The sequence below is a fragment of the Halalkalibaculum sp. DA384 genome, from assembly GCF_043951955.1.
In the GTDB taxonomy this organism is placed as follows: Bacteria; Bacteroidota; Rhodothermia; order Balneolales; family Balneolaceae; genus JAMQKA01.
On record NZ_JBINJE010000006.1, the window covers coordinates 57,672 to 115,342 of the forward strand.

Below are 57,671 nucleotides of genomic sequence, written 5' to 3' on the forward strand. Positions count from 1 at the left end.
GGGAAATGAGTTGCGATAAATGGTGACTGCACTTCCCGGTTGAATCATAACCCGGCTGCCGACGGGAATGGTGGCCTTGGCATAGGCACCGGAACTGGCCAGGTGGTTGAAATCTGATTGAGGTCCTCCGAATAGCTCACTCATCTCGTAATTGAACGTAGTGGTGCGAAAAAACATGCCGTAATCAACCCGAATTTGATCAAAGTAGCGACTCAGGTTTACGTCCAGGTTTACCCTTGTGGCCCGTGAAGTTCGCTCCGGGTTTTCGCTGCCACCTGCTGCGCTGGATACGTAAGAAAGTCCGGCGTTGATATCGAACAGCAGGTCAGATCCTTCCGGAAGGGCCACACAGCGTCCGCCGGCCACCAGGTTTTTCCACCTGATGACATCATTCTCCTGCTCGTCAAGGCGGCCGCGGTCATAGGTTCGGACACCTGTGACAGAACACCGCGAATTGTTGTTGCCAAAGAAACTCGTTTTCAGATACTGGCTTTCGAAATGCAGCGGCTGGGAACCTCCCGGCCACCAGGGGCTTGTCTGCTCTATCAATGAACGGCGAACTGATCCGATCCAGGATGATTTCCCTTCTGAAAGGGGCCCCTCAACTACCACTTCTCCGAGAAAAGGACTTGCGGAAGCGGTGCCTTCGGCTTCATTTCTGTTACCATCTTTCATCGCAATATCGAGGACTGACGAGATTCGGCTGGTGTACCGGGGGCCGAAACCACCCGCATAAAAGTCGGCCGAGGCGACCAGCTCTTCCGGAAAAGTGGAGAAAAATCCAAGGATGTGGAACGGCTGGTAGATCATCGTACCGTCTACAAGCACCATGTTTTGGGAGGGTGTTCCGCCCCGGATATAGAGTTGTCCTCCCCGGTCACCGGCTGTCACCACGCCCGGAAGCGTCTGGAGGTAGCTGGCCAGGTCTCCTCCGCCGGCAGGAGTGGGCACTCTGCTCAGATCTGTGGCTGATACTTTCTGTCGTCCTCCTTCCAGTCGGGCCGCCCCCCCGGACGCCACAACCAGTTCATCCAGCCGTTCGCTGTCTGGCCGCAGGGAGATGCTGAATGTAAGATTTTGATCGCGTTTAATGGTGAGGGTATCCTGGTACGGCATGTAGCCTACATAGCTAATACGCAAGACATAATTCCCGGGTGTTATATTGCTGATCTGGTAAAACCCGTTGGCGTCGGTTGCCCGCCCTTTGACCTGCCGGGTGTCTGTCAGCTGCAAGACGACATTTGCGCCCTCCAGCGGTTGTCCGCTCTGGGCGTCGTTGATCAGCCCCCGTACGGAAGCGGTCTGCGCTGTGGCGCTGCCAAGGGCAAGCATAAAAAATACCACGGCAAGAAGTATCCGAACCACGATATTTTTTGCTGGTTCAAAACGGATGGAAAACAGGGATATACCTGGGAAAAGAGGAGCCTGCCGGAGTATCAGTTTATCGCTCACGTTATATGATGTTGGAGTTTAAAAGCAGGTCTTCGGTATATTTCAGTTGACCAAGATCAGGAGATAGCACGTACCGGCAAAAAACGTAGAATTGACAGAGATTGAATCATGGTTTATGATCATTAAATATTAAAGAATTATCATCCCAAAAATCAACGGCTTCAACACCTGTCCCGGTTGTAATATCAGGAATAAAGTCGAAAAATATCCGTATTCCACAAATACCTGTTTCCCTAATCAGCCATTGAATACACTAGCCCGGGATTTCTCACCAAGAAATTTGTCCTTCAACGCAGTTGAAAGGCCAATTTCGCAGCCTATTACAGACTGTAATGATGATTTGGCAGTAAAAATTGGTATAAGTTATTGTAAACCATAAAGTTATAGTAATTTATCCAAAATACTTGTGAGAAATGCGGGCTAGAAATAGGCCGTAACCTGAAGGTACCCGAAGCTGTTTGAAGAATAGTTTTCAAAAGAAAGATGCCCGTAAAAAGGCTCTGGTTCAGGTCCGCCGAAGAGATGAGTGCCAAGGGAGGCTTCGAAGCTGTCAATTCCGGAATAGGTTATTTCCGGGTTGACCCAGAAATCCCGCCCGTCGATATTATAGCGACCGAAACCCCGGAACTCCAGTTTATCTCTCAAAAAACTGCGCTGCAGCAGCAGGGTGGCGTAGCGGTAGTGTTGCTTTTGCAAAAGCTCATCGTCATGACCAAAGATAAACTCACTGATAACCTGTGTGCCGATGGTCCATCCCCCGGTCTCATATTCCAGGCCCGCCATGCCGATCAGCCAGGGTTGGTCTGCCAGGAATCCGTCATCATTGCGGCTGAACGCCTCTTTCAGGCGTAATTGTTCGCCGGGACTTGGATTTTCATAATTGATTTCCTGCAGGTCCTCAGGAAGGTAATCGAACGAGCGGTGCGTATAGAACGAGGATTCGGATTTAAATAATAATCGATTGCCCAGCTGCACGACGCCGGAATAGAAAAAAACCAGGCTTTGCGTAAAATGTTCCTGAAGATGCAGATTTCCGTGAGTACCGGGCTCCGCCTGGAACGTTTTGTAGTACCCGGGATTGGGATAATGCCAGTAGAGAATTCCCAGGTCGAGATCATAGTGCAGGTTGGAGCGCATCGCCAGCCTGCCTGCCGCCTGAGCGTTTTTTAGGGCGGGCTCTCGGCGAAATTGTTGAAATTGAACGGGCAGATCTCCATCGAAAAAGGTTCTCGCGAACCACCGGTCTCCCGGTTCAGGAGTCTTATTGGGACTAAACACCGGATTGACGACCAGCTGCAGGTAGTCACTGCCAAAATACCTGTAGTATGTCAAAGCATCTACTCCTGTGCGGATATCGGAAAAACTACGCGTTAAAAATTCCGACAAATCTGCCGGTGATACCAGGTCGGTAACAAACGCCCCATCCGTACGGCCCCACGCTATGATCTGTCGCCCCAGGCGCAGATCGCTTTTTTTGAAAAAGAGTTCAACATAGGCCTCCCGTAAGCGGTATGATAATGAGTCGACAGATCGATGATAATAATTCTGAACATCGTTGGAGACCACAATCTGTCCGGCAGAAAGCGAATGACGCAAGTTAAGCCTGAACCGGTTACGTCCCACCAGGATATTATGGTCGGGCACCGTTTGCACAGCATTGTAGTTGCGGATAAATCCGGTGAATTTGGTTTGAGCATAACTTTCTGAAGGGAAACCAAATAAATAGAAAATGCCAAAACTGAACAGAACGGTAAATAAACGGGGATAAAGCTTCACGAATAGGGGGTTGATTTTTTTAAGTATTTTTCAGGGGTTCAAATCGTAAATAAATTGCTGATGAAGCAAAAAATGCTTAAATTTATTGCATTGTGGGTGCTTCCTACGAAGTGACTTAATTAGTCATCATTCAAATGCTAACCTTTCAATTTCGAAGAAAGAATTACTATGGCGCACGAAAGAATTGAAGTAGATTTACCTCTAGCCAAAGTTTATGAATATCTAAGCGATCCGCTCTACTTTCCTCACCTGTTAGAACGAATAGATAAAGTTAATAAAGTTAACTCTCAAACGTTTGAATTTGCAACTCAAATAGGTGGCGAAGAGTTTCAATGGACAACCAATATTATTGACAATCTTCGCAATACGCGGTTTGCCTGGATAACCATCAACGGCAATTTGAATCAAACCGGTACTATTCGGTTTACTCCGCTTGACAACGGAGAGCGTACTCGTGTTGACTTCAGCCTGGATTATCGGACCTTCTATGGTGAGCCTGAAGAGGACTTGGCTGCATTTATTCAAGCTCTTCCGGCCCAGTTGAAAAAAGACCTGGATCGTTTTAAATCAGAAGCCGAAAGTAACAAGTATAAAGAAAAAGCCGATGCGACTTTGGCAGAAATTGAAGCCGAAGAGGAGGAGGCTGAAGCTGAGGAGGACGAGGTTACAGTCTAAGGTAAGCCTTGACATATTATAAAAAAATGCGTGCTTTACGGCACGCATTTTTTGTTTAAAGAAACCACGAAAAGTTTGAGATTTTCCGAATTTAAAAACTCGACCAATTCCAACCAGCCTCATTTGCTGCTGCTCGGGCACCCTGTCTCGCAAAGTCTTTCTCCGCTGATGCATAATACCGCTGCAGATCACTACGGCATGGACCTGCGATATTTTGCTGTCGACCTGGATCCTTCCGAATTTAACGGCATTGCAGCCCATTTTAACAGCAACCGGTTTCACGGGACGAATATTACCGTTCCCTACAAAGAGATGTTCATGGACTATGTAGATGAAGTGGAACCGCTGGCAAGGGATATCGGCGCTATTAATACCATCTTTAAACGAGATTACCGGCTGGTTGCTACCAATACCGATCTTTACGGCTTTCTGAAACCCCTTGAGCCGATGGAGGATGAGCTGGCCGGTACAAGGGCGGTCATTTTTGGAACCGGGGGAGCTTCAAAAGCGATTGTAGCTGCGCTGGTGAAAACCGGGGTCGAGGAGCTTATACTGGTTTCGCGCAGTCCCGCCCGCAACAGCGCTTTTGCACAGTATTCCGGAGTGAGGGTGGTCGGCTACGGGGAATGGTCGGCTTACAGCGATGAGGCGAGCTTGATCGTCAATACCACGCCGCTTGGAATGGAACCGAACATCGACGCGTCGCCCGTACGAGACAGCGAGAGAGAATTTCTGTCAGGTAAAATCTGTTATGATATCGTTTATAAACCCAATAAAACCCGGTTTCTGCAGCAGGCCGAACAGGCAGGGGCCACTACAATCGGTGGTCTCGATATGCTGATCCATCAAGGTAGTGAATCTTTCAAGATTTGGACCGGCAAACCGTTCCCGACAGAAATCATAAAAGAAAAGCTCAATGAGTATTTATACGAATAACCTGAAGCTTGTCGAACCTTCCATTCTAAATGATGAAACAGGAATTAATGCCTGGTTTACGCAGAAGAATGCCGAGCTTGTAAACAGTTCGGCCGACGTGCCGGGGCTGAACCTCGGTTTTAATACAGATGCCAGCCGGGAACAGGTGGTTGCCAACCGGGATCTGCTTTTTAAAGCCCTTGGCCAGGAGCCAGACTGGACGGCCTTTGCAGAACAGGTGCATGGAACGCGGGTGAGGGTTGTAAACAGCGGTGGCGTTTTTCCCGAAACCGATGGACTGGTGACGCGGATTCCCGGGCTGGCCCTTGGTATACAGGTAGCGGACTGCGCGGCCGTATTACTGGCAGACCCGGTGATGAATGTTGTGGCGGCGCTTCATGCGGGCTGGCGCGGGGCGGCGGGAGATATATTGCCGAATGGATTACAGGTGATGCGGGAACAGGGCTGCACCCCTTCTGACATCAGGGCGTGGATAGGCCCCTGCATCTGCCAGGAGCATTTTGAGGTGGGGGAAGAGGTGGCCGAACAGTTCCCCGCCCGGTTCGTAGACCGCTCTTCTTTTGAGAAACCTCATGTTGATCTCAGGGCTTTTCTGCAAAGCCAACTGGTAGGGCAGGGACTTGACCGATCTCACATCCAGGCTGATCAGAGATGCACCGTCGGCGATGCCAAGCTTTTCTATTCTCACCGCCGGGAGAACGGGCACACCGGGCGCATGATGGCAATTATCCAACTTTCGGACTAATTTGAAGAGCAGGCGTGCATGAGAGTCAGCTATTCTCCCGGTTACAACGCCCCGATCCCCGATGATCATATCTTTCCGATGGGAAAATTCGAGGGGCTGTACCGCTTTGTGACTGAACGAAATATCATAGGTGAGTACGAAATTGTGGAACCGGGTTTGGTGGACATGACCAACCTGCTGACCGTCCATGATGAGGAATACGCAGAGGGTATTATGGCGGGAAATATCGACAAGAAAGCTATGCGGCGGCTGGGGCTGCCCTGGTCGGAAGGATTGGCACGGCGGTCCCGCCTGGCTGTTCAGGGCACAATCAATGCCGCGTTGATGGCACTGCAGGATGGACTGGCCGGCAACCTGGCGGGCGGGACGCACCACGCCATGCCGGGACACGGAGAGGGCTTCTGCGTGTTCAATGATATCGCCGTGGCGATAAAGGTCTTACAGCAAAGCATGTGGGCGCGCAAAATTCTGGTGTTGGACTGTGACGTGCACCAGGGCAACGGCACCGCTTCCATCTTTGGTAACAATCCGGATGTGTTTACGTTCTCAATACATGGGGCAAAGAACTACCCGTTTCTGAAGCCGCCTTCCACACTGGACATCGGATTGCCGGATAAAACGGGTGACAAGGTCTATCTTCAACAGCTGGGCGATGCACTGGATACAATATTTCAGCGTTTTGAGCCGGATCTGATATTCTACCTGGGAGGCATTGATCCCCTTGAAACCGATCATTTTGGAAGGCTGTCGCTCTCGCTGAAAGGTCTTGAAGAGCGCGACCGAAGGGTCATAAAGACGGCGGCGGATCGCGACATTCCGCTGGTTTTGACGCTCTCCGGTGGGTACGCGCCGACACTAAAAGAGACGGTGGAGGCGCACGCCGTGATGTTCAGGGCAGCGAAGGAGTATGAAACCGGTTAAATGCAAATGAGTGGCCAGCCTATTGGGCAGGCCTCTGTAAAACTCAGCGATGCCGGATAATAATCGTCAGGCATATTTCGATGCTGTTCTATCGACATAATTATGAATATGCCGTGGCACGGGATGAATTATTAAATTCATTCTAATTTCCGGCTCATTTTCTCTATCTTCCAACGCTTTTTAACCAGCTAATTTAATCGTGGAACAAAAATCACTGGCAATACTGGGATCCACCGGGTCCATCGGAATGCAGGCCCTCGATATTGTTCGGGAACACTCCGAACAATATCGGCTTGTGGCGCTGACCTGTAACAGCAACTGGCAGACCCTGGCTCAACAGGTTAACGAGTTTCGTCCGGCTGTAGCCCTGCTGTGTGATGAAAGTTTTCGAAGTGACCTCGAAGGGGCTGTTCAACACGGAGAGACGAAGATCCTCTACGGTAATGATAAACTGGAAGAGGTGGCAGTCCTGGATGAGGCCGATATTGTATTAAACAGTCTGGTCGGGTTCGTCGGATTCAGGCCAACGGTTAGCGCGCTGAAAGCGGGTAAAAAAGTGGCCCTGGCCAACAAAGAGTCTCTGGTGGTTGGCGGAAAGCTGATCACCGACCTGCTGAATGGGAAGTCTGACCAGCTTATACCGGTAGACTCCGAACACAGTGCCATGCTCCAGTGCCTGGTGGGGGAACCCCGTGAACAGATAGAAAAGCTGTTGATTACAGCCAGTGGCGGCCCTTTTCGGACATGGAGCCGGCAGGAGATGGAAAATATAACGGTGGATGATGCCCTTAACCACCCCAACTGGGCAATGGGATCAAAAATTACCATCGATTCTGCCACGATGATGAATAAAGGACTTGAGATCATCGAGGCCCACTGGCTGTTTGATCTGCCGCTGAATAAAATTGAGGCGGTTGTTCACCCACAGAGTGTTATTCATTCGGTTGTAACGTTTGTGGACGGTTCGAGCAAGGCGCAGCTGGGGCCGCCGAACATGAAAGTTCCCATCCTTTACGCCTTGACATACCCGGATCGCCTCCCACTCGAAGTTCCGCGATTAAACTGGAAAAAGGCGTTCGAACTCACTTTTGAGCCGGTCGATTACGATCGGTTCCCCTGCATACGGCTTGCACTACAGGCGCTTGAGCAGGGAGGGGCAGCACCGGCGATCCTGAACGCGGCTAATGAAATAGCTGTTCAACGCTTTCTGGATAAGGAAATTCCTTATATTCAGATTCCAAAAATAATTGAAACTGCTTTAAAAACGTTAGAGTCGGACATTACAATATCAGTAGCTGCATTGACGGAAATTGATAAAACGACTAGGAATTTGGCATCAAAGATCTAAATACAGGCACACTTCATGGAATGGGTTATTGATTTACTATCTACACTTGGCATATTTGCTCTTGCCCTGTTGATTCTGGTTTTCTTCCACGAGCTGGGACACTTCCTGGCAGCCAAACTTTTCGGTATGCGGGTAGAGCGTTTTTCACTGGGGTTTCCTCCCCGAATTTGGGGAATACAAAAAGGCGAAACCGACTACTGTATCGGTGCGACCCCCCTGGGAGGCTATGTAAAGATTTCGGGAATGATCGACGAGAGCATGGATACCGACCATGTAAATGAAGAACCGAAACCGTGGGAATATCGCAGCAAACCGGTATGGCAGCGTATGATTGTAATTACTGCCGGGGTGATCTTCAACATGGTGTTGGCCGTCATGATTTATGCAGGTATCGCTTTTTCGTATGGTGAATCCAACATTTTGCTTGATAGTATTGATGGCATTTACGTCCCGGAAGAATCGGTGATAGCGCAGGCGGGGTTTCAAACGGGAGACAAAATAGTGGGAGTTAACGGCCAGAGAGTCAAATATTTCCAGGAACTGGTGGCCCCCGGCCAGCTCCTGGAAGAAAACCTGGAGTATAGCGTCCTCCGAAACGGGAGCGAAACAGTTGTGCCCGTGCCCGACAGCCTGCTGGACCGGATCAACAAGGAGGGATTCTTGACACCAATGCTGGCGCTTCCAAGCCAGGTAAACCAGGTTCAGGAGGGAAGTCCGGCCGATACTGCAGGCCTAATGGCGGGAGACCGGATTGTCAGTGTCAACGGGCAACCGGTGGACTACTGGCTGCAGCTCGTCCAGCATATTCAATCGGCTGAGGGCCCGCTGCAGCTGACAGTTCTGCGGGATGGCGAGGAGATCGAATTATCCGTGACTCCCAATGATCAGGATATCATCGGGATCAGCGCTCCATCGGGAACCGACATATTCCAGGTTGAACACCTGACATACGGGCTGGTCGGTTCCATTAAAAACGGCTTTGACCGGACGGGAGAAACCCTGAACGGTATCATACAGGGGTTCAGCAAGATGTTTTCAGGTTCCATCTCTGTGCGGGAAAACCTGGGCGGGCCGGTTGCTATTGCAAACGTGACAAAACAGGCTACCGATTCCGGCGGTGCACTGGGATTCTGGCAGATTACCGCGTTCCTCAGTGTAACACTGGCCATTATGAATATCCTGCCGATTCCCGTGCTGGACGGCGGTCACCTGATGTTCCTGATATACGAGGGCATTACCCGGCGTGAACCTTCGGCTAAGGTACGGATGGCATTGCAGCAGATCGGCTTCATTTTGATCATCGCGTTGTTCATTTTTGTCACGTTCAATGATATAATTAGACAATTTGGGTAGGAGCATGCTGGCCAGAGAAGGGTATCCCACAATTTTTATTGTCGTCGTTTTCGCCGTAATAGTGAGCGTGGCGGTATCATATCTCGATCATTGGACTACTTACCTCGCCTACGGGCTGATGTTCGGACTTGTGGCACTCATTCTTAATTTTTTTCGTGATCCCGATCGTATTGTCCCCGGTGATGAAAACCTGGTGCTGGCCCCCGCAGATGGTAAAGTTCTACTGGTGGAAGAGGTGGAGGAAAACACTTACATCAAAGGAAAGGCCACGCAGATCAGTATTTTTCTTTCAGTTGTGGATGTGCATGTAAACAGGAACCCGATCTCCGGCACCCTGGAGTACCTCAAATATCATCCCGGGGAATACCTGATGGCGTGGGATCACCAGGCCTCTGAACTCAATGAGCGGGCGGACTTCGGGGTCCGCCATGCCTCTGGAGCAAAAGTTTTTTATCGACAGATTACGGGCTTTCTGGCCCGGCGTATCGTGTACAATGTTAAAGAAGGGGATCAGCTCCAGGCAGGAAAACGGTTCGGGATGATGAAGTTCGGCTCCAGAATGGATATACTGGTACCGCCTGAAACCACCCTTCTGGTGCAGCAAGGCGACCGAACGGTGGCGGGAGAAACGGTCTTGGGGCGAGTGGGTGACGCCCCGGTAAAATCCGGAATGGACAGTGCAGAGACAACAGAAATTTCTAACCGTTAAGTGAAACCGATATCAGCAAGCAGATTCAGTGCATGGTTGCCTCAATATATTTGTGCCGTGAATCTGATCGTTGGAGCTCGTAATCCTGATCTATGAAATACCCTATCCAAAAATGGAAACGTTATCGCAAACAGCGGCGGAAGAATAAGCACAAACGGGAACGAAAGCCGATACCCCGTATTGCAGTTCCCAGCTTTTTCACTTTGATGAACCTGTTTTGTGGATTCCTGTCGATTATCAGTATCTCGGAAGGAAGCCTCTATTTCGGGGCCTGGCTGATCGTTTTTGCGGGACTTTTTGATGCGCTGGATGGCTTTATGGCCCGGCTGTCGAACGCCACCAGCCAGTTTGGAATCGAGCTCGATTCAATCAGCGATGTCGTCTCTTTTGGAGTGGCGCCGGGATTTCTGTTATACCATTTCGGCCTCAACGAGCTGCCGTTTGTTGGAATTATCCTGAGTGCGTTGCCTCCGTTGTGCGGAGCGGTGCGCCTGGCCCGTTTTAATGTGGATGCCCAAGAGGGACGAACCGACTTTTTTAAAGGATTGCCCACCCCGGCGCAGGCGCTTATACTGGCCTCGTTTTACCTGACGTTTTATGACCGGCCTGACCTTTTTGCCGATTTTAAGAGTGGAATTAACACCGTCCTGATCCCGGTAATCGTGTTGCTCTCATTCCTGATGGTCAGCACTATTCCATTTGACAAAATGCCGAGCTTTGACAAAGCCTCGATCCGAAAGTATAAAGGGCGTATCTTTCTGTTTCTGTTCTATGGAATTGTGATTGTACTGTTCCAGGAGATCGGGCTGATGATTGTATTTTCGGCGTTTATTATCAAAGGTATTATTGTGGGAGGCATCACTTTTTGGCACGAGGCTTTTGGGGAGGAGATCTAGAGTATCGGTTACAGGTTGAAAGTTAAAAGTTGAAGGTTGAAGGTTGAAGGTAATTTGTAACCTGCAACCTGCAACCTTCAACCTTCAACCTGCAATACTTATTGCAGTGGCTGATTATTAACAGTGCACCGATGGTTTAAAAGTTAAAAATAATATTCAATGCCTATAGAATGAGCCGTTCCGAACCCCGTTTCAAAAGGGATCAGGCTGTAGTTGAAGCTCAGTGCCTGCGTTTTAAGGCCTATTCCCATGGCCAGGGGACGGTCGGTCTGCCCCGTCTTGTAGCCCCCGCGTACCTCGATCAGTTCCGCCACCTCGAAAGAGATTCCCACGTTGAAAAAGTGATTCGCTGCCGCTCCGGGCTGATGTTCCAAGAAAGATATATAATCCCCATATAAGGTAACCCAAACCGGCAGTGTGGGATTTTTCGGCGGAAGAAATCGGAAAAGTCGGGCAACGATTCCGGCCCGGATATTGGAGGGCAGATCGGTGGCTTGGTTGTTTAACTTGTTCATCTTCCCCACACTCAGGAGGGAAGCACCGGCTCGCAGCCGTCCATTCATCCAGTAGCTTGAGACGCCCGCGTTAAAACTGTAGCCGGAGGCGTGATTTACAAAATATTCTTCCCGGATAAAATGGGCAGCCGCCCCTATGGATATATTGTTGAAAGCTTTGGCATACCCCCCCGATAGCGAAAGATAGTGCACTGAAAACGATCCCTCCGAGGGTCCCGGCACCGATCGGGCCTCAAAATTATCCGAGCGGCTGTTGAGTAACCCGAAAGCCAGGGATTGATTGTTATTTTGCTTGAGGTTGACCGCAATGTGACTGTTGTAAAGATCCGCAATCCACAGCGTGTAATCGGCAGTGAGCGTGGAAGTGGTATCGAGCGCGAGGTTTGCGGGATTCGTATAGATTGAAGAACCACCCATGGGGAAGGCTGTGACTGCTTCTCCCAGGGACAGCGAGCGGGTATTTGGACCGATATTCAGGAAATCGAGTCCGTTTGACTGCGCTCTGAGGGATTCAGCCCCCGGCAGTAACAGTGCGGTAAGAAGAATGAAACGTAATTTCATAGATTCAGCTGCAATCCGAATATGTGCATGGTAGAGACGTAATTGGGCTCGGGTACAAAGGCGTAATCTACAGAAGGTGCCAAAAGATCAAAAGGCAGATGCACGGAAAACCCGGCACTGAAATTGTTGCTGGTTGCGATCGAGCGAAGATTACCAACCTGCCATCCCGCTCGCAGCGATACCTGTTCGTGGATACGGTAGCGTCCCCCGGCCCGCAGCTGAAATATCGGGTCAGAACCGGGGGACGGTTCCAGTAATAACCCGGGATCGAGGGCTACCAGCAGATTTTGGAAAAGCTGATACGAAGCCCCGATCCACAGCTGTGTTGGGAATTCGTCAACATTTGTACCGCTTGAGCTATCGCCATACAGCGTACCGGTATTCCAGGGATATTCTGCAAGCAGATCCTGAATAACCAGTCCCAGCGTCAGCGTGGGGGATACCTTGTATAGCGTTCCAAGGTCAAACCCAAAACTGGTGACGTTTTGGAGTGCGGCGTGAAAGTCTGCAAGGTACAACTTGATGCCGACGCCCAAATTCCATCGGGGAGTAAGCCGGATCCCAAAGGCGGAGGCGAACTGATACTCATTCGTTGAAAGCATCTGTGTATGGTATCCACTGCTGGTACGACCATCGATATTGTCCACGCCGGCATTCAGGATTGAGAAGGAAATTCCCGCTTTGGGAGGCAGTGGCAGGGCCCCGTTAAGCTGGTGAAGCGTACGGTCAAATTTCATCAGGGAGGTTGAAACATCGAGCTGGCGGCCGTTGATGTTACGGGCAGCATGCGCGGGATTGTAGTAGCTGTAGAAGCCATCTCCAGGGGTGCTGCTCATGGCGTTGCCCATCGACATCCCCCGGGGACCAAATCCCAGCCGTGAAAAGGAACCGGCCAGCCCGCCGGCCTGTGCCCAAAGACAGGAAGGAATAACAATAAAGCCGAAAACAAGTACCGGCAACCAGCAACAGGATGTGCCGGGACCACAGCGATTGTGTGCTTTTTTATACTTCATGATCAATCCAGTACTAATATTTTTCCTCGGGCTGTATTTCCCGGCGACTCCACCAGGTAGAAAATGGGGCCGTTGGCAACACGTTCGTCATTTTTGTCGTGTCCGTTCCACACGGCCTCATACGTGCCGGGTGCAAACGAGCGGTTTTCCAGTTCGCGAATCAGGTTCATTCCAAAATCAAAGAGTCTGATCTTGACCTCTCCCTGCCGTTCAACGCGAAATTTTATACGGACGATCTCCTGCCGGGAGGGGGAAAATGGGTTGGGATAGGCAAAGGAATCGGTCTCTGGAGCGCTGTTTTGATACTGGTTGCCACCCGCCAGAGGGAAGTTGACCCTGGTAATTTCCCAGGTCTTTCCGCCGTCCGGGGTAGAAGCGAGTCCGTCGGAGGTGCCAATCCACACCCGTTGCTCTGTGACAGCCACACTGTAATAGCGGGCAGAGGCCTTGATAAATGAGTCAGCACTTTGGATCTGTTCAACCTCTCTCCAGCTATCCCCCTTGTCGGAGCTTATGTACAGTCCCTCGTCACCTGCAGCAAATACCCGATTTTGCATAAAGCCAAGATCATTGATCCGCTTACCCGTCAGAAACGGTACCGGCTCAAATGTTTTTCCGCCATCCCCGGTCCGTACCACACCGTATTGTTCATTTTCGGTAACGCCGGAAATCCAGTTGGTCAGCCAGATATCGCCCGTGGAGGGTTGCTGTTCTATTTCGATAATCCAGTTTCCCAGCAAACGGCTCCCATCAACCTGGATATGGCTCCATCGGACGCTGTCTTGGGGAGCCGAAAGTGCGTTGGATGAGATGTTGATCCCTCCCGCCGTGCCGGCCCAGACATTTCGATTACTGTCAATCAACACCGAAAAACCCAGCAGGTTTTGATCCGATCGCGGGTCGTAGCGGTTTGAGCCATCGGCGGTGGAAAAAGTATAACGCTCCGAGGGCACAAGCTGGTCGGCCGACTGTGGGGGGAGAACCAGGCGCTCCCAGTGCTGTCCGAAATCGCGACTCCGGAGGATGCCGGAGGCCCAGTTGGCCGTAACGACCGTTTTTCCAGAAAAATCAATTTCAAAGGGGGGAGACTGCTGCGGCACGATGATCGGGAGCATCCGGTAGGAATGACCGCCATAGATCAGGGTGGTGTCAGCTTCTGAGTCGAGCGGCAGAGGCCAAAACGACCAGTGATCGCCACCATCGGTGGAAAGATGATAGCCAACACCGGTTTGCACCGTCCCGTCCGCCTGCTGCAGGTTAAATCCCAATCCCGCAAGAACAGTATCAGGAGCCAGCGCCAGTGAATAGACACGCCCGCGTCCCGCCGTAACGCTGTCAGCCCCTTCGGGCAGGAACCAGTGTTCCTGATTGCCGATATTGCGATTTAATCCCGGCCCGATCCACAGCGTGTCTCCATATGATTCCATAATGGAGACGCTGTTTTGCTCAATTGATCGGAATGGAGAGGGTACCGGCCCGACAACCTGGCCTCGCGTGGCGGGAGGAAGCAGCAGGATCAAAGTGGTAACAAGGCTCGTAAGCGCAAAAGTGGGTTTTTTCATTACTCCTTGTTGGATTGCTCAAGTTGATCTATAATATTGTTTATTGGTCAGGATAACAAAGCAGTTGATTTTAGCGAATCCCCCCGTTATCTTCGAGGCGAAATGCAGAAACACGATGTTCATATTACCCGCAATTGGTGGTGGCCTGTTTGGAGTATCCGCCAGGCAGTGGGTAAGGTATGAACTGACCTTTAGATTTTAGTAGCAGAACCCACTGTTCCTCAAAAGGAAGTGGGTTTTTTTATTGTCGTGACTTGTTAATCGTTGTCGGCTGTGTACCGGTTTCATGATGTCGATAACAAAAAAGGAAATGAATGAAATACGACCAATTTAAATCGCTGGCCGGGGAGTATAACGCAATCCCGGTGTATCGTCGCCTCATGGCTGATGTGTTAACACCGGTTTCACTTTTTTTGAAGATCCGGAAAGAGACTGAATATCCCTTTCTGCTGGAATCGGTAGAAGGTGGTGAACAACTTGCCCGCTATTCTTTTTTAGGTCGGAATCCTTATCAAATTCTGCATTACAGTGGCGGCCGGGTGACGCTCCGGAAAGGAGAGCAAGCGTGGAAAAAACTCGATTGCTCCTATTTTGAAGCACTCAGGGATCTTACCACCGAATACAGTGAGCCGAAATTATCCGGCTTGCCGCGGCTCACCGGCGGTGCCGTGGGATTTTCTTCCTACGATACGGTGCGCGACGTGGAACACCTGCCCGATCAACCGGAAGATGATATCGATCTGCCGGAGGCGATATGGGCTTTTTATGATGAAATCTTTGCCTTCGATCACGTAAAGCAGCAGATTATTATCATTAAGACTGTTTTTGTTGACTCGGACGAGGCCGTAGATGAGCTCAACCTTGAAACCCTTTACAACAGTGCACAGCAGCGCCTTGACCAGCTGGAAAACCTGGTGACGAAACCGGTTAGCCCTGCCGAACCGTTTGATATTTACCCGGAACGGCTCAAAAGCAATATGGAGAAGTCGAAGTTCGAGCAGATTGTGGAGACGGCAAAAGAGTATATCTATGAGGGGGATATCTTCCAGGTGGTACTTTCCCAGCGGTTCGATACCGATTTTGAGGGCGACCGTTTTATGCTCTACCGCGCGCTTCGGATGGTCAATCCCTCGCCATATCTTTTTTACCTGGATTTCAACGATTTTGCGCTGGTTGGCTCATCCCCCGAGGTGCTGGTGCGGGTACAGGACGGCACCGCAGAATTGCTGCCGATTGCGGGAACCCGGCCCCGGGGCGACACCCCGGAAGAGGACCAGGCACTGGAAGAAGAGCTCAAAAACGATCCGAAAGAGATCGCCGAACACGTGATGCTTGTTGACCTGGGGCGGAATGACCTGTCCCGCGTTTGCAAGTCCGGGACGGTAAAGCCGGTACGCAACCAGGTGATCGAGCGCTATTCCCATGTCATGCATATCGTGTCGGATGTCCGCGGCGAACTCGCGGAGGGCCAGACCGCCGTGGATGCCCTGATGCAATGCTTCCCGGCGGGTACGGTCAGCGGAGCTCCCAAAATTCGTGCAATGGAGATCATCGATGAGCTGGAGCCCACCAAGCGCGGCCCCTACGCCGGGGCGGTGGGCTATTTCGACTTTTCGGGCAACATGGACACCTGTATCACCATAAGAACAATGGTAGTCTCCCGGAACAAAGTGTATATTCAGGCGGGAGCCGGCATTGTGGCCGACAGCGATCCGGAGAACGAGTATTTCGAAACGAAGGATAAAGCCGGGGCACTTGTCCAGGCATTGAGTGTGGCGTTGGATATCACTTAGCGTATTACGTATCGCCTCGATATAATACGCAGTACGAAATACGCAATACGAACACGGAATTATATTGAAAACTCAGTAATAACTAATGGAGCAAGAAGCTAAACCAAAGACTATATTATCCGGTATAACCCCTTCGGGCAAACTGCATTTGGGTAATTATTTCGGCGCTATCCGCCAGCACATCCAGATGCAGGAAAAGGGCGATGCATTCTATTTTATCGCCAACTATCACTCCCTGACCTCGATCAACGACGGGGAGGAGATTCGTCAAAATACCTACGATATAGCACTGGACTACCTGGCGCTGGGACTGGATCCCGAAAAGTGCACATTTTTTGCGCAGAGCGACGTGCCGCAGGTAACCGAGCTGGCGTGGATATTAGGCACCTTTTGCCCGGTCAGCCTGATGGAGAAAGGCGTTGCCTATAAAGACAAAGTAGCCCAGGGACTGAATCCCAATATCGGGTTGTTTACCTATCCGATTCTGCAGGCCGCGGACATCCTCATATACCATTCCGACCTGGTACCGGTGGGGCAGGATCAAAAGCAGAATATTGAGATCTGCCGCGACCTGGCGGGTAAATTCAATCACCATTATGATGGAGAATACCTGAAGCTGCCGGAAGAGCATATCGTGGAATCGGTGGCTGTGGTCCCCGGCCTTGACGGGCAGAAGATGAGCAAGTCGTATGGAAATACGATCGGTATTTTTGATGAGGGAAAAACGTTGAAAAAGAAAGTGATGTCGATTAAAACCGATTCCACCCCGCTGGATGATCCCAAAGATCCGGATTCCTGCAACGTATTTGCGCTGATCAAGCTTTTTGCCGAAGAGGAGAAGCAGAACGAGATCGCGGAAAAGTACCGGGCCGGCGGGTATGGATACGGGCACGCCAAAAAAGAGCTGCTGGGAATGATTAATGAATATTTCGGGGAAGTCCGCGAAAAGCGCAGTAACCTGGCGAAGAATATGGATTATGTGACCGACGTACTGCGCGAGGGAGGCAGGAAGGCACGCGAGCGTGCCGAAAGCGTGATGGAACCTGTACGGGAGGTAACCGGTATTGTCCGAAACTTTAATATTTTGGAAGAAGCCAAATGATTTTAATTATCGACAACTACGATTCCTTCACTTATAACCTGGTTCACATTGTGGCGGGCCATACCGATGCCTACCGGGTGGTGCGCAACGATGAGATGACAGTAGAAGAAGTCCGCGAAATGGCTCCCGCCGGAATCCTTATCTCCCCCGGACCGGGCCGGCCCGGCGAGGCCGGTATCACGGAACCGGTGATCGAGGCCCTTGGCGCTCGGATACCAGTACTGGGCGTTTGTCTTGGGCACCAGGCGATAGGAGAGGTGTTTGGAGGAAAAGTGGTACACGCACCGAAACTGATGCACGGGAAAACGTCGCAGATCCACCATGATGGCAAAACCATATTCAACGGCATCGCTGATGGATTTACGGCTACCCGCTACCATTCGCTGGTCCTTGATCCGCATCAAATACCGGGAGCACTGGAAGTAACAGCCCGAAGTGAAGATGACGTTGTCATGGGGGTGCGTCACCGCCAGTTCCCTGTTGAGGGAATCCAGTTTCACCCGGAAAGTATCCTGACCGACGCAGGCCCCCGGCTCGTGGCCAACTGGCTGGACAGTGTTGGAGTCACAAATATTACAAAAAAGGTGTAATTAAGCAGGATATCGGAAGGACCTATATTGGCTGCTTATATAATTGAACACGAAGTTTCGCAGTTATTTATTAATTTTTTGTAGCAAAAGGCATGGAAAAATTTACGGATATACTTGAAAAACTGCTCGATGGGAAGGATCTCACAGATGATGAAGCCACCTCGGCCCTGCAGTCGATTATAGAAGGGGAAGTCAACGATCCCCAGACGGCCGCGTTTCTGTATGGAATGCGGGCCAAGGGAGAAACCATATCGGAGCTGACGGCGTTTGTCCGCGTTATGCGGGATGCGGCGATCAAGCCGGAGGTAGACGTTGAGGGGGCAGTAGATCTTTGCGGAACCGGCGGCGACCAGGCGGGAACATTCAATATCTCGACGGCCGCGATGTTTGTTGTTGCCGGCGCCGGAGTGCCCGTCCTGAAACACGGGAACCGTAGTGTCTCCAGCAAAAGCGGCAGTGCCGATGTCCTGGAGGAGCTGGGGGCGGTTATTGACCTGAAAAAGGAGGGAGTGGAAGAGGTCTTTAACGAAACGGGCCTGGTTTTTATGTTTGCCCCCAATTTCCATCCCGCCATGAAGCACGTGATGCCTGCCCGCAAGGGTCTGGCAATACGGACGTTTTTCAATATCCTGGGGCCGCTGCTGAATCCCGCGGGAACCCGCCGGCAGATGATCGGGGCCTTTAACAAGGAAACGGCCCGCACGATAGCACACATCCTTGCAAACCTCGATACCCGTTTTGCCTACACGGTGAATGCCCACGACGGGCTGGATGAGATAAGCCTGACGAGCCAGTCTGAAATATATGAACTCAAGGATCAATTTGTGTCAGATGCGATTACCTTTGACCCGCGATCCCTGGATTTTGACTGGGTTGACATGGAGGAGCTGATGGGAGGGGATGCACGGACCAATGCCGCGATTATGCAAAATATTATGAAGAATAAAGCCGCGCCAGCCCAGACGAACATTACGAAGCTTAATGCCGCGTTCGCCATCCATGCAAGCGGCAAAGTCAAACACCTGGATGAAGCCAGGGAGCTGGCCGAAGAAAGCCTCCGATCCGGAGCAGCCCAAAAAGCGCTGGAACGATATATCGAAGCTAGTAACGACATCGCGTAAATCCAGTTATGGCCACTATTTTAGAACAGATTGTTGAACAAACGGCGATCGATCTCAAGAAACGCCGGAAGCAGGTCTCACTCAGAGACCTGGAGAGTATGGAGTGTTTTGAGCGGAATCGGCGAGATTTTGCGGAAGCACTTGCCGGGAGTGAAACAGTTTCAATTATCGCGGAAATAAAAAAGGCATCGCCCTCGAAGGGACTGATCCGCAGGGATTTTGACCCCGCGCGTATCGCAGGCCAATACCAGCGGGGCGGGGCGGCAGCCCTTTCGGTATTGACCGATGAACCCGCCTTCCAGGGACACCTTGAGTATCTTGAAACCGCTTCTAAAACGGTTGAAATCCCTTTGTTGCGAAAAGATTTTATTATCGATCCATATCAGGTCAAGGAAGCCCGCGCCTATGGGGCGGATGCCGTGCTGTTGATTGCTGCCATAACAGAAGGGAATCAATTGTCGGAGTTGCTGGCGGCGGCGCGTGATTTTGAAATTGACGCCCTGGTGGAGGTTTACTCGGAGGAGGACCTGGATGTCATTGACTTAACCCAGGTCGATATTCTGGGCGCCAATAACCGGGACCTGCGCACGTTTGAGGTAGACCTGCACCGCGGTATCGGGCTTCTTCAGAAAGCTGAGGATGGAACGGTGCGAGTATCGGAAAGTGGACTCAGTTCTCCCGAAGACATCAGGCTGTTGCAGGAACAAGATATCCACGCTGCCCTTATAGGGGAATATTTTATGCGTCAGCCGGATCCCGGGGAAGCGGTTAGGCAGCTGATCGAAGGAGCCAAAATATTAAAAGCAGAAAAGGAAGAAAACTTTGACAAATGAGATATCTGCGCACGGGAAAAGGTCACTTAAAAATGAATTAAGTTGAATACACGGCCACACCAGGACCGGGCGAAACGCCGCTTTGCAAAGAATCCTGAAAAGATTTCCTAATTAGTTAGAAAACAGATGTTTGCTGATCGTTCACAACGAACAAAAGTAAAAATATGCGGACTCACGAACCTGCAGGATGCACGGTTTACTTCCGGGGCGTTGGCTCACTATATGGGATTTGTGTTCTATGAGGAGAGTCCGCGTTATATCGAACCGGGAGAAGCGGGCGCCATCATCAACTGGATTGAAGGTCCCGAATGTGTGGGGGTATTTGTGAACCAGCCGCTGGATGATGTGAACATGATTGCGACCCAAACCGGGATAGATCTGGTACAGCTGCACGGCAATGAGTCGCCGGAATACTGTGGACTGATCGAAAAATCTGTGGTCAAGGCGATCCATGTAAGCAGTTCGGATTCGGCCAAAAGTATTCACCGGAAGGTGGAGCCGTACCGGTCACAAGTGGATTACCTGCTGTTTGACACCAAGGTAGACGGGCTTTGGGGCGGTACCGGCCAAACATTTGACTGGAATATCATCAGGGATGTGGCTGACGGAATTCCGTTTTTTCTCTCCGGTGGACTGGATGTTCAGAATGTTCGCCGGGCTTGCAAAGTTGCCGATCCCTATGCCGTGGATCTTTCCAGCAGCCTGGAGAGCAAGCCGGGTAAAAAAGAGTATGACAAAATTGAAGCGTTTATGGATGAGATGCGCGACATATGGAACCTTCAGGAGACAGGAGACCTGTAGGAATTTAAAATCCAAATTGATCAAATGACAAGATCTATGAAATACGATTTGCCGACAAAAGAAGGGTATTACGGGAAGTTCGGGGGGAAATTTGTCCCTGAAATTTTGATTCCGGCCATTGAAGAGCTGGAAGCCTCGTTTGATGATGCGTGGAGCGATGCCGCTTTCCAGCGGGAATTTCGATCGCTGCTTAAAGAGTATGTCGGGCGCCCGACTGAACTGACCTATGCCAACCGCCTGACGGAGCACTATGGCAAGGCTCGAATCTACCTGAAACGGGAGGATCTCTGCCATACCGGCGCTCATAAAATAAACAATGCGCTGGGACAGGTACTGCTGGCCCGGCGGATGGGGAAAGACCGCATTATTGCCGAAACCGGTGCGGGTCAACATGGAGTGGCCACCGCTACCGCCTGTGCAAAGTTTGGGGTAAAATGCATTGTGTATATGGGGGCTGAAGACATTGAGCGCCAGAAGCTTAATGTCGATCGTATGCGGCTTCTTGGAACCGAGGTCCGGGAAGTGACCAGCGGCTCTCAAACGCTGAAGGATGCCACGAACGAGGCGATCCGAGACTGGGTAACCAATGTGGATGACACGTTTTATGTCATCGGTTCCGCCGTGGGACCTCATCCCTATCCCAAAATGGTGCGCAGTTTCCAGCGTGTCATCGGTGAGGAAACAAAGGAGCAGATCATGGAGGCCGAAGGCAGGAGTCCGGACTACCTCGTGGCCTGTGTCGGCGGCGGGTCAAATGCCATCGGGTTGTTTGCGCCCTTTGTGGATGAAGAGTCTGTCAAGATGTACGGTGTTGAAGCCGCCGGCCTGGGAGCTGATACCGACCAGACGGCCGCCACGATCACCATCGGTACTGAGGGAATTTTGCACGGATCGAGGAGCCTGCTACTCCATGACAGGGAAGGGCAGGTTCAGCTGGCCCACTCCATTAGTGCGGGCCTGGACTATCCCGGCATCGGCCCTGAACATGCCCACCTGTTCGAGTCGGGCCGCGTCACCTACCGGGCGATTACCGATGAACAGGCAATGGAGGGCGTAAAGCTGCTTTCCGTTACCGAAGGCATCATCCCGGCCCTTGAAACAGCACACGCGGTGGCATACCTTGACCAATTGATGCCGGAAACTTCAGGGGGTGAGATCCTGGTCCTCAACTGTTCTGGCCGCGGGGACAAAGATATGACTACCATCTCCAAACATCTTTAGCACATTGGAGCGGAGTGCCCTGATTTGCCCATGCCCAGCTGTAGTTATCCCGATCATTTTCCTGTACCCTTTATTTTAAATGACCAAATATGATATATAATGATTGAAACCGACCGACAAAATCGTATCAAAAAGCTGTTTGACCAGCACGATTCTTCCAAAATTATGAGCTTGTTTCTGACGGCCGGCTACCCCGACCTCGAGTCGACCGTAGACCTTATCCTCGGTTTCGAAGAAAACGGGGCCGAGCTGATCGAGCTCGGCATGCCGTACAGTGATCCACTGGCCGACGGACCGACAATCCAGTATTCCAGTGAGGAAGCCATCAAAAATGGCATTACGATGGACAGGATATTCGAGATGGTCAGGCAGGTGCGGCAAGAGTCCGGGATCCCGATCATCCTGATGGGATATATGAATCCCGTGTTGCGCTATGGAGTGGAATCTTTCTGCGAGAAGGCTGCCGACGTTGGGGTCGACGGGCTCATCATCCCGGATATTCCCCCGGAGGAGTCCGCGCTGATCGACGAAGAGGCAAAAAGCCACGGTCTTTCGATGATCTACCTGGTAGCTCCCAATACGTCGGACGAGCGGATGCGAAAAATCGATGAGAAGTCGGAAGGATTTGTGTACTGTGTGTCAGTGACAGGCGTAACCGGGGCCCGCGAGGGGGAAGAGGTTGCAAAATCGGTAGCCCGGTTTATTGATCGGGTGAACGAAAATATTGTGAAAAATCCCAAAATGATCGGCTTTGGCATACGCTCGCATGAAGACGCTGAGCGTATTGCGGCAAAAGCCCAGGGTTTTATTGTAGGCAGTGCACTCATCGACAACATACGCCGTCATTACCCTGAAAACGGCTGGAAGGAAAAGGTGTTTGCTTTTGTTAACAGGTTGAAGTATGGTAAGCAGTAATAATCAATTTAAAGTAATTTCCGATGAAGTTTTTAAAATCGATAATTCTGGTTCTCCTACCTGCCATCGCCTTTCTCTCCTGTGATGGTGACTACCGCAGGGAAGCCCAGGGGCAGTTTGGGAATGTGGTGGTTTTGATGGATTCCACCCGGTTTGACAGCGAAACAGCCAATGCGATCCGGGCTACCTACGGCGGAAAAATCGAATATTTCCTCGGATATGAGCCCCGCTTCAATTTGACATTCAGGGATTTTGAAACCAACGAGGAGCTGGAGGAGATCAAATTCAATAAAAATATTATCGTTGCCTCCCCGATTGATGCTGAAACCAATGTGGGCAGCTTCGTCAGGGCCCTGTTGAGTGATGAAGTGGAAGAGGCGGTGAGAGCAGGTGAGGCGTACGCGTTCCCCCTTCAGAACCGGTGGTACCGCAACCAGTGGACCATGATACTCAGCTCCGAGAGCGACTCAGCACTGGCCTCCAAGATTAGGCGTGGCCAGGAAAATATTGTTCAAAGTCTTGTGGACAAAGAGCTGGCGCGCTGGACCGAAGAGATTTACGAGAGAGGGGAGAAGTTTGCTATAGAAGATTCCATGATGGCCAATCACGGCTGGAAAATACGCGTACAACACGATTATTACACCCACCTGGATACCTCTTACGTCGATGAACAGGGCGAGACCAATTACTTTTATACGCTGCAGCGGCAGTTGCCCAACAACGATCGCCGTTTCTGGGCATGGTGGAAAGAGGATGTTCCCAACATAAATTTTATGGATCAGGACTGGATCAACGCCAAGCGCGATTCCCTGTGGAAAAAATGGATCCGTGGTTCGCGCGACAGTTCCTATGTGACAACAGAATATCGCATTTCACCCCGAACACGATCGTTTGAACTGAATGGCGATATTGCTTACGAAACGCTTGGCTGGTGGAGGATGACGCATGACGCGATGGGCGGACCGTTTGTCAATCTCACTGTTTATGATGATGAGACCCAGCGACTGTTTATGCTCGGATTTGTCCAATTTGCCCCTAAATATCAAAAACGGCGATTCGTACGCCAGTTCAGGGCGATGGTTCGGACATTTGAAAGCGATTCTACCTGGAACCAACCCGATTTGGCAACCAATAATTAACCAATAACCACACCAGGTGTCGGAACGAGCACAACAAAGGCATTTTATTGACCAGGCCCTTGAACTCCGTACACAGGAAGACCGGCTCCGTACCCTTCAGCCGTTAAACCCCGGAGAAGACGGTATTGAGGTCACACGGGACGGAGTGAACTTAGTCAACTTTTGCTCCAACGATTACCTGGGCCTGTCGCACCACCCGAAACTCCGGGAGCGTGCCCGGCAATATGCGGATAAGTATGGAGTCGGATCTGCAGCCTCCCGGCTTATCAGCGGTACCTATACCATTCACACACGGCTGGAACGCAAAATTGCGGAACTATTTAATGCCGAGGCGGCCCTCCTTTTCAACAGCGGTTTCCAGGCCAACAGCACCATTCTCCAGGCACTGACAGATCGAAATTCGCTGATTTTGGCTGACAAGCGGTCTCATAACAGTTTGCTGCAGGGAGCACTCCTGAGCCGGGCCACATTCCATCGGTTTAATCACAACGATATGGAGCACCTGGAGAGGTTACTTGAAAAGGGCACCTCCAGATCCTATAACCGGATTTTAATCGTCACCGAGACGGTTTTTAGCATGGACGGCGACCGGAGCGACCTGGAAGCGGTCTGCAGGCTCGCGGAACGGTATGAGGCGCTGCTGTTCGTGGATGATGCTCACGCGGTTGGTGTATGGGGCGAAAGGGGACGCGGGCTGGCTTTTGATCAGCCGCGAGTGGATCTTACCCTCGGAACGTTTGGCAAAGCGTTTGGCGCGTTTGGCGCATTCGTGCTGTGTTCAGAAAAAATAAAACAGTACCTGGTCAACTTTTGTCCCGGATTTATCTATACGACGGCCCTGCCTCCGCCCGTTGTCGGTGCCCTGGATGCCGCTGTAGACCTTATTCCCCGTTTGGAAGCGGAGCGCACCCGGTATCACCAGATAATCACAACCCTTAGACAACAAATTAATGAATACGGGTTTGATACGGGAGGCTCTGCTACTCAGATTATTCCTGTGATTATTGGGGATGACCGGGAAACACTGCAGCTGGCCGATTTTATGGAGGAGAATGGAATCCTGGCCACCGCTATCCGACCGCCGACGGTACCTGAGAACAGTGCCCGTATCCGGTTGACGATCTCAAGCAAACACCAGGCCCGGCATATTGATCAACTTACAAAAGTACTTCGGAGGTGGAATGAAGGATAGCGCTCAACTGGTTGCCTGGCACGGCTGGGCTTTTGACCGCACGTGCTGGGAGCCTTGGGAGAATGTGCTCCCGGATCAAATCTTGCTACACCCCTCCGACAGGGGGTATTGGGGAGATCCCCTGACCGTAAAAGTCATTGATGACCAGGACATAACGCTCGTATTCACTCACTCCTACGGGTTGCATCTGTGTCCCGGCCAGCAGCTTGCCCAGGCAGACATGGTGGTCATATTTGGTGGTTTTCGGGAGTTTCATCCGGTTGCGGCCCAGTTCAACAGAAGATCAAAACTTATTCTGAATAAGATGATTCAGTCTCTTGAGGAAGATCCTGAACCGGTACTTCAGCAGTTTATGGAAAATGCCTATAAGCCTGAGCAACCACCGGAAATCGACAGCAAAAAGGCAGATCACCAACAGCTTTTGCACGATCTCCGGGCGCTTAATCAGTCTTCGCTGGACATACAATCACTGAAAAAAGGACAAAATATCTGTATCCTTCACGGTTCCTCTGATGCTATTGTTCCCAAAACAAAGGGACGTGAGCTATATAATATCTTCCAGGAAAACGCCACCTATTTTGAAGTGAGAGGAGCCGGACATGCGCTGCCGTTCACCCATGTTGAGCAGTGCTGGGCTTTTATTCAGCCCGAGATCGAGAAATTGTTTGACTAGGTAACATTCTTCCCGGCGTTAACTCAACGGAATCGATCGCATTGAGAAATAATTCAGGAAAATTATAGCAGAGCAACAACGTGATGAGCGAAACCAAAAACTTCACCAAATCAACCATACGGAGCAATTTTGGAAAAGCGGCCCCTTATTATGATAATCACGCTGAGGTTCAACGCGGAATAGCGGACCGCCTGATCGCATCCCTGCGACCGTGGATCGATATACTGCCCAGGGGCCCCATTCTTGAAGTGGGCTGCGGTACCGGGTTTGTGACCGAGGGTCTTATTGAACTGCTGCCGAATCGCCGGCTGGAGGTCACCGATATTTCGCCGGAGATGGTTGCAATATGTAAACAGAAATTTGGGGATCACGACGCAGCTACATTCCGGACCCTCGACGCAGAGAATCTCGATGTGGAGCCGAAAACGTATGCCATGACGGTCAGTGGGTTTGTAGCCCAGTGGTTTGAACACCCGGCGATTACCCTGGGACGGTTCCTGGAGGCGACAAAGCCTGGCGGACTGCTGCTGGGGTCGTTTCCGGGTCATGAAAGTTTTCCCGAATGGAAGGAGGCGTGTCGCGATCTGGGCCTCCCCTACACCGGCAACGAGCTGCCCGACACCGAAGAATTGCTGGTCAAGCTCTCCGGGGGACCCGTACAGGTTGACTACTTTGAAGATACCGTGGTCCAAAGGTTTGAAAGTGCGGCCCATTTTTTCCGCCACCTGAAGAAAATGGGCGCCGGAACCCAGCAACAGGGACGGCACCTCTCGCCCCGGGAAATGAAAATGCTCGTCACTCACTGGGACAACAAAACGAGTGGTAACATTGAGGTTAGCTACCACGTGGTGTTTATTGCGGTCAAGCGTAATTTTGACTCGTAATGCAGCTGTTATCGGGGATCGGCCTCCCCGGGGATACCTTTTGTTTACAAAAAAGGGTGTTATTCATAAATTCCGTGGAGATAAAAATCGACCATTGCCGGTCAAATGAAGTGTCGCCAACATTCGAATTGCGCAGTGAACTTTACTAAATCTTAAAATCGTGCATAAGCTACCCCCCGCATTTTTTGTTACCGGTACAGATACCGGCATTGGCAAAACCGTGATTTCAGCGCTTTTAACCCAGGGATTGAACGGTACCTACTGGAAGCCGGTTCAATCCGGACTTGAAGAAGAGACCGATACCCAGTTTGTGCAGCGGGTTACGAATATATCTAGCCAGCAGTTTGTTTCCGAACAGTACAGGCTTACAGAACCACTTTCACCCCACGCGTCCGCGGCTATCGACGGAATTGAGATAGAGTTTCACAAATTTGAACTTCCGGATTTTGAAACAGGTCACCTGGTGGTTGAAGGAGCCGGCGGATTGATGGTTCCGTTGAATAATGAGTATATGATTATCGATCTCATCAAATATTTGAACCTGCCCGTTCTGTTGGTATCCCGAAGTGAGCTGGGGACCCTGAACCACACGTTTCTCTCTCTCGAGGCGTTGCGCTCCCGCAGCATCGATGTTTTGGGAGTTATTATGAATGGACCCAAAAATGACAGTAATCGCCGGGCTATTGAAAAGTACGGGAATATACGGGTACTGGCAGAGATTGAGCCGCTGCAACAGATCGATGCCCCGACCCTCCAAAAAGAATTTGAGAAACATTTTCCTGACCTGTAATCAGCCGGCAAAACAGACTGGTAACGGAAGGCGGAATTTTATCCCAAAATGGCACACCTGGAAAGCACTACAAGTGGGCTTTGCAAAACCAGGGATTTTGGTCAAGATCAACCCCTGAACGGATTCGGAACCGCAGTTTATATCTCATAAATGAGGATTTCAAATCCGCGAAATTGACGATATTGGCCAAAACAACAGATTTGCAAAGTCCTCTACAAGTTTAAATTCATTGTAACAATTCTCCACAGAATCCCAAGATTTAACATTTCTCATGCACAGAAACATTTGGTATCCCTTTACCATCATCAAGAATGCACCAGAACCGCTGAAAGTGGATAGAGGGAAAGGACTTTGGCTGGAACTGGAAGACGGTCGCCGCATAATGGACTGCATCTCCAGCTGGTGGGTAAATATTCACGGTCACGCGCACCCGAAGATAGCGGATGCCATCCGGCAACAAGCCCACAAACTGGAACAGGTTATTTTCGCCAATTTTACGCACGATCCCGCTGAACAAGTTGCCGAACAGCTTACAGACCGTTTGCCGGGTGATCTAAACCGGGTATTTTTTTCTGATGATGGATCCACGGCCGTGGAAGTGGGTATGAAGATGGCCTGGCAGTACTGGAAAAACAGGGGCGAGGAGCGCAAGACGTTTATCTGTTTTGAAGGCGCCTATCACGGTGATACTTTCGGGGCGATGTCGGCGGGCGGGCGGTCCGTTTTTACCGAGGTCTTTAGTGAGTTGCTGTTTGACGTTGAATTTTTGCCCTATCCCCATACGTGGATCGAAGACGACTCTGCGGAGGAAAAGGAAGACCAGGTCATCAACCAGCTGGAAGAGATGCTCAATGAAAATCCCGATCGCTATGCGGGTATCCTGCTGGAACCGCTGGTCCAGGGTTCCGGGGGCATGCGGATGTGTCGACCAGGTTTCCTGCAAAAGCTGCAGTGGGTGAAACGCCAGTATGGAACACTGCTGATGTTTGACGAGGTGATGACCGGCTTTGGACGCACGGGCCGGTGGTTTGCGAGCGACCGCGCCCAGGTACAGCCCGATATTATCAGCTTGGCCAAGGGGCTCACCGGCGGGTTTCTTCCGCTTTCGGTGACGGTTTCTTCTGATAAGGTTTATGAAGCCTTTGACAGTGAAGATCCCCAAAAAACATTTTGGCACGGGCACAGCTACACAGCCAATCCCATAGGGTGTGCGGCCGCTCTGGCTTCGATGGAACTGATGAACGAGCACGAACCGGTTTTCCGATCAATGGAAGATTGGCACAAAGAGGAGCTTGGCGCACTGATGGATCACCCAAAACTAAAAAAACAGCGCGTAACCGGTACGATTGCAGCCATGGAGATTGTCACAGACGCCGAGGATGGGTATCTGAATGAAGTAGCCGATCGCATCAAAAAGGAGTGCGTGGATCACGGTCTCCTGCTTCGGCCCCTCGGGAATGTACTGTACCTGATGCCGCCATATTGTACCACGCGCGATCAACTTACGACGATGTACCAGGGCATTCGGGCGTTGCTTGAGTAGATGTCCGCTAATGATTGGTGCTTTCCCGATGCAGAGAGCACGAAGAACCCGTTTTAAAAATTTTGTACCTTGATGCTTCATTCTTAAACCTGCTAACCTACCGTATTTTATGAGATTTTATCTTTATACCGTTCTGCTAATCTGTTGTACTACCCTTGCAACGGCCCAGGAGAAAGAGGAGGCCTGGGATGTGACTGATCCCGGAGGACCCTATGAAGAGGTGGAAATAACCACGAATGAGGGAACCTGGATGAACCTGGATGTAAGTCCGGATGGCGATCATATCGTTTTTGATCTGCTGGGTGATATCTTCATTATGCCGGTGGAAGGAGGAGAAGCCCGTATTTTGCGGGAAGGACCGGCCTATGAAATACAGCCCCGGTTTAGTCCTGATGGCAGCCAGATCTCCTTTACCAGTGACGCCGGCGGTGGGGATAATATCTGGGTGATGGACCGTGACGGCACCGATGCCCGGCAGGTGACCAACGAGGAGTTCCGGCTGTTGAACAATGCGGTATGGTCGCCGGAAGGAGATTACCTGGTCGCGAAAAAGCATTTCAGCTCTACCCGTTCGCTGGGCGCGGGTGAACTGTGGCTTTACCACAAAAGTGGCGGCGAGGGAATTCAGCTGGTCGAGAAAAACAATGATCAGCAGGATCTCGGCCAGCCATTTGTTTCGCCCGACGGACGGTACGTGTACTACAGCGAAGCAGTATATCCCGGCGGATATTTCCAGTATAACAAGGATCCCAACAGCCAGATTTACCAGGTCCAGCGATATGACCGCGAGACCGGGGAGACCGAACGTATTACAGGCGGAGCCGGCGGTGCGATCAGTCCGACGATCTCTCCCGATGGTACAAAGATGGCGTTCGTGCGCCGTGTGCGTGCCAAAAGCGTGCTCTATATTCATGACCTGGAAACCGGCATTGAGACACCGGTCTACGATCAGCTCAGCAAGGATCAGCAGGAAGCCTGGGCTATTTTTGGACCGTATACCAATTTTGACTGGACACCGGATGGCAGGCATCTCCTCTTCTGGGCCAGGGGAAAAGTTTACAAATTGAACGTGGAAACCCTGGAAGACCAGGTAATTCCATTTGAAGCAACTGCTACGCACCGTATCTATGATGCCGTCACCTTCAGGCAAAATCCCGCTCCGGACAGGTTTACAGCCAAAGCGATTCGCCATGCGGTAACCTCTCCGGATGGCAAGCTGCTGGTGTTTAATGCGGCCGGCAAGCTCTGGCAAAAAGAGCTGCCGGATGGCACTCCCGAACGGTTAACGGGAAGTCCATACCTGGAGTTTGAGCCTGCGTTCTCCCCGCAGGGCGATCAGCTGGTCTATACTACCTGGAGTGATACCGCAAAAGGGGCGATCATGGTGCTGGATCTCGATCAGCAAGATAGAAAGCCTGTTGAAATAACGTCGGAAAAAGGGATCTATCGAAATCCATCGTTTTCACCGGATGGAGAAACGATCCTGTTCCGCATGGAGGAGGGCAATAACCACCACGGGTACGCCTATACCAAAAATCCCGGAATATACACCATGCCCGCCGGGGGCGGACCGAAACACCGGATCGTGGATCACGGTACCGATCCGCAGTTTAGCACAGACGGGAAGCGTATCTTTTTTCTTGGAGGATCATACCTGGATAATGCATTCAAGAGCGTAGATCTGTCTGGCAACAACGAACGAACGCATTTCACCTCCAAATATGCCAATAATTTTGTGGTGAGTCCCGACAACAACTGGATAGCGTTCAATGAACTGTTCAAGGTCTATATTGCGCCGTTTCCCCGGTCGGGTACCGATATAACGCTCAGTGCCGACACCAAGGCGATACCGGTCACTCACGTGGCTGAGGATGCCGGCATCAACCTGCACTGGTCGGCCGACAGTGACGAGCTGCGCTGGACACTGGGGGAAGAGTATTTTTCGGTTGCGCTGCAGGATGCGTTTGACTTTCTGAATAATGATCTGGAAACAGGCAAGGAGCTGCCCCTGGGGCATAAAGAGGGCAAGCCGATAGGACTTGAGCTGGAAGCCGACAAGCCTGAAGGGATGTTGGCGCTGACCGGGGCGCGCCTGATTACCATCAACGGGGAGGATGAGGTGATTGAAAACGGGACTGTCGTCGTTGATGGCAACCGAATTGCGGCAGTCGGTCCCGCCTCCGGGGTAGATATCCCGGATAATGCAAAAGTGGTGGATGTGAGCGGTAAAACGATTATCCCGGGCATCGTGGATGTGCACGCCCATATCGGTAACTTCCGGCAGGGACTGAGTCCACAGCAGCAGTGGGAATATTTTGCAAACCTGGCATACGGAGTAACTACAGCACACGATCCATCCGCCAATACCGAGATGATTTTTTCCCAGGCCGAGATGGTTCGTTCCGGAAATATGGTGGGACCGCGCATCTTTTCCACCGGTCGTATCCTCTACGGGGCAGATGCCGAATACAAAGCAGTAATCAATAATTATGAGGATGCGAAATCGGCTATTGAGCGCACGAAGGCATTCGGGGCATTTTCGGTGAAGAGCTACAATCAGCCCCGGAGAAACCAGCGTCAGCAGGTGATCAAGGCGGCCCGCGAACTCGAGGTCATGGTAATGCCGGAAGGGGGCTCCACGTTTACCCACAACATGAGCATGATTTTGGACGGCCATACGGGAATAGAGCACAACATCCCGATTTTTCCCGCCTACAATGACGTCAAAACGTTATGGAGCGAAAGTGAAACCGGGTACACTCCGACGCTGGTCGTAAATTACGGAAGTATCAGCGGCGAGTACTACTGGTATCAACATACCAACGTGTGGGAGAAAGAGCACCTGCTCAATTTTACTCCGCGTTCCATAATCGACGCCCGGTCTCGCCACCGCACCAAAGTTCCCCATGAAGAATATGAAATCGGCCATATCGCCAGTGCGGCCCTTGCCAAAGAGCTGTACCGCCGGGATGTAACGGTGAACCTGGGAGCTCACGGTCAGCTACAGGGGCTGGGGGCACATTGGGAGCTCTGGATGTTTGAACAGGGGGGGATGACGGAGATGGAGGCACTGCGAACCGCCACGATAAACGGGGCCCGATATATTGGTATGGATCATGAACTGGGATCGTTGGAGGAAGGAAAGCTGGCAGACCTGGTGGTGCTTGATGGCAATCCGCTGGAAAACATTCGAAATACGGAGCAGGTGGCCTATACCTTGATTAACGGGCGTCTGTATGATGCGGCAACCATGAATGAGGCTGGACATCGTCAAACAAAACGACTGCCGTTCTGGTGGGAGCAGGAGGGGTACAATCCCGGTCAGTTTGACTGGCACGCCGACTCCCACACCCGGGTTCACGGGGCGATCCAGTGTAGCTGCGGAATCGGTCGATCCCACTGAACGGACTGAGTGCGGGGAACAGGAATGTCCTTTAGAGGAGCACGACGCAACGCTGTGATAAATCCGTTAAACAGTATGTAACACGGTGGTTAATCCCACATTTCAGTCTGCGCTATTTGTAAATGTATATCATAAAATAGTCAGAAGACGTAACTTTTGGGAAATCCTTTAAACAAGCTGACGTTATTTAATAACTCTCATCCAAATTCCGTACTTTTGCAGGGTAATTGTCATTTTGAATTTTTAGCAGAAACCAATGAGTGAACAGTACACGGAACGGGAAGAAGTAACCATTCGATTTGCCGGTGATTCCGGTGATGGAATGCAGCTGACCGGCTCCCTATTTACCAATACCACCGCCCTGGAAGGGAATGATCTTCGCACCCTTCCTGAATTTCCGGCCGAAATTCGGGCACCTGCGGGCACAGTACCCGGTGTTTCCTCCTTTCAGCTCCATTTCGGGAGCAAGGAAATCCTGACTCCCGGTGATAAATGTGACGTGCTGGTAGTCATGAATGTAGCTGCATTGATCGCGAATCTCCCGCTCCTGAACAAGGGGGGGACGATTATTGCAAATACCTCCGGGTTCGACAGCCGGAACATGAACCTGGCCAATTACGAAGGCGATGTCAGTCCCCTGGAGGACGACACGCTATCAGAATATAACGTGCTGGAGGTCGATGTCACCAAGCTTACCAAGGAGAGCCTCTCCGACAGCGAGCTGGGATACAAGGAGATTGAGCGTTGTAAAAACATGTTTGTACTGGGACTCCTGTACTGGATGTACAGCCGGCCGCTGCAGTCGACGATTACGTTCCTGGAACAGAAATTCAAGGATAAGCCGGAAATTGCGAATGCCAACATTAAGGTGCTCAAGGAGGGATACCACTACGGGGAAACCACCGAGGTATTCAGCTCACGGTATTCAGTGAAGGAAGCCTCGCTGGAACCGGGGACTTATCGCAATATAACGGGTACCGATGCCACGGTCCTGGGGCTTGTGTCGGCGGCGCACCAAAGCGAGCTTCCGCTCTTTTTCGGTTCCTACCCGATCACCCCGGCCTCCGATATTCTTCACGGGCTTTCAAAACAGAAAAACTTTGGTATCTATACATTCCAGGCAGAAGATGAAATTGCGGCGGTATCCTCGGCCATCGGGGCAGCGTTTGGCGGCAGTCTCGGCGTTACCAGCTCGTCGGGTCCCGGCATCGCTCTTAAAGGAGAAGCAATTGGACTGGCTGTCATGCTAGAGCTGCCGCTGGTGGTACTCAATATTCAGCGAGCCGGCCCGTCTACCGGTATGCCCACCAAAACGGAGCAGGCTGACCTGATGCAGGCGATGTATGGCCGGAACGGGGAAAGCCCGGCGGCGATCGTTGCTCCAAAATCGCCGGCCGATTGTTTCAATATGGTCTTTGAAGCCTGTCGTATCGCCCTTGAGCATATGATCCCGGTGATGTTCCTCTCGGACGGGTACCTGGCCAATGGTTCGGAACCGTGGAAATTTCCCCAGACCAGAGATCTGAAGAATATAGACGTGCAGTTTGAACCCGCGCGTACCAACGGTGACGGGGAGAAATTTCTGCCATATGTGCGTGACGATCGCTATGTCCGTTCATGGTCCATTCCGGGTACCAAAGGGCTGGAACACCGCGTGGGAGGTCTTGAGAAGGAGGATGAAACCGGTGACGTTTCGTACGATCCCGAAAACCACGAAAAGATGGTCAGGCAGCGCCAGGCCAAGCTTGATAAAATCGCGGAATTTATTCCCCTGCAGGAGATAGACAACGGGATCGAAAACGGGGAGACAGTCGTGCTGGGCTGGGGATCAACCTACGGGTCCATACGAACGGCTGTTCATGAGCTGCGAGAGGAGGGGATGGACATTTCTCATATCCACCTGCAGTATATCTCGCCATTTCCCCGGAATCTCGAGGAGCTTTTGAACGGGTACGACAATGTACTGGTACCGGAAATAAACAACGGTCAGCTGGTACGCCTGATCCGGGATAAATTCCAGATAAAGGCGACAGGCATCAACAAGATCAAGGGGCGCCCCTTTGGCGTTGAAGAGCTCAAAAACGAGATTAAGGCGTCGGTCTGATACCCTGCGTAAATTAGCTATACCATATTTTGAATACTGAACACCTCATTTTTTAACCATGGCTATCCAAACCAAAATAACTGAACACCTTGAACAAGTAACCAACGGTAACGGGGATCTGCCGGAGTATTCCAGCAGCGATTTCTCTTCAGACCAGGATGTGCGCTGGTGTCCCGGCTGTGGCGATTACACTATTCTCAAACAGGTTCAAAAGACGATGCCTGATATCGGGGTGGCCAAAGAAGATATTGTTTTTATCTCCGGTATCGGCTGTGCAGCGCGTTTTCCATACTACATGGATACGTTCGGAATGCACTCCATTCATGGTCGTGCCCCGGCTATTTCTACAGGGCTAAAAGTGATGCGCCCTGATCTCAGCGTGTGGATCATTACAGGCGACGGCGACTCGCTTTCGATCGGAGCCAACCACTTTGTCCAGATCCTGCGCCGCAATGTGGATGTCAATCTGCTCCTGTTTAACAACCAGATCTACGGGCTCACCAAAGGGCAGTATTCGCCGACCTCCCCGGAGGGTTCCTCGACCAAATCGACCCCGTTCGGTTCGATTGATCATCCCTTCAACCCGCTTTCGCTCAGCATGGGGGCTGACGGCACATTTGTTGCCCGGACGATGGACCGGGATCCCCGCCACATGCAAAAAATGTTGAAGCGTTCCCACCAGCATAAAGGCACTTCCATGCTGGAGATATACCAGAACTGCATTGTCTTTAACGACGGCGCTTTTGAATTGTTTACCGACCGTAAAACACGACCCCGGGAGGCGATCTACCTCGAAGATGGAGAACCACTCGTGTTTGGAAAGGATGACGACAGGGGCATTCGCCTCGACGGCCTGAAGCCGGAAGTGGTTTCGCTGGAAGAAGATGGATACAGCAAGGATGATCTCTGGGTTCATGACGAGACAGACAAGACAAAAGCCTACCTGCTTTCCCAGTTTTTTGATGCGCCGGCACCCGGCGAAACACACCTGCCGCGTCCGTTTGGGGTGCTTTATGCCGTTGATCGCCCCACATACGATGACGGCGTAAACCTGCAGGTGGAAGAGACCGTTGAACGCAAAGGAAAGGGCGACCTGGATGCGCTGCTCCACGGACCGGAAACATGGGAGATTAAATAAAGAGGCTCGCTATTTTATCAATCTCAACCCTCGAGGGATTTATATCTCCCGGGGGTTTTCTTTTATACCAACTCCTCAGTTTTAATAACAGATACGCCAATTTTTTTCAGCTCTTCGATTCCCTTTTTGTAGACTCCTGAAGTAGCATCCTGTATCAAAACTGTTTTAAAATCGCGTTCGCTGGCCTCATAGATCGTGGTACGTGGACAGTTCGGGAAATTGCATCCGGCAATCACCACCGTGTTGACCTGCTGCTTCTGCAGCATCTGTTGCAGCCTGGTTTGGTAAAATGCGCCCCAGCGGGGCTTGAAAAGGGCCCATTCCGTGGATGAGAATGGCTGGGGTGCACCGCTCATAAGAAGATTGTGATCGAGTGATATGCCGGTATCGGGTTTTAGCTCGTGAACGAGCTCGGCACCGGGGGTACCGGGAGCCACCACCTGATTCCCCTGCTCAACCGAAGCCCGACGACATAGATCCACATTAGAGCCATCCCGCCGGTACAGGCGGACAATATGGAATACAGGTCGCTTTTTATGGCGAAAATATGAGAGTAAATCCTGCAAATTTTCTAGCATTTCTTCCGTGCCGTGGATGTAGGCGGGAGCGTCCGGCCGGGTAAAGTCTTCCTGCATGTCGATGGTCAGCAGGGCAGAGCGCGACCAGTCCGGTTGTGTATAGCGATCGTTACCCATAGTATGGATGAGAAAGACGTTTTTAGGGCAGCAGTTTAAAATCGTAATTCACTTCGCTTTTTATCTCCATCCGGGGGAAATCGATGGCATCTTCGGTAGCTTCCTCTTTCAGCTGGTTATAAAATGATCTGGAAAACAGAAGCCGCTCATATTCCCGCCCATTTTCCATAATATAATCTTTTATCGCGCCTCGCACTCTGTTGAGTTTTTCCATAAAACTAGGGTCATTTTAGGGATTCAAACTAAAATTCCAGTGTGAACAGAAGCAAAAGTAATACATTGGAAGCGTGGTTTACAAGCGGGACGCAACAGGGAACTGCAGTTATTAGCCCTGGTTCGGGGAGGGTGTGCGAAACTCTCTCTGGACATACTTGATGTTGTCGATGATATATTTAGAGAGTACTGTTCCCGCTTTCCCGGTACTAAAGGTTTTATCCGCTGCCGATTTTTGGGTGGCCGACTCATAGAATTTGATTACTAATTCTGCAATCGGGTTGTGGTCACGGTCGTCCTGCAACAGTTGGGTGATGAGCGCACTGTATTTCGAAAGCCGATTTTTAAATTCCTGGTGTGCCGTCTCAATATTCAGATCGGGATTGGTAGCTGATCGGCCTGTTTCCTTCCGCAAAACAGCTGTAATTACCTCGTCGATCAGCGCCTTTTTGTTATCTTGCTCACCATACTGCAGGTAAAAAATGGTGGTGACAGTCAGCGCAAAATAGGTCAGCTCAATAGTTCGGACCGTTTCTGGTTGTTCCTCTAAAATTTCTTCAAAAAAGCGAGACAATACCGCCTGTCCGCCGACGGTTTGTTTGGTAAGTTTTTGTCTTGTCTGGTGGTTGTGATCCAAGATAACAGGACGAGTAGTTGTATTAATATTCAGTTTAGCAAGGTTTGAATCGAACAGAGCATTCAGTCAGGGTTCAATCCATGTGCCGGTCTCGGCGCTTTTAAAAACTGCTTCTATCGCTTTCATGTTATTGACGGCATCGGTAAGGGGAGTGGGCACTTCCGTGTTTTCCAGGATGGACCGGGCAAATGCGTCGCCCTGCAGGGTATACTGGTTGCAAACCTCGAACCGGATCTCTTCGGTGCGGCCGTCCCGGGTGAGCCAGATTCGGGTGGGCACGTCCGGCGGGGCGTTAAATGGTATTTCGATCTCAATTTTACCCTCCGTTCCGTATATAGTCACTCCCTGGTCGGGTACAAGCTGCGTAGAACAGGTGAACGTGGATGTGCCGCGAGCAAATCGGAGGACGCCGGAGGCCAGCCGGTCGATTCCCATTACGGGATCAAATTCCACGCTGCCGCATATGGCCTCAGGCTCATCGTCAAAGAGAAAGCGGGCAAGTGAGATACAGTAACAGCCGATATCCATCAGACCGCCGCCGCCCATCTCCGGCTTGTTTCGAATATTTTCGGGATCGTCGTTGAAGTAGGAAAAAACAGAATTGATCGTCCGCAGCTCCCCGATATCACCTTGATCCACCAGGGCCTTTGCCTTTTCCCACTGCGGGTGAAATCGATACATAAACGCTTCCATGAGTTTCAGATCCCGGTAGGAAGCGCTTTGGTCGGCCAGCTGTTGGGCTTCATCGGCAGAGAGACCGATCGGTTTTTCGCAGAGGGTATGCTTGCCGCCTCCAGGGCTTTGAGAGTCCATGGAACATGCAGGTGATTGGGCAGGGGATTATAGATTGCGTCAACAGTTGGATCGGATAGGAGCTCCTCGTAGGAACCGTATGCCGTTGGAATGTCAAGCTGTTCAGCCACTTTTTCTGCTCGGTCAGGGGTGCGCGAGCAGATGGCGGTTACCTCACAAAGATGCCCCTGCTGCATGGCAGGAATCACTTTTTCAATCCCGATTTTTGCCGTACTCAGTATTCCAAACCGTACGCGGTCCATGATCATGATCTATCTTGTTAACACTCTTTTTAATCCTTCGGAATGAAGGTAACGGAAATTCACTAACTATGCACTGTTTATGAATATGCGTTAAAAAAAGGTTGGATATCGACAAATTTTGCGATGGATGGTCTGGCTGAAACTCTACGCCATGTATCGTATGCTGTAGTACAATGCCAGCATGCTACGAGGTTACCGGTTCGCCAATTTTTGTACTGTACGCCCGCAGAGCGATATCGGCCATCTCTTCCAGCTCAAAGGTTCCCGAATTGATTACCAGGTCATAATCGGATGCGGTGTTGACATCCCTGTTAAAGCTGAATTTAACGAACTCGTCGCGTTCGGCATCTTTTTCTTGAATGATCTTTTCCGCCTGTTGTTTCGAGATATTCTCCCGGCTGGCATACCCCTCAATTCTTTTGGCCAGGGGGGAGACCACGCGAAGATGAAAAGATAATTCGTTTTGGCAGATATATGCAGCTCCCCGGCCCACAACAATGCTTTCTCCCACTTCTTCAATTGCTTTTACAACCCGGTTGAGAGAGAGCAGGTAATTGGTATTGGTATTTTTGTCTTTCATCAAGCCCAGGAGGTTGTCTTCGACAAGTTTTCGACGGCGTTCATCCACCGATTCAAGGAACTTTTCGTTACTACCCAGCTCGTCCGAAATAGCATACAGCAGCTCGTTGTCCCAGACTTTGAAGCCAAGCCGTTCTCCCATAATATTTGCCAATGCCGCCCCGAGCGCCCCAAACTCTCGTGACACGGTTATAATCGGGTAAAATTTTTTTTGAGGCCGTTGCCGGGTTTTCCTGTTTTGATGTCTCCAGGCATTGATTTGATCCTCGATAATTTGCGTTATTTTCCTGCCCATAATAACTCGTTTTTATTTCAAAAAGTGATGATACCAGCATACCCTTGCTACTAATAGTACGTATGTAACAGGAATATGTGAAGAAAATTAAAAAAAAGAGGCTGTTTTTTGCGAACAGTAATCTTAAATGACTAACTGTTGATTTGACCGGTATGTTTTTGGGAGAATTTTTTCGGAAGGGGTTTCCCGTCATATTCACGGTTCGACATCGTACTTTGGATGCCCGCACAGACAGGGGCAGACGTTGGCCGTTGCCGGCGAAAGCGTTAAATCGCTTAACCAATATCGAATTTTAAAGTTTGCCTTATTTCATTAGTTTCCAGAATTATTTAAGCAGATGGTACAACAATTTAACAGCGACCAGAACTATAAATATTAAATATCCAAGAATGGTAATGGGTACTATGAATCTATTTACGTGTGGTGATCGTTTTCTTTTGGCTACTTTTATATGCTCCTTTCTGATGTTCTCCCAGGGATGGGCACAAGATTCCGGACAGCAAATATATCAGAATATGTGCGCCTCCTGCCATGGAGCGGAATTGCAGGGGGGTAGTGGCTCCAGCTTGGTGGATGGAGAATGGAAGTACGGCGACACCAGGAGCGACCTCCTGAACAATATTAAAGAGGGAATTGTGGAGCAGGGAATGCCCGCTTTCGGAAGTTCGCTCAGTGATGAGGAGATCAACAGCGTTATCGATTTTATCCGGGAAGTAGAGTCCGGGGAGCCGGTAGCCGCTGATGCCGTATCTGATACCCTCCAAACCCTTGATTACGATATCAGAGTCGAGACCTATGCCGACAGTCTCGAGATCCCCTGGGCTATTGATTTTATCAATGAGCGGCTTTCGGTTATTACCGAACGGCCCGGGCGGCTCCGGCTGGTTATCAACGGTACGCTGATTGACGAGCCGGTTTCCGGCACCCCTGAGGTTCTGCACGAGGGACAGGGGGGGCTGCTTGATGTAACAGCAGATCCGGACTTTACCGAAAACGGGTGGATATACCTCTCGTACAGCCACGCCATAACATCGGAGGAAGGGGACACCCTGGCAATGACCCGCGTAGTCAGGGGCCGAATCAATAACAACAGGTGGATAGACCAGCAGGTACTTTTTGAGGCTCCGCACGAGACGTACGTCAGCACGCGACATCACTACGGCAGCCGCATCGTGTTCGACGAAGAAGGGTATCTCTATTTTTCCATAGGTGACCGCGGTCAACGCCCGAATGCGCAAAACCTGTCGCTGCCGAACGGCAAAGTGCACCGAATCCATCCAGACGGCAGCATCCCGGATGACAATCCGTTTGTAAACCACGAAGGAGCCCTGCCGTCGATCTATACCTATGGTCACCGCAATCCCCAGGGGCTGGCGATCCATCCGGAAACAGACCGTATATGGGATGCTGAGCACGGACCCCGTGGCGGTGACGAGGTAAACCTGCTGCGTGCCGGCAGCAACTATGGCTGGCCGGTCATTACCTACGGCATTCATTACGACGGCCGTATTATGACTAGGGAACGGGCCAAAGAGGGGTTGAAACAGCCTGCCTACTACTGGCGACCGTCGATCGCAGTTTCAGGTATCGCTTTTTATGATAAAGAGATGTTTCCGCTGTGGAAAAACCGGCTGCTCGTCGGGGCACTGGCCTACGAGGAGGTTCGTCTTCTGAATGTAAAGAATGACCGGGTGATACATGACCAGGTTATCCTGAAGGATCACGGCCGGGTTCGGGAGGCAGTTACCGGGCCTGACGGAGCTATTTACGTTGTACTAAATGATCCCGGGAAAGTAGTCAGAATCAGTAAAGTAAAAGAGAACATTCGATAGATTGGCGGCCGTTTTAAAAAAGGAGTTGCATCCGGCGGATGCAACTCCTTTTCTTTTTTGCGAAGTGAACCTGTGATACGTGCGGGCTAATTTTGTACTCAATCGCGGTCTGGTCACCATGTTTTTTAAACCATCTCTGAACGGGAGACTGTTGGCAGGCTTTAATTGGAATAAAAACAGGAGGGCCATATTGATTTTGGATCTATCCAGCAGGAGGATCTCAGGCTGTAGTACTGTGCGGGGTTACAAAAAAGGTTGGGGGAATGCAGCCACCGTCAGGTATCTGAACGGTAAAGAGCAGCTTGATGAAAGAAAAGTAAAAAGGGGAAGAAATAAATTCCTCCCCCCTCGAAAAATTATGAGCTAATTTCTACCAGCTCGATGTCAAACTTAAGATCTTTACCAGCCAGTGGATGGTTGGCATCCAGTGTAACTTGGTTTTCCTCGACCTTGGTAATGGTCACGGGTATACTGCGCCCGTTTTCATTCTGCTTGACCTGCAGCTGAATGCCCACTTCGGGATCAACTTCATCAGGAAGCTCTTCTTTGGTTACTTCGATTTCCAGATCATCACGACGTTCACCATACGCTTCGTCAGATGGAATATCGACGGAGGTGGAATCCCCTTCTGCCATTCCAATAACAGCTTTTTCGAAACCCGGAATCAGTTGACCTTCGCCAAGAGTAAATTCCAGTGGCTCCCGTTCGCGGGAGGAGTCGAATACCGTACCATCTTCGAGAGTACCGGTATAATGAACTTTGACTTTGTCTCCTTCTTTAACTTTGGACAAAATGTACCTTTCTTTTTTTACAGTTATCTAAAATTCAATCGATAATATAACCATTATCCTTCAGAATACTTATTTTTAAAGCCAATTAATTTTTGTGGAGCTATGCATAGCAAGGGGCTTTGCCACAATTAACAACTACAATTGGAATCAGGGATTCAGTGTATCCTGTTTAACCTGGATTTTTCACCAGGGAATTTGTTCTTCAGCAAGGCAAAGGGAAAATGGCCGCACAGGCGTACCGTTGTACGTTGATCAGGTGATTTCCCCTTTAACGCAGCTGAAGGGCAAATTTCCCAGCGCCTTACATCCTGTCAAATTTAAAAGGTCGGTAACATATGATGTTAGATACTGCCTGCCATCAGGGTACATGATCTTTACACAAATTATCGTGAGGTTAGTAGGTTTCCCGGACAAGCTCGGCCTGGTGTTGAGTAGAATCCTTGTGCAGCCTGAAATCGATACTTCCCAGCACCTGGCCTTCGTCGGTAACCACTTCCACCTTCCACCTTCCGGGACTCAGCTGCTCCTTGTAGGTATATCCCCGGTAACCGCCGGAACGTCCCCCGGTAATTTCATACCCGATTTCATCGGTTACTTCCCAGCTCTCGGTATGGGGACTGTACCAGCGCCAGCGGTGATACACCGATTTCTGAAGGTCGGCCGGGGCAAATATTGAGGTGTATACGAAGAGGCTGTCTCCCTGCCGCAAATAAATTTCTGGCGCATAGGGTCTCCAGAAGACATAGTATTTCGTGTTGGGCTGGTAGGTAACCGTGAAGCGATTTTCCTCTTTCTCCACGTGCCGGGCTACAATCCCCTGTTCGAGTGCAAGTGGAACAGGAGGGATAAGGTTGAGAAAATAAAAGCTGTTGATGAGCAGATAGAGGCCGATAATAAGACCCGTAATTTTGAAACCGTTAATGTCTCTCCGGGTAGAGGGACTTCGAATGTAGATGTAAAGAATGAAAAATAGGGTAAACCCGAGGCTGGTTGCTCCAGAAACGAGAAATACAAACGTGTTCATCTCGTTCAGGACCATCGGCAAAAAGAAGGTCAGAAATGTGAAATTGACAAAAAAATAGGCTCCAAACTGGAGATATTTGTTCGAGATACGGTGTTTGAGCGACTCGTTGGCCAGAAACAGGATAACCAGAATGACAAAAAAAGCCATCGTCTTGGTCAGGGACACGCTGCGGGAATAAAAGATGACGTAGGCACTGCACAACCCCCCGAGAAAAAACTGGATCGCCAGCGGAAGGTATCTTTCATACTGCTCCAGGAACGTTCCTTTCCAGGTGCCATCATCCGCCAGGTTGAAAAGATAAAGACATACGGTTAGAGCTGTAAGATAGGTGCACAGCACAATATTGCTGTAAAGACTGTCCACGCGGCCGAGGGTCAGGGAATCCCAGATAAATCCACCGATAAAAAACAGTACCGGCAGGTATTTTTGATGACGTTCGTATGCCGCCTTTACCTTTTCTATCATATGGAAAAATAAATTTCTCGTTGCATAATTCGGGATAACAACCGACCCGTAATAAATTGAAATATTGAGACAACTGGCAAATTAATTTGGCTAGAATGCCTGTTGGATCTGTATCTTCAGCCAGGAACGATACTATTCACATAACTTGATCTATGGAACGCTCAATAGCAGATATACTTAATAGTGCGGAAACGATCGCCATCATCGGGTGTTCGACAGACCCATACCGCACCAGCCATCATATAGCCCGGTATCTTAAGGATCAGGGGTATCAGATTATTCCCGTAAATCCCGAGTATGAAGAGGTGCTCGGAGAAAAATGCTACCCGAAGCTGACAGATATTCCGAAAGAGCAGCGAATTGATGTGGTGGATATTTTTCGGAATTCAGCATACACAGCAGAAATGGTAGATACCGTAATTGATCGGGTACAGCAGACCGGGCACAAGCCGGTGGTGTGGACCCAGCTCGGCGTCTCGTCCGGGGAGGCAAAACAGAAGGCGGCATCCGCCGGACTACAGTATATTGAGGAGCGGTGCCTGATGGTAGAGCATCGTGCCGTAAGTACTGGTGCAGACCAGGATCATTAGCTTGACCGGGAAACAGAAACAGACGCTCTGTCCGCCAGTTCACAGGAAACTATTTCATATTTGTAAACTGCAGCGGAACATCGAGGTCCAGGCCTTTCAAGTGCCTGATTACAGCCTGCAGGTCGTCAATCTTTTTCCCGCTCACGCGTATTTGGTCGTCCTGTATGGCAGGCTGAACTTTCAGGTTAAGGCTTTTGATCGCTTTTACAATGGTTTTTGCGGTATCCCGGTCGATTCCCTCCCGGATCGGAATCTCCATCTTAAGGTGGCCTTTTGAAGTACCCTCAAGCGGGGAAAACTGCAGCACTTTAGGACTTATGCCACGCTTGATGGCATTTCGGGTGAGCATCTCCTTGACGGCATTCATCTTCATATTGTCGTCGGCTACCAGGCGAATGGAATGATCTTTCTTATTAAAAATGACTTCGGTGTGGAGACCCCGGAAATCGTAGCGTCCATTTACCTCTTTAAGTGTATTGTTGACAGCGTTGTCGATCTCCTGAACATCAATTTTATTTACAATATCGAACGAGGGCATACAGTGTTCCGGTTGGCATTGGTGTTTGAATATACTAACGTTGCTACCGCTGAATTTCTAATCAAGGGAGCAGTGTATTTTAAATAGAAAATGGAAGGTCATAGAGCATAAATGCGAAAGTTCGCGCTCCCGATTCCACACATTAACCATTACTAATCGGTATAAGGTAGCAAATTTCCCGAATATTAACCCGTTTCGCCAAGCACTTTTTTGCGCTCTTCTTCATGTTCTCGTATGCGCCTGCCCAACAGCCGCTCAACCAGTATCCGGTCTTCCGGTGGGATGGAAGTATTAAATTCACAAATTTTCCCGTCTTCTGTCATATAGTCGATGGTAATTACCTCTTCTGAGAACCACTCAAAAGCCAGCACCAGTTTCCATTCGATAAATTGATCCAGGATAAGGATTCCTTTTGAACGAAATTCGGGAACAATCCGAACGGTCCATCCAAAAAAGCCGAAGCCGATCAGAGACATTCCTGACGTAACGCCGATGCCGGTGAAGGGGCCAAGTGTCAGGATACCGGTGCGGTAAATGCCATATGCCACCAGCAGGGTAGCGATGAGGTTTGGGGCGACATCAATCCAGAATGATCGCTGCATATACTCTATCGCGCCTGCTCGGTTTTTCTTCACGATGAGCTTTGTCCCATTTCCGATGAAAAATCCCGTTGCCAGTGTATACAGTGCCATTGTTATATGTGATGCCGCGGATTCAGGGAAAATGCCGATCCAGTGCGCCAGAAAAAGGAGAGTAAATACGAGTACGGCACCGAGCATAGCCCGGGAAAGGTTCTGTTGATTCAGGTGTTCAAGCCGCAGGTACTGGCGATACCCGAACCAGCCGGAGATCAGCAATACGGCGGTAAGCGTTGTTACGAGTAATATCATTGAATAATTTACTTAAAATGTTGCTGAAAAATTACTTTTTGAATGGTTATCATTCAAGCTCCATTTATGGAGCTTTTCAATCAAAATTTTGAGATACATGGATCAGAAATATCAGCCGAAAGAGGTTGAAGTACGAAATTCAGAACAGGAAGTGGAAATACAATGGGCTGACGGGCACCTTTCCCGCTACCCGTTGTACGGGTTGCGCAAAAATTGTCCCTGTGTAAAGTGCAGGGGAGGTCACGGGGAGATGGGAAATTTTGAGATGTCGTACTTTTTTGTAGATCCCCCGCGAAAGGTAACGGTAGAGAATATCCGCCAGGTGGGAAATCACGCCGTGCGAATATTCTGGAGTGACGGCCACAGCGACGGTATGTACCAGTGGGAGACCCTGCGGAAGCTGTGTCCCTGCAAGCAGTGTTATTCCCGGCAGAAGTAAGATTCGGCATCCCGGAAAGTCAAGGCAAATGTCCGGGGGCGAAACAGGCAGTCTGCCATCGATCAGTTATACTCCGTAAAAATGGCTTTCAGCGTGTCGTCAAAGTTTCTTACCGGTGTCGGTTCGAACTGCCGGCCGGTTAGCTGTTCAAAGAGCTCAGCATATCGTTCAAACACCTCCCACCGGAAGTCGTCGGGAAGATCGGGCAGTGTTTGTCCTTCAAGGCCCTGGAAATCATGCTCCATCAGCCATTCCCGCAGGAACTCCTTGGAAAGCTGTTTTTGAGGTTTACCCGCTTTCAGGCGCTGTTCATACTCATCCGCATAAAAGTAGCGGGAGGAATCGGCCGTATGAACTTCATCGATCAAAGTAACCTGGCCGTTGTGCAGCCCGAATTCATACTTGGTATCTACAAGAATCAGCCCCTGCTCGGCCGCCACCTGTTGCCCTCGTTCAAAAACACGGAACGCTTTTTCGCGGATTTCCCGCCAAACATGCTCCTCAACAATTTCCTGCTCCAGAATCTCCTGTTCCGATATATCCTCATCGTGTCCCTCTTCGGCCTTGGTGGCGGGCGTCAGGATCGGTTCTTTGAATCGCTGATTTTCTGCCATGCCCTCGGGCAGCGAAACCCCACAGAGCCAGCGTTCCCCGGCGTTGTAGACCCGCCAGGCATGTCCCGTGAGGCAGGCCCGGATCACCACTTCTACCGGAACCGGGTCGCATTTTTTGGCAATTGTGACGTTGGCGTGCGGCACATCCAGCACGTGCGTATCCACCAGGTCATCTACTTTTTCAAAACCGAATGCCGACAGCTGGTTCAGGATCTGTCCCTTGTACGGTATGGCCTGCCGCATAATATGATCGAAGGCAGAAATGCGATCGCTCACCACAATGCCAAGGGTGTCGCGATCCAGTTCATACACCTCGCGCACCTTCCCGCGGTAGGGAGCGGGCAGCCCCGGTACACTGGTTTGAGTAATACAGTGTTTCAACGCTTCATCTCGATCCATGTAACTTGATATGATTGTATTGACAAAATTTAACCTGAAGGAAAATCAAAAAATATCTGCTTAATCTGAAATCCAATTCTTATTTCCGCGCAATAATTTATCGGTCGGCATGTACGATGGGAACTATTAGCGGCGGTTGCAACATTTGTATGGTAGGCTATAAAGCAAGATAAAGGCAAAATGACTGATCTTTTCCGGATACCTTATAATTTGATTCGCCCGCTGTATGAGCGGACCTCCCTGCACCGTTCGGTGGTGGAGGAAGTGGAGAACGAGCAGCTGCAAGAGGCCTATATCCGCTGTCGCGAGATGACCCGCCAGCACGCCAAGACGTTTTACATGGCTACGCGATTCCTGCCCAACAAGAAACAGCGCGGAATATTTGCGATATACGCTCTCTGCCGGTATGTGGACGATCTGGTGGATGAAGCCGAGGACCTGATTGACCGGGAAAAGGTTACATATCCGGATATCCGCAACAGAATAGACCGGTGGAAACAGAAACTGGAAGAGACCTACAACGGCAAGCGGTTTGACGACCCGATACTGCTGGCATTTTCCGACGTGCTTCGCAGCTACCAGATTCCGGTGGAACTGCCCTTTGAACTGATGGAAGGCGTCTGCATGGACCTGTATAAAAATCGTTATGAAACGTTTGAGGAGCTCTGGGATTATTCCTACAAAGTGGCTTCGACTGTGGGACTGATGACCAGCGAGGTGTTCGGTTACAGTGATGAACAGGCCCTGCAGCACGCCATCGATCTCGGTATCGCCATGCAGCTTACCAACATTTTGCGGGATGTGGGCGAAGATCTGGAGAAAAATCGGATTTACCTGCCAAAGGAGGAGCTCGACCGGTTTGGGGTAACGGAAAAAGACCTGTTTTCCCACCGCCGGACCGACGCATTCATCGAGTTGATGCAGTTCCAGATTGAGCGAACACGCAACTACTACCGAAGTACAGACAGGGGCATCGAAATGCTGGAAAAAGACAGCCGCCTGCCGGTGTATCTTGCGAGTTTCAATTACGGTCGCATCCTCGATAAAATTGAGGAGAACGGCTACAACGTGTTTGAAAAACGAGCCTACCTGAATGCAACCGAAAAAATAACCATCCTGCCTCGCGTGCTCTACCGGATGAAATATTTTTCTTCCTGATAATAGTCCTTACACATTAGATTTCGATCTTTTATATTGATTTTAAATTCCAAACAAGAGAAAGGCCTGTTACATGGAGAAACAAGTTGAGAAATGGCGGAGTCCGAGTTTAGGTAAAAATATGGAACTGCGCACCTATGGCGAGGCGGGGACTCCCGTTCTTGCGATTCCGACCCGCGGCAAGGGAGCGAAACAGTGGGAAGAGAAGGGGATGGTGGAAGCGATCTCCTTCCAGCTGGAGAACGGGTACAACCAGCTGTTTTGTATTGAATCTGCCGACGAGGAGAGCTTTTTCAACACCAGTATTTCACCGGCACAACGGATTATCCGCCAGATCCAGTATGAATCCTACATTATTGAGGAGGTCGTTCCGAAAATTGAGGAAAAAAGTGCTATCGATTTCCTGATTATAGCCGGGGTCGACATGGGAGGGTATCACGCCATCAACCTGGGCCTTAAACACCCGAAAAGTTTCGGCAAGGCGATCGGCATTAGCGGAGTCTACGACATCACACCATTCATGGACGATTACTATGATGAAAATATCTACTACAATAACCCGGTAGATTATGTCCCCAACCTGAACAATGAGAAACTGCTGGAACAGGTGCGGCAGGTCGACTTCCGGCTGGTCAGTTATGTCAACGACCCGAGAAAAGAGCTGGCATACAGGCTTGATGAAATTTTCAAGACTAAAATGATGGAGCACGAGCTGGATGTCTGGCAGATGCAGACGGACGAGGAGAAGGAGTGGGAAATATGGAAGCAGATGTTTAAAATCCACATCGTATAGAGGGATATGACCAAAATTAAAAAAGTACTGGTTGCCAATCGCGGGGAAATTGCCCTTCGCGTGATACGCACCTGTCGGGATATGGGTATCGAGACCGTTGCCGTCTATTCCGACCCGGACGCCAACACTCCTCATGTCCTGCACGCCGACGAATCGGTGCATATCGGTCCCGCCACCTCTTCGGAAAGCTACCTGGTGTTCGACAAGATTATCGATGCCGCCCGGCAGACGGGAGCCGATGCCATTCACCCGGGATACGGGTTCCTCAGTGAAAACGGGGATTTTGCAGAACGGTGCCGAAAGGAGAATCTCATTTTTATCGGTCCCGGTGCCGACTCCATCCGGCTGATGGGAGATAAAATGGCAGCCCGCGAGCTGATGAGCAGGGCGGAGGTGCCATATCCACCAGGGACAAAGGAGGCGCTCAGGGATCCCGAAGAAGCTGAAAAGATCGCTGAAGAGATCGGGTACCCTGTGCTGGTAAAAGCAGCGGCAGGCGGCGGTGGCAAAGGAATGCGCATTATTCGTGAAAAAAGCGGCTTTCGGTCCGGAATTAAGGCCGCGCGTTCGGAAGCGCGAAACGCCTTCGGGGATGATCGCGTCTATATCGAGAAATACCTGGTGGAGCCCCGGCACGTAGAGTTCCAGATTATTGCGGACGAGCAGGGGAATGTGCTGCACGTGTATGACCGCGAATGTTCGATTCAACGCCGGCATCAAAAGGTGATTGAGGAGGCGCCCTGTGCTATCCTTACGCCCGAATTGAGAGCGGAAATGGCCGAGGCGGCCATAACTGCGGCCCGTGCCTGCGACTACGTGGGGGCGGGAACGATCGAGTTCCTGGTCGACAGGGATCGCAATTTCTACTTCCTTGAGATGAATACGCGGCTGCAGGTTGAACATCCGGTAACCGAACTGACGACGGGTCTGGACCTGGTAGAGTTGCAGATACGGGTGGCGGAGGGCGAAACGCTGCCGATTAAACAGGAAGATATTACACAACAGGGACATGCCATCGAATGCCGGATTTATGCAGAAGATCCGTGCGACAACTTTTTGCCCAGCACCGGCCGGCTGACGAAACACCGCATCCCGTCGGGCCACGGAATCCGGGTGGATGCCGGGGTGGAGGAGGGACAAGAGGTAACGATCAATTACGACCCGATGATCTCAAAGCTGTGCAGCCATGGTAAAGATCGCGATGAGGCGATACGGCGGATGTTGCGGGCGCTCGAGGAATATGAGATTGCGGGATGCCGCACCACCATCCCCTTTTGTCGTTATGTGCTGAGGCATGAAGCGTTCCGGAACGCGGAGTATGACACGCACTTTGTACCCGATCATTTTAAACCGGACAAACTGCATCAGAGTAATCGTGATTTACAATCGATTGCGGCGACATTGCTCAAACGTGCCCGGAGTGGAGAAAACGGCGGTGTGAAGGAAAATGAAGAGATGAAGCCTGCCCGTAACTCTAATTCTCACTGGTGGCAAAAACGCCGGAATATGTAGCGAGGGTGTTCGCTTAGCAGCTGCGCTGTGTTCGCCCCGGTATCGACTGCTGGTCTGTCGGGCAGACTCCCGGCGTTATTAAATTCATTTGTTTGCAACCGAGGGGAAGCGTTTTAATCAATCGCTTTTTCGAAATACAAAGTACCGATAACATGAAAACACTGGTTCGCCTGGAAGAACTCGGCATGCTGCTGCTCTCAATCGTCCTTTTCTCTACCACGGGCTATCCCTGGTGGTGGTTTTTGCTGCTCATCCTTGTACCGGATATTTCGATGATCGGCTATGGGGCGGGAACTAAAGTCGGGGCTTTCATCTACAATCTCTTTCATCACCGGGGGATCGCGGTTTTGATATACCTGGTGGGCTACTATCTTATTGATTCGACCACGCAGATGATCGGCATTATCCTGTTTGCCCACTCCTCGATGGATCGCATGCTGGGATACGGACTTAAACATGCTGACTCCTTCAAGCACACCCACCTGGGATGGATTGGCAACAAAAATGGTTCAGAATAGTTAGATTTGCTCCAGGTCCGTTCCGGGTCAACGCTGATTGTTATTGTCTCCGCTCATAATCTCGAACTCCAAAATACCCTGTTTTGTCACAGAAGAACCAGGATCTTTTCGACCAGCTCAAAAAGCTTGATACCGAACAGCGGAATCCCGCCACCCGCGGCATCGACCTGGCTGATGCGCATGAAATTGCCCGGCTTATCAATGAGGAGGACAAAAAGGTAGCTTTCCAGGTGGAAAAAAAGCTGGATCGTATTGCCGAGGCGATTGAAATGGTTAAAGAATCGCTACAGGAAGGGGGGCGGTTGATCTACGCGGGAGCCGGCACCAGCGGACGGCTGGGCGTGCTCGATGCCGCAGAATGTCCACCCACATTTGGTTCAGATCCCGAACAGGTCGTGGGGCTGATCGCAGGTGGCCGGGAGGCGATGTTTGTGGCACAGGAGGGGGCCGAGGATTATGAATCCAACGGCGCCGAGGCGGTGGAGCAGATCGAACTGGATCCGCCTGATATCCTTTGTGGACTGGCGGCCAGCGGGCGCACCCCGTATGTGCACGGGGCGGTAAAGGAGGCACGTAATCGGGGATGCAAAACCATTTTTGTGACTACCGTACCCCCCGGTCAGTTTAACCTGCAGGTGGATCTGCTTATTGACGTACCGGTTGGTCCTGAAGTAATAATGGGCAGTACCCGTATGAAAAGTGCGACCGCCCAAAAAATGGTTCTCAACATGATTACCACCGGTGTAATGATACGCCAGGGTAAAGTATATGAAAATGTGATGGTCGACCTGATGTTGACCAACAATAAGCTGCGCGAGCGGGCCAAGCGCATCATTATGAATTTTACTGACCTGAACTACCCCCAGGCCGCCCAAAAGCTGGAAGAGGCCGGTGGACATGTCAAAACTGCGCTGCTTATGGCCCTTGGCGACCTGTCCGCCGACAGCGCCCGGAAACTCCTTGAAAAACATGACGGTTTTATACGGAAAGCGTTTCTGAGCTTAAAAGATAACCGGCAGTGATATGCGCACTTTTTGGAGTGGTATTAACTGGATCTGGTGGACCGTGTGTTTCGTCACTTTTTTTGTGCTGGTCACCATCACGTTTATACTCACCTTCCCTTTTGACCGGCACCGCCAGCTGCCCAATCGTATGTTAAAGGGACTTGCGTTTTGTTTGCTCAAAGTGGTTCCAGGCTGGAAAATTACGATTAAAGGCACTTCAAATTATGAACCGGGAATACCGACCGTGTTTGTTGCCAATCATCAAAGTTTCCTGGATATGCCGTTAACCTATCTGCTGCCGTGGACCATGAAATGGGTCTCCAAAAAAAGCCTGTTCAAGATTCCCTTTCTCGGGTGGATTATTACGATGACGGGCCATTTAGGTATTGACCGCAAGAGCCTGAAATCCGTTAAATTGCTGGACGAGCTGGTAGAGCCGATTCAGTCGGGTATTCCCGCCATGTTCTTTCCGGAGGGGACGCGCACTGAAACGGGCGAGATCGGTCAGTTTAAAGATGGAGCTTTTACGCTGGCCCGCCGATATAATTTTAGAATACAGCCGCTCGTTTTGGAAGGGGGATACCAGGCGATGCCTGTGGGAACATGGAAATTCAACTTTAAACAGCGTTTCTCGGTATCGGTGCTGGAGCCGGTGAACCCCAATGATTTTGATACGGTTAAAGATCTGAGAGAACATGTCCACACCCGGTTGATCAACGAATTAAACGCGCTTAGAAGCGATCCAGACTCATAAACTACCGTATTAACGGAGAGATATTATTGTTTCAAAAGATAACAGACATACTGCATCGTCAGCCCTACCGTATCAAAATTATGGGTACTATCATTGTGGCCGAAGTGTTGATGATAGCGTTATTTCTTTTCTGGCCCGTTGAGCAAAAGAGCGGCGGTACTTACCAGGATTTTGAGCCGATTGACGACGCCATTGCTATTGAAGATGTACAGATAACCACGCAACGGAGCTCGCCACCGCCACCGCCCACTCCCCAGGTGCCGGTACCGGTGCCGAACGATCAGATTATTGAGGAGGAACCGATTGTGGTTGAAGAGTTGAATCGCCAAAATCTGCCCAACCCCATCGAGGAAATTGGAACTGGTCCCGGAGGAGAAGGAGACCAGGTGGCCGCCAACCCGGAGCAATCGCCCAGCCTGGTGCGTATCGTGGAACCCACCGTGCCTGAAGAAGCCAAAAAGGCGGATATAAAGGCGGAGATTTGGGTTAGCTTCCTGGTAAATACGGAAGGCAATGTGGAAGAGGCGTCAATATCCAGGATTAAGCTATATGACAAAAAAGGTGATTCCTTCGAGATCGTAAACAGCATAAATTATGGATTGACCGAGGCCACTCTGGAAGCTGCTTTGAAGTGGAAGTTCAGGCCGGCAAAGAACAACGGGGAACCGGTAAAGGCTTTTACGGAGCATATCTTTTCATTCGGCTTTTAACAGGTAAATCGTTAACAGCCAGGAGAGATCAAGAGAAATTTCTTTTGATTAAACTGCCACATTCCTCTATATTTGCGCACTTCCTTGGAGAGGTGCCGGAGCGGTCGAACGGGCTCGCCTGGAAAGCGAGTGTGCCCTCACGGGTACCGAGGGTTCGAATCCCTCCCTCTCCGCTGTATGTTCAAGCACTTGTCAGGCAAAGTTTATATTGGTTTGCCTGACGAAGTTGTTCTTTTGATGCCGTACGCAGTTCAGCTTTCCTTTCATGCGTACAGGAGCGAACCGGCTTCCAATAAGAGGATTTTACAGAACCTCAATTCCTCGCTCTGGCGCAGCTATACTTCCGTTTAGCCCGAATTTCTCACCAGGAAATTTGTTCTTCAGCAAGGCAAAGGGGAAATGGCCGCGCAGGCGTACCGTTGTACCTTAAGCAGGTAATTTCCCTTTAACGCAGCTGAAGGGCAAATCTCGCAGCGCTTTATACCCTGTCAACTAAAAAGCTCGGTAACATATGATGTTAGATACTGCCTGCCATCAGGGTACATATATTTATGCATACATTATTGTAAGGTAATATGGGCTGGGTCAACAAGGTCGGTGGCACAACCACTTCCCAGCAAAACAGGAGGCTCTGCATGGGTCCCAAATAAATAAATAAATATTGAAAAGGGAAGTTCCTTCGGTCGATGCCATTTCCCCGCGACCAGCTGTATGAATATTAATCCGATCTAACGTTTGTTTCCATTTTACAATAGCCGCTGTATGCACCGCTCCAATCTGAGCTTCAGTTGGTTGTCATACCTATCCTGGATTCGAGATAATTCTCAACCAGAATGCCTGTTTCAGTTTCGTATATGTCCGATATCAGTCAGATGTATCTGCGGAGAATGCCCGAGCGGATAAGATTGATTATACATTGTTAATATTTTTACCAGTATAGTGACCTAAAAGACTGTTTTGCAAGGATATACCCATAAGGATTCAGTATTTATTGAAAATAAAATATACCTTTTGAATAAATTTTATGTTGATTCTTGACAAAATATGTCATTAGTTTCCACCGGTTTAACAGGGGTGCAACAAAATCACCATTCTATATATTTAACGATCACACGGTTATGAAGTCGCTATATATTACAGTTCTATTTTTTGCTCTTACTCTTACGGCATGCGAGCAGCCCAACAGTCCTGATTTCAAGGTCGACCAAAAGGTACAGGCGCCTTTAATGTCAGAGAAGACTTACCAGTTTATGGGAAGCAGCGACGCCCTGATTGATACGACAGATCCTGATTTTGAATCTCTTTTTTCAACGGATAATGACGGATTCATCCGGTTGTCGAAGGAAGAGGATTTCGATTTTGGCGAACTCGACGGGGCAATTCCTGAAATTGATGTCGATCCTACCTCGGTGAACGCAAGCGTGGGCGAAATTGCGCTGAATAATTTTTCTTCATCGTCAGGCAATCTCGGGAGTGCCGGTTTCCAATCAGTAACCGGGTTGGACCCCGCGCTTTTTGGTCCCCCAACCACCATACCGGGAGGCTCTGAAACGGTGGAAATTGATATTTCGACCGATTATCTGCAGAGCGCCACAATAAAAGGGAATACAGGCAGCATCACCATTGATGTCACCAACGAGCTTGGATTTACCATTGACGATATCACCCTTCGGTTAATATCGGGAGGAAGTCCAGACGTGACTCTCGGCACCGATCAAATGGGGGCGGGTGAGCAGCTGGAAGACGGGAACTCACGCTCATTTCAGATCAACTTCTCGGATGGAGATGTTCTGCAGAATTTAAAAGCTGAAGTAGATGTAAGCTGGAACAGCCAGCCGATGGAGGATGACCCGGATGAGCTGATCGTGAGCCAGCTGGAGGGACAAAATGTTGTTGCCTCGCAGGTCGAAGCGGCAATAAAAGCCCAGGGATTTTCAACCAGCGGGTCAGTGGCCATTGACGATGCGAATTTTCGATTTGAAGATCCCACCCACTACATCCAGATAGCAACGGGAGAGCTGCAGATAGACCAGATTGTAAACGATATCGATCTGGGAATAGAACCGCTGATCATCTCATTTCCAGGGATACGGCGGGCGCCCTATAATCCCGGAGACAGCGTAACCGTTCAGTTTGACCAAATACCGCGATCCGGTTCCGGCACGGCCCCGGACGAAAGTATTGACCTTTCGGATGTACGGATCTTTGCCGAGGATAATAAGCTGGTGTATAACATCAAGGGGGCGACGGAAAACACCCAGGACGGTTCCGGAGATATCCGCACGATCAATGAATCTGATCAGATGGGAGCGACAGTCGGAATCAACAACCTGGCAATAGACGAGGCCTTTGGAGTGGTTGTACCGCGCAACGTGATCGTGAATGACGATGACCCCTCCAACGGGACCGATGTGGTTGACCTGTTTAACGACAATGAGGCGCAAACTATTACCATCGATGCGCTTGAAGATCTTTCAGATCAGCTGGATGGAATTGAGTTCACCAACCCAGAAATGAGTATCCGGTATTTTACCAATATCGGGATTCCGGCCACTATCTATGCCAGTATCGTCGGGGTGGATGCAGGGGGTAATCGCGTCTACCTGAAGGGATCGCAGGGCGGACCTCACTATGTGAATTCCACGACCGCAGATAACCTGGATGAACTGAATGCGAACGGCAGCAAGCTTGACAGCAATCAGTTGATTAAGTTTACCATTAGTCCCTCGCAGGATCCAGCCACGCCCCAGTTTGTTAGTTTTGACAAATCTAACTCCAACGTCGATGAATTTTTAAATAACCTGCCCTCAGATATTCGTCTTGTCAGCGTGGCGACCGTCAACGAGTCGCTGCAGGAGGGTACCATCACCGACCCGGTTGAGTTTGATCCCTCGATGAGCGTGGATATTCCGCTCGACCTGTCGGCTAATTCTGCCAGCTACCGTGACACGGTTGAAGTGGACCTGGGAGACCTGCCGGATCCCGAGCAGGACGATCAGCGCCTAACGGAAGGAACGATACATATCGACTACACCAACGGCCTGCCACTTGGAACTACGTTGAACCTGGTGCTGCTTGACGCCGACGGCAACGAGGTGACCCGCATTCCCTCATCTTCGCAAGATCCCCTGACCATTGGCTCTGCTACCGTCGATAGTGGTTCGGGATTTGTTACTGAGGCTAATGCCGGCAATTTGAGTATCTCGCTGGAACAGGATCAGCTCAACCTGTTAAATCAAACAACCGACATGGAGTTCCTGATCGGGTTAAACACCGATCAAAACAGGAGTTCTGTACGCCTCAGGGCGGAGGATACCATATCCGTAAAAATAAGTTTAAGTGGCTCTGTTGAATCAACCGTTAACTAGAAAATGAAATTCAATACAATGAAACGCTATACCCAAAAAATTGCCCTTTTTATTGGCTTGTTAACGGTTGCTGCCGGTTCGGTTCAGGCGCAATCCAGGCACGTTTCAGCGACCAGTCTCGGACTCGGCGGCGGCGGAACAGCATACCTGAACGGGTACCACGCTAATTTTGTCAACCCCGCAAACCTCATGCTTCAGAACAACACGGAAAATAACTTTACCGTGGGACTGCTGGGGGGGATCAGCACATCGGGCGGCGGTGGATTGGCCAATATCTCGGTATACAATAAATATTTTACGAAGGGGCTTACTGTTACAGACCAGGTTGCCGCGGATGCCCTGGACCAGTGGTTCGGTTCCGATCCTGAAAAAATGCAGACAGCCGGCCTCCAGCTGGATTTCATACCGATAGGGCTCTCAACCCGTGGAGAGCAGTGGAGTGCCAGCCTGGCACTGCGTACCCGAACGATGACCAGCGCCGGTATGAACCGGGGATTGGCCGAACTCGGAATTTACGGGCTGGATGGGGAGATCTTTTCTTCTCCCAGGCCGGTAGACCTGAGTGTGGAATCTATGACCTTTGCTGAAGTATCGGCGGGATTTTCCACAAAATTGCTTGGTATATCCAACCTGTTCGGTATATTCGAAAATATCCAGGTTTTTGCAGGCGCAGCTCCCAAACTGCTGCTCGGCATGAACTATTCCAGGATGAATCTTAATTCAACGCTCGAAATTCAGCGCCGCGATGATTATATAGACGAGCTTCGCCATGATTTTGCCTATACTGTTGAAACAACGGGTGAGGTGACCGAACAACTTAATAATTACTATAATGACCGTCAGAATTCATCGCAAAATCCCGAGCTGGGAGATTATGTTGAGCCCGCCGCTTCCGATTTCTACGAAATTAAAGGCACCGGATTTGGACTTGATCTCGGCGTGACGGCCCAGATGGATGTTGAAGTTCCGATTATCGGAGCTGTTTCATCAGGGGCTGAGCGACTTCGCGTCGGACTTTCACTTACCGACCTGGGTTCGGTCTCGTTCGATAATCAGTTCGGACGGTTCGCTGCAGATGACCTGCTGGTGTGGAA

At 50.5% G+C, this 57,671-nt stretch carries 52 protein-coding genes, 1 tRNA gene and 1 pseudogene (2 of these 54 cut by a window edge); 38 read left to right on the plus strand and 16 right to left on the minus strand.

Going from position 1 to position 57,671, the window contains the following annotated elements; all coding sequences use genetic code 11:
• Positions 1 to 1,452 carry the 5' portion of a carboxypeptidase-like regulatory domain-containing protein gene (locus ACG2E4_RS05490; protein WP_395275942.1) on the minus strand. It extends 882 nt beyond the left edge of the window, so 1,452 of the gene's 2,334 nt are visible here — the first part of the coding sequence; it begins with the start codon at positions 1,450 to 1,452; the stop codon falls past the left edge of the window.
• A gap of 420 nt (positions 1,453 to 1,872) precedes the next feature.
• A complete protein-coding gene (locus tag ACG2E4_RS05495) occupies positions 1,873 to 3,228 on the minus strand; it encodes a DUF1302 family protein (RefSeq protein WP_395275943.1) in 1,356 nt (451 codons plus the stop codon).
• A 168-nt stretch (positions 3,229 to 3,396) separates the two neighbouring features.
• Between ACG2E4_RS05495 and ACG2E4_RS05500 the strand changes: the two genes are divergently transcribed.
• The 8 genes from ACG2E4_RS05500 to pssA all read left to right on the plus strand — a co-directional run bounded on the left by ACG2E4_RS05500 (position 3,397) and on the right by pssA (position 10,811).
• Positions 3,397 to 3,903 carry an SRPBCC family protein gene (locus tag ACG2E4_RS05500; RefSeq protein ID WP_395259857.1) on the plus strand — a complete coding sequence of 169 codons (507 nt, stop codon included), beginning with the start codon at positions 3,397 to 3,399 and terminating at the stop codon, positions 3,901 to 3,903.
• A 75-nt stretch (positions 3,904 to 3,978) separates the two neighbouring features.
• On the plus strand, positions 3,979 to 4,839 hold the full coding sequence (aroE, locus tag ACG2E4_RS05505) for a shikimate dehydrogenase (RefSeq protein ID WP_395259859.1): 861 nt from the start codon (positions 3,979 to 3,981) through the stop codon (positions 4,837 to 4,839).
• Positions 4,820 to 5,584, plus strand: coding sequence for a peptidoglycan editing factor PgeF (gene pgeF / locus ACG2E4_RS05510; RefSeq protein ID WP_395259861.1), 765 nt, complete (start codon positions 4,820 to 4,822; stop codon positions 5,582 to 5,584). The genes aroE and pgeF overlap by 20 nt, the downstream gene beginning before the upstream one ends.
• Before the next feature lie 18 nt (positions 5,585 to 5,602).
• On the plus strand, positions 5,603 to 6,505 hold the full coding sequence (locus ACG2E4_RS05515) for a histone deacetylase (protein WP_395259863.1): 903 nt from the start codon (positions 5,603 to 5,605) through the stop codon (positions 6,503 to 6,505).
• A 199-nt stretch (positions 6,506 to 6,704) separates the two neighbouring features.
• Positions 6,705 to 7,853: a 1-deoxy-D-xylulose-5-phosphate reductoisomerase gene (locus ACG2E4_RS05520; protein WP_395275944.1), complete on the plus strand. Its 1,149-nt coding sequence runs from the start codon at positions 6,705 to 6,707 to the stop codon at positions 7,851 to 7,853.
• Positions 7,854 to 7,868: 15 nt separating this feature from the next.
• A complete protein-coding gene (gene rseP / locus ACG2E4_RS05525) occupies positions 7,869 to 9,206 on the plus strand; it encodes an RIP metalloprotease RseP (RefSeq protein WP_395275945.1) in 1,338 nt (445 codons plus the stop codon).
• Between the two features lie 4 nt (positions 9,207 to 9,210).
• Complete coding sequence (locus ACG2E4_RS05530) at positions 9,211 to 9,915, plus strand: phosphatidylserine decarboxylase family protein (RefSeq protein ID WP_395259869.1); 705 nt, start codon at positions 9,211 to 9,213, stop codon at positions 9,913 to 9,915.
• Between the two features lie 92 nt (positions 9,916 to 10,007).
• A complete protein-coding gene (gene pssA / locus ACG2E4_RS05535; RefSeq protein ID WP_395259871.1) occupies positions 10,008 to 10,811 on the plus strand; it encodes a CDP-diacylglycerol--serine O-phosphatidyltransferase in 804 nt (267 codons plus the stop codon).
• 143 nt (positions 10,812 to 10,954) lie between these two features.
• On the opposite strand, the gene ACG2E4_RS05540 is transcribed toward pssA, so the two are convergent.
• Genes ACG2E4_RS05540 through ACG2E4_RS05550 form a run of 3 tightly spaced genes read right to left on the minus strand, consistent with a single transcriptional unit; the run spans position 10,955 to position 14,462 of the window.
• Positions 10,955 to 11,887, minus strand: coding sequence for a PorV/PorQ family protein (locus ACG2E4_RS05540; protein ID WP_395275946.1), 933 nt, complete (start codon positions 11,885 to 11,887; stop codon positions 10,955 to 10,957).
• Entirely contained in the window at positions 11,884 to 12,900 is a 1,017-nt protein-coding gene (locus ACG2E4_RS05545; RefSeq protein WP_395275947.1) for a PorV/PorQ family protein, read from the minus strand. Before ACG2E4_RS05545 ends, ACG2E4_RS05540 begins: the two co-directional genes overlap by 4 nt.
• 2 nt (positions 12,901 to 12,902) lie before the next feature.
• Positions 12,903 to 14,462 carry a WD40/YVTN/BNR-like repeat-containing protein gene (locus ACG2E4_RS05550; protein WP_395275948.1) on the minus strand — a complete coding sequence of 520 codons (1,560 nt, stop codon included), beginning with the start codon at positions 14,460 to 14,462 and terminating at the stop codon, positions 12,903 to 12,905.
• A 314-nt stretch (positions 14,463 to 14,776) separates the two neighbouring features.
• Here ACG2E4_RS05550 and trpE point away from each other — a divergent pair, with 314 nt between their 5' ends.
• The 17 genes and pseudogenes from trpE (at position 14,777) to ACG2E4_RS05635 (ending at position 35,704) form a co-directional block, all read left to right on the plus strand.
• The gene (gene trpE, locus ACG2E4_RS05555; protein ID WP_395259882.1) at positions 14,777 to 16,255 is read left to right on the plus strand and encodes an anthranilate synthase component I; all 1,479 of its coding nucleotides are present in this window, start codon (positions 14,777 to 14,779) and stop codon (positions 16,253 to 16,255) included.
• Between the two features lie 85 nt (positions 16,256 to 16,340).
• Positions 16,341 to 17,357, plus strand: coding sequence for a tryptophan--tRNA ligase (gene trpS, locus ACG2E4_RS05560; protein ID WP_395275949.1), 1,017 nt, complete (start codon positions 16,341 to 16,343; stop codon positions 17,355 to 17,357).
• On the plus strand, positions 17,354 to 17,947 hold the full coding sequence (locus ACG2E4_RS05565; protein WP_395259886.1) for an anthranilate synthase component II: 594 nt from the start codon (positions 17,354 to 17,356) through the stop codon (positions 17,945 to 17,947). The genes trpS and ACG2E4_RS05565 overlap by 4 nt, the downstream gene beginning before the upstream one ends.
• Positions 17,948 to 18,039: 92 nt before the next feature.
• Complete coding sequence (trpD, locus tag ACG2E4_RS05570; protein ID WP_395259888.1) at positions 18,040 to 19,068, plus strand: anthranilate phosphoribosyltransferase; 1,029 nt, start codon at positions 18,040 to 18,042, stop codon at positions 19,066 to 19,068.
• Between the two features lie 8 nt (positions 19,069 to 19,076).
• Positions 19,077 to 19,901 (plus strand): indole-3-glycerol phosphate synthase TrpC, encoded by an 825-nt coding sequence (gene trpC, locus ACG2E4_RS05575; protein WP_395259891.1) that lies wholly within the window; start codon positions 19,077 to 19,079, stop codon positions 19,899 to 19,901.
• Between the two features lie 126 nt (positions 19,902 to 20,027).
• Positions 20,028 to 20,702: a phosphoribosylanthranilate isomerase gene (locus ACG2E4_RS05580; protein ID WP_395259893.1), complete on the plus strand. Its 675-nt coding sequence runs from the start codon at positions 20,028 to 20,030 to the stop codon at positions 20,700 to 20,702.
• A gap of 36 nt (positions 20,703 to 20,738) precedes the next feature.
• On the plus strand, positions 20,739 to 21,923 hold the full coding sequence (gene trpB / locus ACG2E4_RS05585; protein WP_395259896.1) for a tryptophan synthase subunit beta: 1,185 nt from the start codon (positions 20,739 to 20,741) through the stop codon (positions 21,921 to 21,923).
• A 99-nt stretch (positions 21,924 to 22,022) separates the two neighbouring features.
• Positions 22,023 to 22,838 carry a tryptophan synthase subunit alpha gene (gene trpA, locus ACG2E4_RS05590; RefSeq protein ID WP_395259899.1) on the plus strand — a complete coding sequence of 272 codons (816 nt, stop codon included), beginning with the start codon at positions 22,023 to 22,025 and terminating at the stop codon, positions 22,836 to 22,838.
• 23 nt (positions 22,839 to 22,861) lie between these two features.
• Entirely contained in the window at positions 22,862 to 23,977 is a 1,116-nt protein-coding gene (locus ACG2E4_RS05595) for a DUF4837 family protein (protein WP_395259902.1), read from the plus strand.
• Between the two features lie 16 nt (positions 23,978 to 23,993).
• Positions 23,994 to 25,169: an 8-amino-7-oxononanoate synthase gene (gene bioF, locus ACG2E4_RS05600; RefSeq protein ID WP_395259905.1), complete on the plus strand. Its 1,176-nt coding sequence runs from the start codon at positions 23,994 to 23,996 to the stop codon at positions 25,167 to 25,169.
• A complete protein-coding gene (locus tag ACG2E4_RS05605; protein WP_395259907.1) occupies positions 25,159 to 25,842 on the plus strand; it encodes a hypothetical protein in 684 nt (227 codons plus the stop codon). Before bioF ends, ACG2E4_RS05605 begins: the two co-directional genes overlap by 11 nt.
• Before the next feature lie 83 nt (positions 25,843 to 25,925).
• A complete protein-coding gene (locus ACG2E4_RS05610) occupies positions 25,926 to 26,726 on the plus strand; it encodes a methyltransferase domain-containing protein (protein WP_395259911.1) in 801 nt (266 codons plus the stop codon).
• Between the two features lie 160 nt (positions 26,727 to 26,886).
• Positions 26,887 to 27,516 (plus strand): dethiobiotin synthase, encoded by a 630-nt coding sequence (bioD, locus tag ACG2E4_RS05615; RefSeq protein WP_395259913.1) that lies wholly within the window; start codon positions 26,887 to 26,889, stop codon positions 27,514 to 27,516.
• Positions 27,517 to 27,784: 268 nt separating this feature from the next.
• Positions 27,785 to 29,059: pseudogene (bioA, locus tag ACG2E4_RS05620) on the plus strand (adenosylmethionine--8-amino-7-oxononanoate transaminase); the annotation flags it as partial.
• Positions 29,060 to 29,168: 109 nt separating this feature from the next.
• Positions 29,169 to 32,462, plus strand: coding sequence for an amidohydrolase family protein (locus ACG2E4_RS05625; protein WP_395259916.1), 3,294 nt, complete (start codon positions 29,169 to 29,171; stop codon positions 32,460 to 32,462).
• A 256-nt stretch (positions 32,463 to 32,718) separates the two neighbouring features.
• Positions 32,719 to 34,566 carry a 2-oxoacid:acceptor oxidoreductase subunit alpha gene (locus ACG2E4_RS05630; protein ID WP_395259919.1) on the plus strand — a complete coding sequence of 616 codons (1,848 nt, stop codon included), beginning with the start codon at positions 32,719 to 32,721 and terminating at the stop codon, positions 34,564 to 34,566.
• Between the two features lie 58 nt (positions 34,567 to 34,624).
• Positions 34,625 to 35,704 (plus strand): 2-oxoacid:ferredoxin oxidoreductase subunit beta, encoded by a 1,080-nt coding sequence (locus ACG2E4_RS05635; protein WP_395259922.1) that lies wholly within the window; start codon positions 34,625 to 34,627, stop codon positions 35,702 to 35,704.
• Positions 35,705 to 35,766: 62 nt separating this feature from the next.
• Here ACG2E4_RS05635 and ACG2E4_RS05640 read toward each other — a convergent pair whose 3' ends face one another.
• From ACG2E4_RS05640 to ACG2E4_RS05665, 6 genes are all read right to left on the minus strand, one after another.
• The gene (locus ACG2E4_RS05640) at positions 35,767 to 36,399 is read right to left on the minus strand and encodes a cysteine hydrolase family protein (RefSeq protein ID WP_395259924.1); all 633 of its coding nucleotides are present in this window, start codon (positions 36,397 to 36,399) and stop codon (positions 35,767 to 35,769) included.
• A 22-nt stretch (positions 36,400 to 36,421) separates the two neighbouring features.
• Complete coding sequence (locus tag ACG2E4_RS05645; protein WP_395259927.1) at positions 36,422 to 36,613, minus strand: hypothetical protein; 192 nt, start codon at positions 36,611 to 36,613, stop codon at positions 36,422 to 36,424.
• 111 nt (positions 36,614 to 36,724) lie between these two features.
• Entirely contained in the window at positions 36,725 to 37,249 is a 525-nt protein-coding gene (locus ACG2E4_RS05650; RefSeq protein WP_395275950.1) for a hypothetical protein, read from the minus strand.
• Between the two features lie 66 nt (positions 37,250 to 37,315).
• Positions 37,316 to 38,062, minus strand: a complete 747-nt coding sequence (locus ACG2E4_RS05655; RefSeq protein ID WP_395275951.1) for a Gfo/Idh/MocA family protein — start codon at positions 38,060 to 38,062, stop codon at positions 37,316 to 37,318.
• Positions 37,948 to 38,304, minus strand: coding sequence for a Gfo/Idh/MocA family protein (locus tag ACG2E4_RS05660; protein ID WP_395275952.1), 357 nt, complete (start codon positions 38,302 to 38,304; stop codon positions 37,948 to 37,950). Before ACG2E4_RS05660 ends, ACG2E4_RS05655 begins: the two co-directional genes overlap by 115 nt.
• A gap of 184 nt (positions 38,305 to 38,488) precedes the next feature.
• Entirely contained in the window at positions 38,489 to 39,178 is a 690-nt protein-coding gene (locus ACG2E4_RS05665) for an AAA family ATPase (RefSeq protein ID WP_395259934.1), read from the minus strand.
• A gap of 404 nt (positions 39,179 to 39,582) precedes the next feature.
• Here ACG2E4_RS05665 and ACG2E4_RS05670 point away from each other — a divergent pair, with 404 nt between their 5' ends.
• Positions 39,583 to 41,010, plus strand: coding sequence for a PQQ-dependent sugar dehydrogenase (locus ACG2E4_RS05670; protein ID WP_395259936.1), 1,428 nt, complete (start codon positions 39,583 to 39,585; stop codon positions 41,008 to 41,010).
• 356 nt (positions 41,011 to 41,366) lie between these two features.
• Here ACG2E4_RS05670 and ACG2E4_RS05675 read toward each other — a convergent pair whose 3' ends face one another.
• Together ACG2E4_RS05675 and ACG2E4_RS05680 are read right to left on the minus strand one after the other, a co-directional pair.
• A complete protein-coding gene (locus ACG2E4_RS05675) occupies positions 41,367 to 41,801 on the minus strand; it encodes a peptidylprolyl isomerase (RefSeq protein WP_395259938.1) in 435 nt (144 codons plus the stop codon).
• A 394-nt stretch (positions 41,802 to 42,195) separates the two neighbouring features.
• Complete coding sequence (locus ACG2E4_RS05680; RefSeq protein WP_395259939.1) at positions 42,196 to 43,290, minus strand: DUF2914 domain-containing protein; 1,095 nt, start codon at positions 43,288 to 43,290, stop codon at positions 42,196 to 42,198.
• Positions 43,291 to 43,442: 152 nt separating this feature from the next.
• On the opposite strand from ACG2E4_RS05680, the gene ACG2E4_RS05685 reads away from it, so the two are divergent.
• Positions 43,443 to 43,880: a CoA-binding protein gene (locus ACG2E4_RS05685; RefSeq protein ID WP_395259940.1), complete on the plus strand. Its 438-nt coding sequence runs from the start codon at positions 43,443 to 43,445 to the stop codon at positions 43,878 to 43,880.
• Between the two features lie 49 nt (positions 43,881 to 43,929).
• Here ACG2E4_RS05685 and ACG2E4_RS05690 read toward each other — a convergent pair whose 3' ends face one another.
• Together ACG2E4_RS05690 and ACG2E4_RS05695 are read right to left on the minus strand one after the other, a co-directional pair.
• Entirely contained in the window at positions 43,930 to 44,418 is a 489-nt protein-coding gene (locus ACG2E4_RS05690) for a YajQ family cyclic di-GMP-binding protein (protein WP_395259942.1), read from the minus strand.
• 185 nt (positions 44,419 to 44,603) lie between these two features.
• Complete coding sequence (locus tag ACG2E4_RS05695) at positions 44,604 to 45,308, minus strand: hypothetical protein (RefSeq protein WP_395259943.1); 705 nt, start codon at positions 45,306 to 45,308, stop codon at positions 44,604 to 44,606.
• Between the two features lie 97 nt (positions 45,309 to 45,405).
• Between ACG2E4_RS05695 and ACG2E4_RS05700 the strand changes: the two genes are divergently transcribed.
• On the plus strand, positions 45,406 to 45,747 hold the full coding sequence (locus ACG2E4_RS05700) for a gamma-butyrobetaine hydroxylase-like domain-containing protein (protein ID WP_395259944.1): 342 nt from the start codon (positions 45,406 to 45,408) through the stop codon (positions 45,745 to 45,747).
• Positions 45,748 to 45,809: 62 nt separating this feature from the next.
• On the opposite strand, the gene ACG2E4_RS05705 is transcribed toward ACG2E4_RS05700, so the two are convergent.
• Complete coding sequence (locus tag ACG2E4_RS05705; protein ID WP_395275953.1) at positions 45,810 to 46,760, minus strand: phosphoribosylaminoimidazolesuccinocarboxamide synthase; 951 nt, start codon at positions 46,758 to 46,760, stop codon at positions 45,810 to 45,812.
• Between the two features lie 180 nt (positions 46,761 to 46,940).
• Here ACG2E4_RS05705 and ACG2E4_RS05710 point away from each other — a divergent pair, with 180 nt between their 5' ends.
• The 10 genes from ACG2E4_RS05710 to ACG2E4_RS05755 all read left to right on the plus strand — a co-directional run.
• Positions 46,941 to 47,918, plus strand: coding sequence for a phytoene/squalene synthase family protein (locus ACG2E4_RS05710; RefSeq protein ID WP_395275955.1), 978 nt, complete (start codon positions 46,941 to 46,943; stop codon positions 47,916 to 47,918).
• A 73-nt stretch (positions 47,919 to 47,991) separates the two neighbouring features.
• A complete protein-coding gene (locus ACG2E4_RS05715) occupies positions 47,992 to 48,711 on the plus strand; it encodes an esterase family protein (protein WP_395259950.1) in 720 nt (239 codons plus the stop codon).
• Between the two features lie 6 nt (positions 48,712 to 48,717).
• Positions 48,718 to 50,223 carry an acetyl-CoA carboxylase biotin carboxylase subunit gene (gene accC / locus ACG2E4_RS05720; RefSeq protein WP_395275956.1) on the plus strand — a complete coding sequence of 502 codons (1,506 nt, stop codon included), beginning with the start codon at positions 48,718 to 48,720 and terminating at the stop codon, positions 50,221 to 50,223.
• Between the two features lie 152 nt (positions 50,224 to 50,375).
• Positions 50,376 to 50,741, plus strand: coding sequence for a DUF4260 domain-containing protein (locus tag ACG2E4_RS05725; RefSeq protein WP_395259955.1), 366 nt, complete (start codon positions 50,376 to 50,378; stop codon positions 50,739 to 50,741).
• 83 nt (positions 50,742 to 50,824) lie between these two features.
• Entirely contained in the window at positions 50,825 to 51,763 is a 939-nt protein-coding gene (gene murQ, locus ACG2E4_RS05730; protein ID WP_395259956.1) for an N-acetylmuramic acid 6-phosphate etherase, read from the plus strand.
• 1 nt (position 51,764) lies between these two features.
• Positions 51,765 to 52,499, plus strand: coding sequence for a lysophospholipid acyltransferase family protein (locus tag ACG2E4_RS05735; RefSeq protein ID WP_395259959.1), 735 nt, complete (start codon positions 51,765 to 51,767; stop codon positions 52,497 to 52,499).
• 80 nt (positions 52,500 to 52,579) lie between these two features.
• Entirely contained in the window at positions 52,580 to 53,209 is a 630-nt protein-coding gene (locus tag ACG2E4_RS05740) for an energy transducer TonB (RefSeq protein WP_395259962.1), read from the plus strand.
• A gap of 86 nt (positions 53,210 to 53,295) precedes the next feature.
• Positions 53,296 to 53,382 (plus strand) — tRNA-Ser (locus ACG2E4_RS05745).
• 945 nt (positions 53,383 to 54,327) lie between these two features.
• A complete protein-coding gene (locus tag ACG2E4_RS05750; RefSeq protein ID WP_395275958.1) occupies positions 54,328 to 56,577 on the plus strand; it encodes a hypothetical protein in 2,250 nt (749 codons plus the stop codon).
• Between the two features lie 3 nt (positions 56,578 to 56,580).
• Positions 56,581 to 57,671: the 5' portion of a DUF5723 family protein gene (locus tag ACG2E4_RS05755; protein WP_395275959.1), read on the plus strand. 469 nt of this gene lie beyond the right edge of the window; 1,091 of the gene's 1,560 nt are visible here — the first part of the coding sequence; the start codon lies at positions 56,581 to 56,583; its stop codon lies off the right edge, out of view.

Coding starts and splice junctions, on each gene's coding strand:
- ACG2E4_RS05545 (WP_395275947.1), bottom strand. CDS start 12,900: ATGAAGTATAAAAAAGCACACAATCGCTGTGGTCCCGGCACATCCTGT.
- ACG2E4_RS05690 (WP_395259942.1), bottom strand. CDS start 44,418: ATGCCCTCGTTCGATATTGTAAATAAAATTGATGTTCAGGAGATCGAC.
- trpB (WP_395259896.1), top strand. CDS start 20,739: ATGAAATACGATTTGCCGACAAAAGAAGGGTATTACGGGAAGTTCGGG.
- trpC (WP_395259891.1), top strand. CDS start 19,077: ATGGCCACTATTTTAGAACAGATTGTTGAACAAACGGCGATCGATCTC.
- ACG2E4_RS05565 (WP_395259886.1), top strand. CDS start 17,354: ATGATTTTAATTATCGACAACTACGATTCCTTCACTTATAACCTGGTT.
- ACG2E4_RS05605 (WP_395259907.1), top strand. CDS start 25,159: ATGAAGGATAGCGCTCAACTGGTTGCCTGGCACGGCTGGGCTTTTGAC.
- ACG2E4_RS05680 (WP_395259939.1), bottom strand. CDS start 43,290: ATGATAGAAAAGGTAAAGGCGGCATACGAACGTCATCAAAAATACCTG.
- ACG2E4_RS05705 (WP_395275953.1), bottom strand. CDS start 46,760: ATGGATCGAGATGAAGCGTTGAAACACTGTATTACTCAAACCAGTGTA.
- ACG2E4_RS05580 (WP_395259893.1), top strand. CDS start 20,028: ATGTTTGCTGATCGTTCACAACGAACAAAAGTAAAAATATGCGGACTC.
- pgeF (WP_395259861.1), top strand. CDS start 4,820: ATGAGTATTTATACGAATAACCTGAAGCTTGTCGAACCTTCCATTCTA.
- ACG2E4_RS05500 (WP_395259857.1), top strand. CDS start 3,397: ATGGCGCACGAAAGAATTGAAGTAGATTTACCTCTAGCCAAAGTTTAT.
- ACG2E4_RS05715 (WP_395259950.1), top strand. CDS start 47,992: ATGGAGAAACAAGTTGAGAAATGGCGGAGTCCGAGTTTAGGTAAAAAT.
- ACG2E4_RS05595 (WP_395259902.1), top strand. CDS start 22,862: ATGAAGTTTTTAAAATCGATAATTCTGGTTCTCCTACCTGCCATCGCC.
- ACG2E4_RS05740 (WP_395259962.1), top strand. CDS start 52,580: ATGGGTACTATCATTGTGGCCGAAGTGTTGATGATAGCGTTATTTCTT.
- ACG2E4_RS05610 (WP_395259911.1), top strand. CDS start 25,926: ATGAGCGAAACCAAAAACTTCACCAAATCAACCATACGGAGCAATTTT.
- ACG2E4_RS05735 (WP_395259959.1), top strand. CDS start 51,765: ATGCGCACTTTTTGGAGTGGTATTAACTGGATCTGGTGGACCGTGTGT.
- accC (WP_395275956.1), top strand. CDS start 48,718: ATGACCAAAATTAAAAAAGTACTGGTTGCCAATCGCGGGGAAATTGCC.
- ACG2E4_RS05725 (WP_395259955.1), top strand. CDS start 50,376: ATGAAAACACTGGTTCGCCTGGAAGAACTCGGCATGCTGCTGCTCTCA.
- ACG2E4_RS05710 (WP_395275955.1), top strand. CDS start 46,941: ATGACTGATCTTTTCCGGATACCTTATAATTTGATTCGCCCGCTGTAT.
- ACG2E4_RS05750 (WP_395275958.1), top strand. CDS start 54,328: ATGAAGTCGCTATATATTACAGTTCTATTTTTTGCTCTTACTCTTACG.
- trpA (WP_395259899.1), top strand. CDS start 22,023: ATGATTGAAACCGACCGACAAAATCGTATCAAAAAGCTGTTTGACCAG.
- ACG2E4_RS05640 (WP_395259924.1), bottom strand. CDS start 36,399: ATGGGTAACGATCGCTATACACAACCGGACTGGTCGCGCTCTGCCCTG.
- ACG2E4_RS05515 (WP_395259863.1), top strand. CDS start 5,603: ATGAGAGTCAGCTATTCTCCCGGTTACAACGCCCCGATCCCCGATGAT.
- ACG2E4_RS05635 (WP_395259922.1), top strand. CDS start 34,625: ATGGCTATCCAAACCAAAATAACTGAACACCTTGAACAAGTAACCAAC.
- ACG2E4_RS05660 (WP_395275952.1), bottom strand. CDS start 38,304: ATGGACCGCGTACGGTTTGGAATACTGAGTACGGCAAAAATCGGGATT.
- ACG2E4_RS05700 (WP_395259944.1), top strand. CDS start 45,406: ATGGATCAGAAATATCAGCCGAAAGAGGTTGAAGTACGAAATTCAGAA.
- trpE (WP_395259882.1), top strand. CDS start 14,777: ATGAAATACGACCAATTTAAATCGCTGGCCGGGGAGTATAACGCAATC.
- ACG2E4_RS05645 (WP_395259927.1), bottom strand. CDS start 36,613: ATGGAAAAACTCAACAGAGTGCGAGGCGCGATAAAAGATTATATTATG.
- pssA (WP_395259871.1), top strand. CDS start 10,008: ATGAAATACCCTATCCAAAAATGGAAACGTTATCGCAAACAGCGGCGG.
- rseP (WP_395275945.1), top strand. CDS start 7,869: ATGGAATGGGTTATTGATTTACTATCTACACTTGGCATATTTGCTCTT.
- ACG2E4_RS05665 (WP_395259934.1), bottom strand. CDS start 39,178: ATGGGCAGGAAAATAACGCAAATTATCGAGGATCAAATCAATGCCTGG.
- ACG2E4_RS05695 (WP_395259943.1), bottom strand. CDS start 45,308: ATGATATTACTCGTAACAACGCTTACCGCCGTATTGCTGATCTCCGGC.
- ACG2E4_RS05630 (WP_395259919.1), top strand. CDS start 32,719: ATGAGTGAACAGTACACGGAACGGGAAGAAGTAACCATTCGATTTGCC.
- trpD (WP_395259888.1), top strand. CDS start 18,040: ATGGAAAAATTTACGGATATACTTGAAAAACTGCTCGATGGGAAGGAT.
- trpS (WP_395275949.1), top strand. CDS start 16,341: ATGGAGCAAGAAGCTAAACCAAAGACTATATTATCCGGTATAACCCCT.
- ACG2E4_RS05685 (WP_395259940.1), top strand. CDS start 43,443: ATGGAACGCTCAATAGCAGATATACTTAATAGTGCGGAAACGATCGCC.
- ACG2E4_RS05530 (WP_395259869.1), top strand. CDS start 9,211: ATGCTGGCCAGAGAAGGGTATCCCACAATTTTTATTGTCGTCGTTTTC.
- ACG2E4_RS05655 (WP_395275951.1), bottom strand. CDS start 38,062: ATGGACTCTCAAAGCCCTGGAGGCGGCAAGCATACCCTCTGCGAAAAA.
- ACG2E4_RS05550 (WP_395275948.1), bottom strand. CDS start 14,462: ATGAAAAAACCCACTTTTGCGCTTACGAGCCTTGTTACCACTTTGATC.
- ACG2E4_RS05625 (WP_395259916.1), top strand. CDS start 29,169: ATGAGATTTTATCTTTATACCGTTCTGCTAATCTGTTGTACTACCCTT.
- ACG2E4_RS05540 (WP_395275946.1), bottom strand. CDS start 11,887: ATGAAATTACGTTTCATTCTTCTTACCGCACTGTTACTGCCGGGGGCT.
- ACG2E4_RS05670 (WP_395259936.1), top strand. CDS start 39,583: ATGAATCTATTTACGTGTGGTGATCGTTTTCTTTTGGCTACTTTTATA.